This is a genomic window from Rhizobium sp. LjRoot98 (assembly GCF_964252935.1).
Classification (GTDB): domain Bacteria; phylum Pseudomonadota; class Alphaproteobacteria; order Rhizobiales; family Rhizobiaceae; genus Pararhizobium.
In genome coordinates this window covers 222633-278510 of the sequence record NZ_CAXUPW020000006.1, presented here as the reverse complement: position 1 = coordinate 278510, position 55878 = coordinate 222633, and the positions used below count along the sequence as shown (strand labels likewise).

Sequence of the window (55878 nt, the reverse complement as noted above, 5' to 3'; positions counted from 1 at the left end):
GGAATTCGACTGATCCTGCAGCACCGTCTGGAAAATCTGCTTCAGGCCCTTGTAGATCGAGCGGACCAGCGGCGTGCGGACAAGCAGTGATTCACCGAAACCAACGACGCTGCGGCCAATGAGGTTGGCGGTGAAGAAGCCGACCAGCGTTATCAGCATCAATGCTGTCAGCAAGCCAAAGCCGGGCACCGGATACGGCAGAAAATTGTCCGGGTTATAATCGAATGGCAGGTAGGGTTTGACCCAGCTATCGGCCCAGAGAATGAACGACCAGGTGATCCAGGCAGTAATCGCGAGCGGCGCACAGATGATCAGACCGGTCAGGAAATAATTCCTCAACCGCGTGGCGAAAAACCCACGTGCCGGTTTGTCTGTCATGCCACTCCGTCTTGCCCATCGCCGCCAGCGTAAAATGCCGCGTTATAGTTTACTGTGCCGGACGCCTGACGTGAGGACAAGGGCTGCACCAAGAAATATTGCGGCGCACAATCCTTGAGGACAAACCGAGGATCGTTACGGAACTCAAATTTCCGGTATAAATCCGGATCGCCCATGACGACGCAGCCGGCCGCTCCCTGATCTCGCAACATGTCCAGCCCTTGGCGGATCAGGGCGCCTCCGATGCCCCGCCCCTGGTATTGAGGCACGACCGATACCGGACCGAGCCCGAACCAGCCCTTCGAACCATCGGACAGTTCGACCGGCGAAAAGGCGATATGGCCGACAATTTCGTCATCCACCACTGCCACCAGCGAAATGCTCAAAGCACCCGCCTGGCGCAAGCGATCAACGATCAGGTGTTCTGTCTGGTCGCTGTGCGGATGATCCCTGAAGGCCGCGATCGTAACATCACGGATGGCTGGGATATCAGTCGGACTTTCTGGCCGTATGATCATTCCACCGTGACCGATTTGGCCAGATTGCGCGGCTGATCGACGTCGGTGCCCATGAAGACGGCCGTATGATAGGCTAGCAGCTGGATCGGCAGCGAGAAGATCATTGGTGCGATGATTTCATCGACATTCGGCAGCACGATCGTGCTCATCGTCTCGAGCTTGGAGGCGGCGGCGCCCTTCTCGTCGGTGATGAAGATGATGCGGCCGCCGCGTGCGGCGACTTCCTGCATGTTCGACACCGTCTTTTCGAAGAAGCGGTCATGCGGCGCGATGACGATAACCGGCATATTCTCATCGATCAGCGCGATCGGGCCATGTTTCAACTCACCTGCCGCATAGCCCTCGGCGTGAATGTAGGAAATTTCCTTGAGCTTCAGCGCGCCTTCCATCGCCAGCGGATAGCTGGTGCCGCGGCCGAGATAGAGCACGTCCTTGCACTTCGACAATTCGCGCGACAGGCTTTCGATCGTCGGCTGGATGCTGTTAAGCACCTTGCCCATGATGCGCGGCATTTCGGCCAGGCTGCGGACGAGGACCTTTTCCTCGGCCTCAGAGACCGTTCCGCGCGCCCGACCGGCGCCGATGGCAAGAGCTGCGAGCACGGACAGCTGGCAGGTAAAGGCTTTGGTCGAGGCAACACCGATTTCCGGGCCGGCCATGATCGGGAAGATCGCGTCGGATTCCCGCGCGATGGTCGATTCCTTGACGTTGACGACGGCGCCGATCTTCAGGCCGTTTTCCTTGCAATAGCGCAGCGAAGCCAGCGTGTCGGCAGTTTCGCCGGACTGGGAGATGAAGAGTGCCGCCGATTGCGGCGACAGCGGGATATCGCGGTAACGGAATTCCGAAGCCACGTCGATTTCGACCGGCAGGCGGGCATAACGTTCGAACCAGTATTTGCCGACCAGGCCGGCGAGATAGGCGGTGCCGCAAGCCGAGATGGCAAGGCTCGGCACCTTGGCAAAATCGATCGCGGCGGCGATCGGATTGACCTTGTTCTCAATGAAATCGACGTAGTGACCGAGCGCGTGCGAAATCACCTCGGGCTGCTCGTAGATTTCTTTTTCCATGAAATGCCGGTGATTGCCCTTGTCGACCATATAGGCCGCGGCAACCGACACCTGACGCGGACGCGACACCGGATTACCGCTGTGATCAAGGATTTCGATACTGGTAGCTGTCAGGACGGCCCAATCGCCATCGATCAGATAGGTGATTTCGTTGGTGAACGGCGACAGCGCTATGGCGTCGGAACCGAGGAACATTTCACCCTTGCCGAAACCGACAGCAAGCGGCGGGCCGCTGCGGGCGGCCATAATCGTGTCCGGCGCATCCTGAAAGATGACGGCCAGAGCATAGGCGCCAGTCACACGTCGCAGCATCGCCTGCATGGCGTCCCTGTGGCTCATGCCGTCGCGGATCAGCTTCGCCAGCAATTGTGCGACGACCTCGGTGTCGGTTTGCGTCTTGAAGGTCGCGCCGGCAGCGGCAAGCTCGTCCTTCAATTCGGAAAAATTCTCGATGATGCCATTATGGACGACAGCCACGCCGTCAGTGAAATGCGGATGGGCATTGTTTTCTGTGGGGGCGCCATGCGTTGCCCATCGTGTGTGGGCAATGCCGGTCTGGCCGGCCAGCGGCTCGCCGCGCAGCCTGGTTTCAAGGTTGACCAGCTTGCCTTCGGCACGGCGGCGCTCGAGCACACCGTCATGGATCGTCGCGACGCCGGCGGAATCATAACCGCGATATTCGAGCCGCTTCAGCGCATCGACAAGACGCTCGGAGACGGGCTGGTTTCCAACGATACCGACGATGCCGCACATATATCTCTTCTCCGCAATTTTTTCGTGAGACCGGGACAGGCGTGACGCCGATCCAAATTCATTCTTCAGATGCCGCCTTGGTATCGAATTTCCAAAAATGCGCAATCGGCCCGAACCTCACTTTCGGTTTCAGGCTTTAACCGTGGCGCGACGGCAGGCTACTTCTTTTTGGCAGCCTTTTCCGCCTGATAGCGCTCACGCAGGATTTTCGCCCGCCCAGGCTTGATCTCCTGGCGCGCGCGCCCGAAAGCGACCGCGTCCGAGGGTACATCTTCGGTAATGACGCTGCCAGAAGCAACAAGTGCGCCATCCCCCACCGATACCGGCGCCACCAGCGACGAATTCGAGCCGATAAAGGCGTTCGCACCGATGCGGGTGATGTGCTTGTTGACGCCATCATAGTTGCAGGTGATCGTGCCTGCGCCGATATTGGTTTTCTCGCCGACGAATGCGTCGCCGATATAAGTCAGATGATTGACCTTGGCCCCGGCGCCGATCTCGGCCTTCTTCACCTCGCAGAAATTGCCGACCTTCGAATCCGGGCCGAGATTGGCGCCCGGGCGCAGCCGCGCGTAGGGACCGACGGCTGCCTCTGCTCCGACATGCGCACCTTCGAGATGCGAGAAAGCATGGATCACAGCGCCACTTTCAATGGTGACGCCCGGACCGAAGACGACGTTCGGCTCGATCAGGACATCCTGTGCAATTTGCGTATCAAAGGCCAGGAAAACGGTTTCCGGCGCGATCATCGAAACACCGGAGACCATCATCTCGTGACGGCGGCGTTTCTGCCAGATAGCCTCGATCGCGGCCAGTTCCGCCCGGTTGTTACAGCCGGTCAGTTCCGTCTCCGGTGCCTCAACGGCGATTGCCTTGCCGCCTTTGGCGCGAACGATTTCGACGATATCGGTGAGGTAGTATTCGCCCTTGGCATTGGCATTGCCGATCTTACCAAGCAATTCCAGCGCCTTGGCACCGTTGATCGCCATCAGGCCACCGTTGCAATAGGTGATCTTTCGTTCGTCCTCGCTCGCATCCTTCTGCTCGCGGATCGCCACAAGCGCGCCATCCTCGACGATGAGCCTGCCGTAACCGGTGGGATCAGCGGTCTGAAAGCCTATTACGACAACATCGTTGCCGTCGGCCAGCCCCTGACGTGCGGCCAGAAGCGGCGCCGCCGTGATCAGAGGGGTATCGCCGAACACGACGAGAATATCGTCATAGCCCTTCGCGATGGCTTCCTTTGCCGCAAGAACGGCATGGCCCGTCCCGAGGCGTTCGGTCTGGAGAAATGCTGCCGTGTCGATATCGTTGCGGGCGGCAGCGGCTTGAACCGCTTCGGCATCACGGCCAAGGACAAGCGCCACGGAGGAAATCGAAGCGTTGACCAGAGATTCCACCACATGCGCAATCATCGGCCGGCCGGCGACCGGGTGCAGCACCTTCGACATGGACGACTTCATCCGGGTGCTTTCTCCCGCCGCCAAGACAATCGCCAGGCATGTGCGCTTCATTCACGTTCTCCCGCTTTGGTGGCTGCCAGTTTCGAAACCGGCACGATTCCGCCCGCTACATAACAGGAAGTTCTTACCAAAACAAGTAAAAACAAATAGTTAGCAAAATGTCATGACTTGCGTTGGCGCCTACCTGCGTTGGCGAGCGGTGCCTGTCACTGTACGCTGACTTTGGCTGTCGGCGCTGTCGATCCAGTGAGCGTGACGAAGATATTACCCGATGTCCTGAACACGAGTTGGCGAATAATATCGCCATTGCTATCGACCTTGGCGACAGTCAATTTCGTGTCCGGAAGAGCGGTTTTATCTCCGTCGGAAACTTGCGAAAGGATCTGCAGCGTTCCGCCGCCAAGGCTGCCAGAGTAGGACAACGTGCGGTACCCCGCATCCGTCTGCCCTTGCAATCCAACATTCCATTCGGCATCAGCAGTAAATGACTTGACGGGCATCAACGTGTCTCCCTTGTCGCGTTGTTGGACTGGCGCTGCAGCAATTCCCGCACCACCTTCATGTCGCCAGCAAGATCGGTGACCGACTTCTGGACTTCGCGGATCGCCGCACTGTCGCCGACACGCCCCTGTTCGAGCACCTGGACGCGGTAGATCGCGTTATCGACCTTACGGCCGTCCGCCTCTGCATTTTGCTCGATCGCCACCAGGCGGGCGTTAATGGCCCCTTGGCGTCCGGCCGGCATGTGGTTGATGCTTGCCTGTGTAGCCTGGTACGTCGTCTTGCGGCCGCTGGTGAACGCGACGCTAGCGGCCCTGGGTAGCCGGGTGCCCGTTGATCTGGGGATCGATATGCCTACCTTCCTCACGATCTTCATGACCTATTCCGGCCTCTATATGGGCGGCAACACGGTTATCCGGGCGGTGAAAAAAGATGGCTGAGCCTAATCGTGCTTTGGGATACGTGAAGGAGTTCGGTTCGCTGATCAACACCTGCCTGCTGGTGGCTGGTGCGCTAGGCTTGATCTGGAAAGGCGGCGGCTACATGGAGGCCACCGATCGCGGCATCGAGGGCAATGCCCAGGCGATCACCGCTCTTTCGGTATCGGTGACCAAGGCGCTCGCTGATCTGCTCGCCGACGAAAACAAATGGCGCGAAAGCCATCTGCAAATGCACACCGATCGCAACGGAGAGGTTCGCGAGCGGGAAAGCCAGCCAAAGCCGGTCTCCTTGTTCATTTCGGCAAGCATCAGCTCGTTGGCCATCCGCTGCCGGTCGTTATAGGCCAGGACCAGCTCCGGCGTCTCCGCCTCCACGGCCGCCACGGCCGCCTCAATCCGCGGAGCAGGCAAACTTGGCAATTCCTCCGGAGGAACGCCCGCCCTTGTCGCGATCGCGTCGATCACCGTTCCGCCGAGATCGCCGGCAACGCCGCCGACTTTCTCCTGCAGAATCCGCTTAACGAGCGGTGCGCCGACTTTTGCGGCAACGTCGATCAGAATGGATGTGAGGATCGCGCTCATGCGGCCACTCCCGCGTATGCTTCGGCCCGGGCCGTCGCAGCCCTTTGGCGAATGACGAGCAACACGGCGGCGATCGCCAGCACCACCGCCAGGCCGCCGAGGACCCAGAGCGCCGAGGCATCGACAGCCGAGGGATCGATGACGGGCGCGCCGGCGGATCCTGCGGCACCTGTCGCAGTCGTCTTTGCGGCCCTGTCGGCCGATCCCGCCGCTGTCTTCGCCGCTGCCGCTTCGCTCCTCGCATCAGCCTGGATCCGGCCGGGTGTGGCACCCATCGCCGCAAGCGCCATGGCAACGCCCCGAACCTCAATATCCGCCACGCGGCGGCCCCAGCCTTTGCCGAAGGTTTTCCAGATCTTCAAAGACTGCATGAACGAGAGACGCGCCCGGCAGATCTTTTTCACTGTGACAGAATGATCGTTACTGCCAGACGCGGCCTTCAGCCATTTGAGACCGCGCGAAACGCCGGAATTCACCGACGCATCATGAGTGGAGAGATCCACACCGGGAAAAAGCTGATCGCCGTTGATCTTGTCCTAGAATTCGGAGCGGTAAAATTTCAGCGCCTGGTCGCGCGTGATCAGACGGACAGGGGTACGTTTCCACCCCATCTTGTCCTGGTACTCGTGCCAGCGGGTTTCTGTGACGCCGTACATCGTCTTGCCGCCCGGGTCGGCCTTGTGATTGCTCCATCCGCCCTCCCAGGCGCCGGTGATGGACTGGCAGATTTCAAAGCGGTCGGACATAAAAAAGCTCCAGCATGGTCGATGCTGAAGCCTAGAGCCTTTCGGGTTGCGTCAAGTGCGGGCCGCGTAAAGCGAAATGCTCCCCGTTACCGGCGGAGCGCGCGCCTATCGATAAAGATGCAAGAGAAGTCCAACCGGGACACGAACGCGTAGTCCCTCGCTGTCATCAATCCATAGATTGGACTGGAAAGAACACTCACGACATCGGGATAGCCGAGCGTTTCTGTGATGATCATTTTCGGCCGATGTTTCTCCGCCATGCTTCGGATGATCCGATAATCCAGACCTTCCACGTCGATGCTCATCAGATCAATCGGCTGCTTGGCATGGGTCTCGATGATGTCATTGACGGTGCGACACTCAATCGTCTTTTGCTCTACGAGCACTTGTCCATTGTTGAGGTGGTGCTGCACATCCTTTTCACTGAGGAAACCATTCAGGCCCGGGTCAGTGAAGATCGAGAACAGCAGGCTTCCCGGCTCGTCGGAAACGCCAGCTTCGATATTCGTATCCTCGGGGCGAAGTGCATGGAATTCGTCCATCGCACCCGGCATCGCATCAACGTTCAGGCCGCGCCAGCCCTTCCGGTAAAAGTATGCTGTATTTGAAAGGTTGAAAGGGTGATGAGCCCCGACGTCAAGGTAATATCCGGTTTCGATCCCGAATGTGTCCATGAGGATTTTATTGGCAACAATGTCCTCCCCTTCCCACGAAAAACACGGCTGCAAGTTGAATCCCCCCCATAAGTTGCAAACTTGGATAACCCTCGCATGTAGTGTAAATATCGGTCAAGCTCCTGATAGAGGTTTTATTCTTACCTAACCCTTCTTCGAGGAAATTTCTTCGCCGCCGCCCTCTCTGGCCCGCAGGGAATGGCTAGGTAGGGTTGTTGACTGCATCCACGAAGGCAATGATTTCATTCGAAATAAGTCGCCACTTCACCTCGCCAACGCGCCAAGTGACAAAGCCGCATTCAGCGTCCTCTAATGTAAGAGCGTGATCTGCCGCCTCGATCACATCCAACACCTTGATACCGGTTCTGACCTGATCGATCGAATAACCGTGGTCAGGAGAAGCGACAACTAGTGATTTTAGCATCCCCTTAAATTCGTCGGATTTGTCCGAGGGGAAAGAGATGGTTTTCATATTGGCTCCTTATGCCACTCTTTGCTGGATTGCTGATCCATTTCGATAGAATTCACCCACAGCAACGCTGGCTGCTGCCGCTGCTGCATCATTTGCGTAGGAGTTTGCTGGCACGCCCATCTTCAGACCGAGGCCATTGCCCGGCGCATTTTTGATGCGAAACTTCTCGGCAGCGTTCGTCCCCAGGAGGAGGTCATAGGCCCCAGAGGTCATTACCTGACCGTAGTTGAGGCCATCCGTACTGAGAAACATCTTCGATGCGCCCGAAACCTGCAAATCCAGGCCGGGGTTGCCAGTTACCGCATTGATGGAACCTACCCGCCCCAGGGCCAACGGATTGCCGCCATCGCCCACATACAGATCTCCTGCAGTCGTCACCGCGTCCGTAGCAGTACGCACACCGATCGAAGTTTTACCTGTGTTAACGTTGAAGAGAGCGAAGATATTGCACAGAACATAATTCTTGCGCGAGCCGCCATGTTAACCCCGATAAAACCCGATCCTGTCATAAGCGGGAAATGACCGCGTTTGATGGCTCCGACGGCCGGGGAATGATACCGACAATGCAGGGTTTGAGCGAGACAGTGCCTTTGGGCAGGCGAAGCGGTATCGGAGCGATACTCGCACGGAAGCCCCTAATCGTCCTGGCATTGACTGTCGCCTGTTTACCGCTGGCACTATTGGTGACCGTGACCATGCCGATCGGCCCGATGTATTGGGATCATTACATCTACCTTGACGCAGCAAATCGTATCTTCGACGGCCAGATCCCTTCCGTCGATTTCTTTGCGCCCGTGGGTGGCCTCGGTTACTATCTCTTTGCCGGATGGCTTTATCTTTTCCCCAATGGCCACCCGCTGCTGCTTTCCAGCTGGTCGTTAATGACAGTAACGGCGCCCCTGATAGCGCTGGTCGTCCTGGACGTACAGAAACGCTCCCCGGCCATCGCGTATGGCTTGTTGCTGCCGTTCCTGTTCTTTTCTCTGCTGCCGTTCAACACCGGCGACTTCTACCCCTATCCGGGTTCCGATGGTTTCGGCATCTACAACCGCCAGATCTGCCAGCTGCTGTATGTACTGGCTGCCGCGCTGGTCTTCGTGCGCGGATGGAAAACACTGGCCGCGGTGACGGCGTTCGCCATGCTTGCGCTGCTGTTCATCAAGGTCACCGGGGTGGTTGCGGGCCTCGTCTTGTGCCTGATGGCCTTTCTGACTGGACGCCTGCCGCTTCGTGCGGCCCTTGTTGGCGGCGGCGTTTTCTTTGCCGCTATCGGATTTATTGAACTCACATCCGGCACGGTTTCAGCCTACGCCACCGATATTCTGTCGCTGGTTGTGATCAACGACACCAGCCTGTTGCCCCGCCTTCTGCAAGCCGCATCGATCAATTTCAGCGTAGTCCTGGCCGGCGGCCTGCTCGGCCTTGTCCTGCTCGGCAGTGAATTTCCCGCATTTTCAGCGGCAACCCGCGCCTTTGTCGCCAAGCCCAGCTTTCGGGCTATCGGCCGGATTGCCGATCAGTCCTTTCTGTGGATGGGGAGCTTCATTGCAGCCGGCCTGCTGTTTGAAAGCCAGAACACCGGTAGCCAGGCGTTCATCTTTCTGTGGCCGCTGCTACTTGCCATTCTCATCGAAACCTATCGCCACAAGGGATCGTCGGCATCATTTGCCATCGTTGCGTTTCTTGCTTTCAGCGCCGCCATTCCTCCCGTCGCCACAGTCACGCAAAAGGCAGCGCGCGCCTGGATCGGCAGCGTCAACAACAGGCCACTCGAACACGACAACCTGAAGAGCATGGGCGCTGTCAGCATCCGCGACATCCTGAGCCAGCGGGCACAGCGCCTGCAGACCAACTACGTAGCTTACCGTCCAGCCTATGATGCCTTAGCTGAAGCCGGTGAATTGCCATCTTTCCTGCTTTACAGCGACTTCGAGTTTCAGTCGCTATGGCTGCAGAGTGCCGATGATGCGGTCTCAGCAATCCGGGCGTTCGAAAGCGCCAACAAAGTACGGTTCGAGACGATCATGACGATCGATTTCACCAATCCCTTTCCCTGGCTGATGGATCGTCACGCGCCAAAATATATCGCAATCGGTGCCGATCCATACCGGGCCGTGCCGCAGCCGGGGCCACGCGTCAACGAGGCCGTAGCTGCCGTCGATCTGGCGCTTTATCCGACATGCCCGCCGACCACCGCGCGGCTGAAGCTTCTCGGTCTCTACCAGCCGGCACTTGCACCCGGCCATCACCGCATCACGTTGACACCATGCTACGATGCCTTCGTACGCAACGGTATTGCCACTGCACCTTAGGCGTCAGTGCGGCATCCGCAGCCGGCTTTCCGTCAGAAGGCCACTCTCATCGAGAATCGGATGCGCGACGGAAACGATATGGGCGTTGATCCGCTTCAGATCGCGCAAGATGTCCAAATGCAGGGAACTCGTCTGCAGGCTATCGGTGCGGCCGTCGCGTAGACGCTCCAGATGACGCTCGGACGAGCGTTTCTCCATATGGCGGACATCAACCTTTACCTCCATCAGATGGCGGGCAAGCTCGGCGTCGCGGGTGACAAAAATGGTCTGCGCGATGCGCAGATTGTCGATGGTCAGATTAAACAGTGTTGTCAGCTCCTGGTAGCCGTCCTCGGAGAATTTGAGTCCGTTGTCGATCTTCTTCTTGATCTCTTCTGTCAGGCCCTTTTCAATGATGTCACCGATATGTTCGAGGTTGATGGCATAGTCGATGATCACGATAGAACGGCGGCCATTGTCGTCGCTGAGACCGCTGCGCCCAAGCCGTGACAAGTAGAGTTTGACTTCCTGCTGCAGCAGATCCACCTGCTTTTCCAGTTTTCCGATATCCTGAAGCTGGAGACGATCATTGCTGTTGAACGCAGTCATCGTCGCGATCAGCATTTTCTCGATCAGATCACCGACGCGCAGCACTTCCCGGGTCGCGCCGGACAGAGCGATGACCGGTGTCGTCAGCGCCCGGTCGTCGAGATAGAGCGGCCCCGTCTCGGCCTTTGGCTCATCCGGAATAAGCCGCAACATGGCCGTTGAGAGCAGCGAGGAGAACGGCCACGCCAAAATGGCAAGCACAACATTGAAGATCAGGTGGATATCGACTGGAAGCTTTGCCGGTGAAAGCGGCAGTGTCTGGAGAAAAGCTGCAACTGGCGCTGCCACCGACAGCGCCAGCAGACAGCCGATGGCGCGAACAACCAGATTGCCCGCAGTGACCCGCTTGGCAGAGGCGGAAGCCGACAATGTCGCCATGACCGGCGGCACGGCCCCACCCAGGTTAGCGCCCAGCACGAGCGCGATCGTCAGGCCGGGCGAAAGAATACCAGCCGCTGCCAGCGACAGGATGAGAACGACCACGGCAAGGCTGGAGGATGAGACGAAGGCGAGCACCGAGGCGAAGATCATCGCGACAGGCCAGGCACTGTCGAGCATGGTGAGAAAACTTGCAAGTGCAGGCGATTCGCGCATCGGCTCGGTCGCGAGCCCGAGCAAGTGGAGCGACAACAACATCAAGCCGATCCCGACCAGGGCTGTGCCCGCGCCCTGCTTGGCGCTTGACCGCCCTGCCCGGTTAAGCATCACGCCAGCGAGAATGAGCAGTGGCGACAGCCAGTCGACACCGGTCGCGACGATCCAGGCCGTCACGGCTGTTCCGACATTTGCCCCGAGCAGGACGATCTGGGCCATGCGGGCACGAACCAGCCCCTTTTCAACAAACGACGCGATCATCAGTGCAGTCGCAGTCGAGCTTTGAAGCGCGACGGTTGCGACGAACCCACCCACGAACGAGCGCACCGGCCCACGGGTCCCTTGCGCCAATCCGGTTCGCAGCCTGATCCCGAAAGCGCGCGTCGCACCGTCCTTGACCTGCGACAGGCCAAAGAGCAGCAACGCGACGGCTCCGAACAGATTGACCATGACGATGATGGATTCCATGTCTGCACTCCGGCTTTCCCGCCAAGATTGCTGCTGATCAAGCGAGTCGGCATGTTCTGGCGGATCGATGCTAGCATTTCCATGGGCGAAATGACCCGCGTCACATCGATAGTGACAGATATTTTTTGATTGCCGGCTAACATTTCCGACATGTTTCAGCCTTCGAACGGCACCCGTCAGAACTGCGCGCGTTCCCCTCCTGCACCAAGCGGCACGGCATCACGAACAAATGACCGCCCGGTGCGCGCCGGTGCCGTCGTCCCGCTGATTTCCTCGACTTTTTGCGTGTTTGAACCCTTCAATTCCGCCGCGGATTGCTCTAAGGAACGACACCGGTTGCCATCCGGCGACCACGAAATTGCGACGAGGTATGCAGACCCATGCTTGAATTCCTGAGAAGAGGCTCCCGGACCTGGGTTGTCAAAGGACTGATGGTCCTTCTTGTTCTTTCCTTCGGTGTCTGGGGTGTGTCCACGTCGCTGGTAACGGGAACGGCCGACGCCGTTGTGACGGTCGGGGACGTAAAAGTATCTCCGAGCGATTTCCGTCTTGCCTATGAGCGCCAGCTCGCCCAGCTTTCCCGGCAGTTCGGTACGCGGCTGAGCCGTGAACAGGCCAAGGCCTTCGGTGTCGAAGCGCAGGTCTATTCCCAGCTCGTCGCTGGTGCGACGCTTGATCAGCTGTCGGAAAACATGAACCTCGGCCTGTCGCAGGACCGCCTCGCCTCGCTGATCAGTGAAGACCCGGCATTCAAGGGTGTCAACGGTCAGTTCGACCGGGGAACTTTCTCGAGCGTGCTGCGCAATGCGGGCTTGCGCGAACAGGATTACATCAACAACCGCAGCCAGGTTGCCGTACGCTCGCAAGTCGTCGAAGCCCTGTCGGATGGCTACACGCCGCCAAAGGTTCTGGGCGACGCCCTGCGCCAGTATCGCAACGAAACGCGTTCCATCGACTATCTGCTTTTGTCGAATGCCAATGTCGATCCGGTCAAGGCCCCCTCGGATGAGGTGCTCAAGCCCTGGTTCGAAACACACAAGGCCGAATACCGCGCGCCGGAATTCCGCAAGATCAGCTATGTGAAGCTGGAACCCACCGACATCGCCGATCCTGCGTCGGTCACGGAAGACGAAGTGCGGGCCGACTACGAAAAGCGCAAGAACAGCTTCAGCACGCCGGAAACCCGCACCGTCGAACAGCTCTCCTTCCCTTCGCGTGAAGAAGCTGACGCGGCGGCAGTCAAACTGTCCACCGGCACGACGTTCGACGCTCTGGTCACCGCTTCCGGCAAGACGGCAAGCGACGTGCTGCTCGGCGATTTCACCCGCGACCGCATGCCTGATGCCAAGCTGGGCGACGCTGCCTTTGCGCTTGTCGCCGATGGGCAGACGACGCCGGTCATCGATGGCGCCTTCGGTGCCGTTATCCTGCGTGTCACCAATATCAAGCCACAAACGGTTCGGGCCTATGACGAGGTTAAGGACGAACTGCGCCAGGAACTGGCGCTGAGCAATGCCGCCAACGAGATCATGGGGATCCACGACAAATTCGAGGATGCCCGCGTCTCTGGCGCCCCGATGAAGGAAGCGGCCGAACAGACCAACCTGAAGCTTGTGGTCCTCAACGCGGTCGATGCACGCGGCAATGACACGAATGGCGATGAAATCACCGGTATCTCCGAGGCAAAGACCCTGCTTGAAGAAGCCTTCAAGGCTGAAGTCGGCGGAGAAACCTTGCCAGTCAACCTTGGTCGCGACGGTTATGTCTGGTTCGATGTCGACGAAGTCACACCGGCACGCGATCGCACGCTGGACGAAGCCCGCGAAAAGGTCGTCGCAGACTGGACAGCGGAACAGCAGCGCAACGAGTTGGCTGCAAAGGCTGTCGAGCTGAAGGGCCGGGTCGAAAAGGGCGAAACACTCGCGGACATTGCGGCAGAACTCGGTATCGCCGTCGAAACCAAATCGGGACTTCGCCGCTCTGCAGAAGATGCAGCGCTTAGCCCCGCGGCGGTCGCAGCTGCCTTTGGCGGCGCAAATGGATTGGTTGCGAATGCACCGGGGATCGGCGGCGAAGGCCAGATCCTTCTGAAGGTTACCGAAGTCGATAACGACAACCCAGGCGATGCGCTTGACAATGACGATCGTCAGATCAATGCCATCGCCCAGGCCAGCGGCGACGACATACTCGATCAGATGGTCAGCGAGTTGCAGAAGGGCTACGGTGTTACGATCAACCAGCAGCTCGCCGAGCTTGCTCTGTCGCAGCAGCGGTAACGCAAAAGGGATCAGCATGCCGGACTTGAAGCCTTTCGTCGCTAAGGCCGCAACAGGTGAAGCGCTCAACCGCGATGACGCCCGCGCAGCCTTCGAAATCATCATGTCCGGCGAAGCGACCCCCTCGCAGATCGGCGGCTTTCTGATGGCGTTGCGCGTGCGCGGCGAAACGGTGGATGAGATCGTCGGGGCCGTCGGGGCCATGCGGGCACGCATGCTGACGGTCGAGGCACCGGCTGACGCCATCGACATCGTCGGAACCGGCGGTGATGGCGCCGGGACCTACAATATCTCGACGCTCGCAGCACTGATCGTCGCCGGTGCCGGTGTACCGGTCGCCAAGCATGGCAATCGCGCGCTCAGCTCTAAGTCGGGAACGGCCGACGCGCTCTCCTGCCTCGGCGTCAAGCTCGATATCGGGCCGGATGCCATTGCACGCTGCATTTCAGAAGCCGGACTCGGCTTCATGTTCGCCCAGCAGCACCATTCCGCCATGCGCCATGTCGGTCCAACCCGCGTCGAGCTGGGGACGCGGACGATCTTCAATCTGCTCGGCCCCCTGTCGAACCCGGCCGGCGTGACCCAGCAGCTTGTCGGTGTTTATTCGCCGCATTGGCTGTTGCCGGTCGCCGAAGTGCTACGCGATCTCGGCTCGAAGAGCGTCTGGGTCGTGCATGGCGAAGGACTGGACGAAATCACCACGACCGGCGTCACGCAGGTGGCGGCGCTTGAAAATGGCCAGATCAGAACATTCGAACTGACGCCATCCGATTTTGGTTTGGAAACCGTTCTGCTTGCCGATCTCAAGGGCGGCGATGGCGCGCACAATGCCGTGGCGCTGAAGGGCGTTCTGCAGGGTGATGCGACGCCCTACCGCGACATTTCGCTTGCCAATGCCGCGGCCTCGTTGCTGATCGCGGGACGCGCCGGTGATCTTCGCGAGGGCATGGAGCTTGCCCGCCGGTCGCTGACCAGTGGCAATGCCAATGCTACGCTCGAACGGCTCATCCGCGTTTCCAACGCGGCGTAAGGAGAAAATCGATGGCTGACATTTTGCAGAAGATCGAAATCTACAAGCGCGAGGAAATCGCCGCTGCAAAATCGCGCGTCAGCCTCGCAGACCTGAAGGCGAAGGCCGCCGGACAGGAAGCACCGCGTGGCTTTCTGAACGCCCTGAGAGCCAAGCAGGCGGAAGACCGTTTCGGCCTCATTGCCGAAATTAAGAAGGCCAGCCCTTCCAAAGGATTGATTCGGCCGGATTTCGATCCGCCACTTCTGGCAAAGGCCTATGAAATCGGCGGCGCGGCCTGCCTGTCCGTCCTGACCGACGGCCCGAGTTTTCAAGGCGCGCCAGAATTTCTGACGGCAGCACGCAACGCCTGTTCCCTTCCCGCCCTGCGCAAAGATTTCATGTTCGAAACCTACCAGGTCCATGAAGCTCGTGCCTGGGGTGCCGATTGCATCCTGTTGATCATGGCGTCGCTGAATGACAGCGATGCACAGAGGCTCGAGCACGAGGCGTTTTCGCTCGGCATGGATGTCCTGGTCGAAGTGCATGACGAGGAAGAACTCGAGCGGGCGCTGAAACTGAGTTCGCCGCTACTTGGTATCAACAACCGTAATCTGAAAACGTTCGAAGTCGATATCGCCCTGTCCGAAAAACTGGCACCGATGGTCCCGGCCGACCGGCTACTGGTCGGCGAGAGCGGCATCTTCAGCCATGACGACTGCGTGCGGCTGGCAAAGAGCGGCATTTCGACATTCCTCGTCGGTGAAAGCCTGATGCGCAAGGACGATGTGACCGCCGCAACCCGCATCCTTTTGACCGGATCCGCCGCAATTCTGGCTGCTGAATAATGGCTGCACCGTCCCTCACCCATGTTGGCTCGGACGGTCAGGCCAATATGGTCGATGTCGGAGACAAGGCAGAGACCGTGCGCATTGCCGTTGCCGAAGGCTTTGTGCGGATGCTGCCGGAGACGCTCGACCTCATTCTCAAGGGTAATGCCAAGAAGGGCGACGTGCTCGCCACCGCGCGCCTCGCCGGCATCATGGCCGCGAAGCAGACGGCCAATCTGATACCGCTTTGCCATCCGCTGATGCTGTCGAAGGTTTCCGTCGATATTTCCGCCGATGCCGCCTTGCCGGGCTTGCGGGTCGAGGCAATGGCCAAGCTCACCGGCCGCACAGGCGTTGAGATGGAAGCGCTTACCGCTGCCAGTGTTGCGTGCCTGACGATCTACGACATGGCCAAGGCCGCTGACCGGGAGATGGAGATCGGCGGCATCCGGCTCGTTCAAAAATCGGGTGGGCGTTCCGGCGACTATGCCCGCAAGGAAAGTCAGAGCTGATGGCATTGCTTCCGGTTTCAGATGCGCTCGACAGGCTGTTGAAAATCTCTGCACCGGTAGCTCGCTCGGAAATGGTTGATCTGCACGACGCAATGGGCCGCGTTCTGGCAAATGATATCTCTGCCCTCGTCACCCACCCTGCCTTCGACAACTCGGCCATGGACGGATATGCCGGACACCATGAGGATTTTGCCGAAGCTGGTACGGAGCTTGTTGTTATCGGCGAATCGGCGGCAGGCCGTGGTTTTGACGGTCAAGTTGCCCGCGGCGAGGCTGTCCGCATCTTCACTGGCGCGCCTGTCCCTGAGGGCGCGGATACAGTTCTTATTCAGGAAGATGCGGAAAAACTCCCGGATGGCCGTATCCGGACGACATTCGCTCTGGCCAAGGGCCGCCATATTCGCCCTAAGGGGCAGGATTTTACCCTTGGCGACATCGTTTTGCACGCCGGGCAGGTACTGGATGCCGGGCGTTTGACGGTCGCCGCCGGCATGAACCATCCGCAACTACCAACTCTCGCGCGGCCGAAGGTGGCGATCCTGGCAACCGGTGATGAATTGCGGCTTCCCGGCAGTGTTCCAGGGCCTGACCAGATTATTGCCTCGAACACCTATGGCGTTGCGGCAATTGCCCATGACAACGGTGCCGAAATTATCGATCTGGGGATCGTGCGCGATGACAAGGCGGCTATTGCGGCCGCAGTCTCCAGGGCGCAGGCCGCTGGCGCGGACGTGCTGGTGACACTTGGCGGCGCCTCAGTCGGCGATCACGACCTCGTCCAATCAACGCTGGTCGAAAGCGGCATGGTGCTGGATTTCTGGCAGATCGCCATGCGCCCTGGGAAACCGCTGATGGTTGGATCTCTTCAGCGCATGACAGTGCTTGGCTTGCCAGGAAACCCGGTCTCCAGCCTCGTCTGCTCGCTGTTGTTCCTGGAACCGCTGTTGCGCCATCTCGGCTCTCTGCCCCCGCGTGATCGCAGCGGCAAGGCAAAAACGCTGAGTGCGCTGGTAGCCAACGACAAACGGCAGGACTATGTTCGTGCCCGGTTGACGCGCGCCAATGATGGATCGTTGCAAGCCGAGACTTTTTCGCGCCAGGATTCCTCGATGATGCAGGTCTTTGCCCAATCCGACTGCCTGATCATCCGGCCGCCGCATGCGCCGGCGCTAGAGGCTGGCGCCCCTTGTGACCTGATGATTCTCCGCTCCCCAGGCAGCTGACCACTCGGCCGGGTACCCTTCCCAAACACCACTTCGCGCCTATCTATCCCTCGGCAAAACTGCCGTTGATGGAAGGGAATGAAATTGAATCGCAATGCGCTCTACATGCTTATCGGAGGCCTCGTCGTTCTGGTCGTTGGATTGGGCATCTATATCTACGACAAGGAATCCAAGCCCGACGGCGTTGAGGTGAAGATCGGCGAAGGCGGCATTTCGATCGAGGAAAACTGAGTTGAACGCAGTGGCTTTCACACCCGTCGCCATATTAACCATTTATTAACCAAAACAACCGATTATTCACCTCAGTTGACCTGACTACGGATGTACTAGCAGGCCAAGCATAGGACGACAGGCCGGGTAATCCCGGCCTTTTCGTTTTTCAGATGATCTTCAGAATCAGTGCGAAGCCCGCGAGACAAGGATTTTGTCGATACGGCGGCCGTCCATGTCGATGACTTCGAAACGATAGCCATAGGCTTCCGTAACGTCACCTTCCTCGGGGTTCTTGCGCAATTGCTGCACAAGGAAGCCGGAGATGGTTTCGTAGCTACCATCCGAATCGATTTCGTCGATACCGATCGTCAGGTGGATTTCATCGATCGGCGTGCGGCCGTCGACCAGATAGGATCCATCGTCGCGCTGGCGAATCAAAGCATGCTCGATATCGTCATAGTTCGACGGCAGAACGCCAACGATCGCTTCAAGAATGTCAGCGATGGTTATGATGCCTTCGATACTGCCGTATTCATCGACGATCATTGCCATGTTGATATGCGATGCCTTGAAGGCTTCAAGCGCCTTCAAGCAGGAAGCCGTTTCCGGCAAGGTATGGATATCCTTGACGAAGTTGCGGACCTGAAAGCCAGCCTTCACCGGCGCGTTCAAGATTTCCTTGACCTGTACCGCGCCGAGCACTTCACCCGCCGCATCCATGACCGGATAGCGGGAATGGGCGGTTTGCTCGACCTTGGCACGGATGGTCTCGAGCGTGTCGTTGACGTCGATGAAGCTGACTTCGGTGCGATGGGTCATGATCGACTTCACGTTGCGGTCGCCCAACCGGATGATTCGCCGCAGCATTTCGTGCTCTGACTTCTCGATCGCGCCACTTTCGACGCCCTCGGCCATGATCGCCTGGACCTCTTCTTCCGTGACATGGTCGCTATCGCTGGAAACACCAAAGATCCGCATGAACAGCGATGCCGACATCTCGAACAGATAGACGATCGGCGCGGCAAGGCGCGACAGAAACGACATCGGACCCGCGACGAACATTGCCACGCCTTCCGAGTTTTTCAGCGCCAGTTGCTTGGGAATGAGCTCGCCGATCACAACGGACAGGTAGGTAATCAGAGTGACGACCAGTGCGACGGCAACTGTGCTGCCATAGGGATTGATCCAGCTGATCGTGTCGAGCGTCGGCGCCAGCTTGTCGGCGATGGTGGCACCACCATAGGCACCGGCAAGCGTACCCACGAGAGTAATGCCGACCTGTACAGTGGACAGAAACTTGCCCGGATCTTCGGCCAACCGTAGCGCCAATTCGGCGCGGCTGTTGCCTTGTTTTGCCATCTGCCGCAACAGTGGCCGGCTTGCCGATACAATTGCCATTTCCGAAAGCGCGAAAAACGCATTGATCAAAAGAAGAACGAAAATAACAATCAGTTCGGACATAACCCTCGGACACCGTTGATGGGAGATACGCGCATCGGAAGCGATGCACGTCAGTTTCAGCCCTATCAAATAGGCGGAAGACGCAGTTGCAGCAAGGCGGCAACTGCAGATTTACGGTAGTTTTGGCTATGAGCGCGGTTTACCGGGCCCCAGATGCAGCGCAAATTTCGATCAAAGCGCCAGATAGAACGGCGGAATTACCGGGATGGAGCCTGGACGTCATCAAGTTCCTTGAGGGCGATCCGAACGCGCTCACGCCCGACGCGGATGACATTCTGCATCGCTGCCCTCGCCCCCGCCTCATCGCGCCGGCTGATCTGCTCGACGATCTTGATATGCGAACGCGACACCTCGTCAATGCCTTCGCGGCCCGATGCGGGCGAGCTTAACTTGAATATACCGACCAGTGCCGCCTCGATCAGGCTGCCGACGGTGCGCATGAATGGATTTCCCGAAGCTTCGACGACGGCAAGATGAAAGCGCAGATCGGCCATCGCCAGCGTTTCAGCGGTATGGTCGGGATCGCCCATCGCAACCGCCAGCCGCATCATGCCGCTGATCTCGGCTTCCGTGGCGTTGACGGCGGCAAGAGCTGCAGCGTGAGGTTCGAAGGCGAGGCGTATCTCGCTGAGATGATAGAGGAACTCTTCGTCGACGCCGCGATGGAAATGCCAAGTCAGAACATCGCCGTCGAACAGATTCCATTGATTTTTCGCCGTCACCCGGGTGCCGATACGGGCGCGCGGTACGATTAATCCCTTGGCAGCCAGCGTCTTCATTGCCTCGCGCAGAACCGTGCGCGATACCTTGAAACGTATCGCCAACTCCGGGTCGCCGGGCAAAATGGCGCCCACAGGAAATTCGCCGGACACGATGGCCTTGCCCAGTTCATCCACCACTTGCGCGTGGCTCGTGCGCGTTCGCGCACCGGTCAGGACGGTTTCGAGCAGACCTTTACGCAAGCAACTCCCCCCTCAGGAATACCTTCTGTTTTGGCGCGACAAAAACAGGATGGCCTTTTGCATCAATATGAAAGCAAACAGCAAGGCACCGATCAAAATTTTCGTCCACCAACTCGACAGCGAACCGTCGAAGGTGATGTAGGTCTGGATCAGTCCCTGAATCAAGACGCCGACGAGTGTTCCTCCGACAAACCCGGCGCCTCCTGTCAGAAGCGTTCCTCCAATCACCACCGCAGCAATCGCATCCAGCTCGACACCCACGGTGGCGAGCGAATAACCTGCTGATGTATATAGGGAATAAACGATTCCCGAAAGCCCGGCCAGAAAACCGGAAAGACCATAGATCATCATGGTCGTGCGGCCGACGGGAACGCCCATCAGGGCCGACGTCTGGGCACCACCGCCAAGCGCATAGACATTGGTACCGAAGCGGGTGCGCTGGGCAATGAGGATACCCGCCGCAAAGACCAGCAGCATCAGTCCGCCGATCAGCGTGATGCGGCCACCGCCCGGCAGCTTGTAGTAAAACGTCTTCATCGTTGCGTAGAACGGATGTTTGATCGGGATCGAATCGACCGACAGAACAAAGGCCATACCACGGGCCAGGAACATACCGGCCAGCGTAACGATGAAGGCCGGCATTTCAAGATAGTAGATGATCGCCCCCATGATCGCACCGAACAGCGTCGTGATCACGAGCACGAGCGCGAAGGCTGCGAGCGGATGGATGCCGGTATTCTGCAAGAGAACAGCCAGAAAAATACCCGTGAAGGCAATGACCGAACCGATCGACAGGTCGATACCGCCCGACAGGATCACGAAGGTCATGCCGACTGCTGCAATCCCAAGAAAAGCGTTATCTGTCAGAAGGTTGCCGATCACGCGGGTCGATAGGATGTTCGGATACTGCGCGGCACACGCCGCGTAGGAAACGACGAAGATGACGATGGTGGCGATGAGCGGGAGATATTTCTGGTTCATTGGGCGGACTGCTCTGCGGTCTCTCTACGGACGGATTTCCGGCCAAGGAACGTCAACCCGGCCTGCACGCGCGGCGACTGGATGACGAGGATGATGACGATGATCGCCGCCTTGATGATCAGGTTGAATTCCGGCGGAAAGCCCGAAGACAGGATGCCGGTATTGACCGCCTGAATGATCATGGCGCCAATCAGCGAGGCAACGATACTGAACCGGCCACCGAGCAGTGACGTGCCGCCGACGACGACGGCGAGAATGGCATCGAGTTCAAGCCAGAGACCCGCATTGTTGGCGTCGGCGCCCCTGATATCTGCCGTGACGATCAACCCGGCGACGGCGGCACACAGCCCCGACAGCATGTAAGCCGCCATCAAAAGCAGAGGCGTCTGTATTCCTGACAGCGTGCTGGCACGGCGATTGATACCGACGGCCTCGATCAGCATGCCAAGCGCGGTGCGCCGCACCAGCAAAGCCACAGCGATGCCGAACGCAAGCCAGATGACGACCGGCATCGGCAGGCCAAGGAAGGAGCCACTGCCGATGAAAATCAACCCGGGATCGTTGAAGGTCAGGATCGCGCCTTCCGTCACCAATTGGGCGATCCCTCTCCCGGCGACCATCAGCACCAGCGTGGCGATAATCGGCTGGATATTGAGCACCGAAACCAGAAACCCGTTCCAGACGCCGCAGATCAGGCCTGTGCCGACCGCCAAAAGCAAGGTCACTAGCAATGGATCGCCGCGTACGCTGGATGCGGCGGCCACGGCGCCGCAAATGGCCATGACCGCGCCCACAGAAAGATCGATGCCTTTCGTGGCGATCACCACAGTCATGCCGACAGCCAGAAGAGCGACCGGGGCGCCGCGATTGAGAATATCGATCAGGCTGCCATAAAGCCTCCCGTTCTGGATTTCGATCGAGAAGAAATCGGGAAAGACCAACCGGATCAACGCCAGAATCAGCGCTAGCGCAACGAATTGCGGCAACAGGCGGCGGCCGAGACGTTTTGCGTTGTCGATCATTGGGCGCCTCCTGCAACCGTTGCCGCAGCAATGGCATTGACGATATGTTCGGTGGTGATCTCGCTGCCAGTCAACTCCGCCACATGGGCGCGATCGCGCAGAACGATAATCCTCGAACTGTAAGCCACGAGTTCCTCAAGCTCGGACGAAATGACGATGAGCGACATGCCTTGTGCGCAGAGTTCACCGATCAGCCGGATGATTTCCGCATGGGCTCCAACATCGATACCGCGTGTCGGTTCGTCGAGAATGAGAAACTGCGGGTTGGTGGCCAGCCAGCGCGCCAGAATGGCCTTCTGCTGATTGCCACCGGAAAGCAACCGGATCGGCTTCTCCCGGTCGCTGGTGCGAATGTCCAGCGCCTTGATGTAGCGGTCGGCCAAGGCATTCTGCTCGGAGGCGGCAAGCGGCCTTGCCCAGCCACGCCGCGCCTGCAAGGCGAGAGCGATGTTTTCGCGCACGGACAATTCGCCAATGATTCCGTCAAGCTTGCGATCCTCGGGGCAAAACCCGAAGCCTTCGGCAATGGCAGCGCGTGGTGATGAGAGATTCGCCGTCTTGCCGCCGATATCGGCGCTACCACTGTCGGCCTTGTGCACACCGAACATCAATTCTGCGGTTTCGGTGCGGCCGGAACCAAGAAGGCCGGCAATACCGACGACCTCGCCCTTGCGGACATCCAGATCGAATGGGTTGATCTTGCCTGTCTTGCCGTATTTCGAAAACCGGAAATGAACAGGGCCGCTTGCCGTCTCAACCGCACCAACGGCCTTTTCGACAAACTGCAACTCATGGCCGAGCATCATCGTCACGAGTTCGCGGCGCGGCAAGGATGCGATGTCGCGGGTGCCGACCAACTGGCCGTTGCGCAGCACGGTGATCCGGTCCGAGAGATCGTAGACCTGTTCGAGAAAATGGGTGATGAAGACGATACCAAGTCCCCTCGCCCGCAAATCGCGGACAATGCGAAACAGCATTTCCACTTCCTGGGCATCGAGACTGGCAGTCGGCTCGTCGAGGATCAGCACCTTGCCAGAGAGATCGACAGCACGGGCGATGGCTACGACCTGCTGGATGGCCACGGAGTAACTCTCAAGCGCCGCGGAGACGTTGATATCGATGCCATATTGCGCAAGCAGAGCGTTTGCCCGCCTTTTCATTTCCCCGTTCTGAATGAGACCGAAACGACGAGGCTGACGCCCGAGAAAGAGGTTTTCGGCAACGCTCAGATTTCCAAGGAGATTGACTTCCTGGTAGACGGTGCCGATCCCCAGTTTCTGGGCATCGAGCGTGTCTCGTGGGTCGATCTCAGTGCCATCGAGGCTCAACTGACCAGCGTCGCGGCGGTAGGCGCCCGTCATGCATTTGATCAGCGTCGATTTTCCGGCGCCGTTTTCGCCCAGCAGCGCATGCACTTCGCCGCGCCGCAGCGAAAAATCGACCTTATTGAGCGCAATGGCGCCCGGAAAGGTTTTCACGATCCCGGCGGCGACAAGAATATCGTTTGAGCTGTTCTGCATGAAACCGGATTCTTCAACAAATGAGGTCAGCCATAGCTTACGGATTTGCGCCAGTTGCACCAGCGTCCGCATAAGGTGTGGATTGCCACGGTGCCGGGCATTCGGACGTAAGCAGTCCATCTGACAGTGACGTGCCGGCATCGCCTCGCGATCCACATCAACCGTCCAAAGACAGCGGATGTGCCCCTCGTGCAATGCCGGCAATCAATCAGTAGCCGAGGCCCTTCTTTTCTTCGTAGACCTTCTGCGGATCGTCAGCCTGGGTGTAGAGCTTCGATTCCGTCTGGATCCACTTGGCCGGCTTGGTGCCATCCTTCAGGAACGCATCGAGTGCATCGAATGCCGGACCGGCCATGTTCGGCGTCAACTCAACTGTGGCGTTGGCTTCACCAGCTGCCATCGCCTGGAAGATATCCGGAACCGCGTCGATGGAGACGACGAGAATATCCGTTCCCGGCTTCAAGCCGGCTTCCTTGATCGCCTGGATGGCGCCGACGGCCATATCGTCATTGTGGGCGTAGAGCGCGCAGATATTCTTGCCGCCGTCTTCCGCCTTCAGGAAGCTTTCCATGACTTCCTTGCCCTTGGTACGCGTAAAGTCGCCGGTCTGGCTGCGGACGATCTTGAGGTTGTCATAGCCTTTCAGCGCCTCTTCGAAGCCCTTCTTGCGGTCGATAGCCGGAGAGGAACCTGTGGTGCCCTGCAGCTCGACGACGTTGCATTGCTTGCCGCCGACCTTGTCGACCAGGAACTTGCCGGCAACGTTGCCCTCATGAACAAGATCGGATGTGACGGCCGTGAGGTAGAGATCGTCCTTCGAATCCACCGTGCGATCGAGAAGGATGACCGGGATTTCGGCATCCTTGGCTTCCGTCAGGACTTCATCCCAACCGGTGGCGACAACCGGGGCGATCAATATGGCATCAACGCCCTGTGCGATGAATGACCGCAAGGCTTTGATCTGGTTTTCCTGTTTCTGTTGCGCATCGGCGAATTTCAGGTCGATGCCGCGCTTTTCCGCCTGTTGCTTGGTCAAGGTGGTTTCGGCCGCGCGCCAGCCGGATTCGGAGCCGATCTGCGAAAAGCCGATCGTCAGGTCGGCGGCAGAGGCCGAACCGAACATGCAGGCAGCCAGAACCGTGGCACAGCTAAGTGCAGTCTTGATTTTCATGATTTCCTCCCAAAAAGCTGCTCCTCAGCAGCTTGAATAAAAAATCATACTATATTATTTATGTAAACAGTTTTTGCGCGTCTTTAAGCAAATTCACATAGTCCAGAATCGAAAAAGGGCGGCCTTGCGGCCACCCTTTCCGATTGCAACGATGGGTGCCGGATTATTGCGGCAGTTTGTCGTCAACGCCTTCGACGTAAAAGTTCATGCCGAGCAGCGTGCCGTCATCCGAGGATGCGCCGGCGGCCAGCCATTCGGAACCGTCCTGCTTCTTCAGCGGGCCGGTGAAAGGCTTCAGTTCACCCGACTCGATCTTCTTCTGGGTCTCTTCCGCCATCGCCTTCACGTCATCCGGCATGTTGGTATAGGGCGCCATGCTCAGGATGCCGTCCTTCAGGCCGTCCCAGCTCGACTGGGTTTCCCACTTACCGTCGAGGAAGAGCTGCGTGCGCTTGATGTAATAGGCGCCCCAGGTATCAACGATCGCGGTCAACTGTGTTTCCGGACCAGCCTTGATCATATCGGAGGCCTGGCCGAAAGCCTTGATGCCGCGTTCGGCAGCAACCTGCATCGGTGCGGTCGTGTCGGTGTGCTGCGTCAATACGTCGACGCCCTGGTCGATCAGCGCCTTTGCAGCATCAGCTTCCTTGCCGGGGTCGAACCAGGTGTTTGCCCATACGACCTTGATCTTGAAATCCGGGTTAATCGAGCGGGCGCCGGTGACGAAGGCATTGATGCCCATGACCACTTCCGGGATCGGGAAGGAAGCGATGTAACCGGCAACGCCCTTCTGAGAGATCTTTGCGGCGATCTGACCCTGAATATAACGGCCCTCGTAGAAACGGCTGTTATAGGTCGCAAGGTTTGGCGCCGTCTTGTAGCCGGTCGCATGTTCGAACTTAACATCCGGGAATTTTGCGGCAACCTTGACGGTCGCATCCATGAAGCCGAACGACGTGGTGTAGATCAGGCCGCAGCCGGAGCGTGCCAGGCGCTCGATGGCGCGCTCGGCATCCGGGCCTTCCGGAACGCTTTCGAGGAACTGGGTTTCGATCTTGTCGCCGAGCGCCTTTTCAAGCTCCAAACGGCCAATATCGTGTGCCTGAGTCCAGCCGCCGTCGGTCTTTGAGCCGACATAGACGAAGCAGACCTTTGCCTTGTCGGCAGCGTAGGCGCCGGCGGAAAAGCCGATGACCGCTGCTGTCGTGGCGAGTGCGAAAAGTAGTTTTTTCATTTTGACCTCTGTAGGTTTGGTTTACGTCGTTGTTCTTGTTTACCGGTCCGGCACAAAGGACTTGCCGAGCGACGCCGGCGTATTGATCAATGTCATGCGTCGATTGTGCGAGATGAGAATGAGTACGATAATTGTCGCCAGATAGGGAAGAGCGGAAAGAAACTGCGAGGGAATGCCGATGCCGAAGGCCTGGGCATAGAGCTGACTGATCGATACGGCGCCAAACAGATAACCGCCGGCCACGATCCGCCATGGCCGCCAGGAGGCAAATACCACTAGCGCCAGCGCGATCCAGCCACGCCCGGCCGACATGTTTTCCGCCCATTGCGGCGTATAGACCAGCGATAACTGAGCGCCGGCCAGACCGGCGCAGGCACCGCCGAACATCACGGCCAGATAGCGCGTGCGGATGACATTGATGCCGAGCGCATGCGCTGAAGCGTGGCTATCGCCGACGGACCGGAGTTTCAGGCCAGCACGGCTTTTGAACAGGAACCAGTTGACGCCGGCGACCAGCGCTATCGACAGATAGAAGATCAGATCCTGCTTGAACAGGACGGGGCCCAGAAACGGGATATCCGAGAGGACCGGAAAGACGATCTGCGGCAGTTTGATCCCGGATTGCCCGAGATAGGGTTCGGCGATCATGCTGGAAACACCGAGCCCCAGGATGGTCAAGGCCAGCCCTGTCGCCACCTGATTGGCAACCAACGTCAAGGTGAGGAAACCGAACAGCAGCGAAAACAGCGCGCCCGCCGCGATACCGGCGAGAATGCCGATATAGGGAGATCCGGTGACCTGCGTGGCGATGAAGCCGCAGGCCGCCCCCATGACCATCATGCCCTCGACGCCAAGATTGAGGACGCCGGACCGCTCGGTGACCAGTTCGCCGATCGCCGCGAGGACCAAGGGAGTCGCCGCCGTGATAATGGTCAGCAGCATCGCTTCGAAAATTCCCATCAGCGTATCCCCTTACCGGCCGTCTCGCTCAGGTCGTACCACATCATCCTGATCTTGTAGTGGATGAGCGTGTCGCAGGAGAGCACGAAGAACAGCAGGAGCCCCTGGAATACCCGGATCGGCTTGTCGGAAATCTGCAGCGAAACCTGCACCGCCTCGCCACCGAGATAGGTCAGCGCCAGCACAAGCCCGGCAACCACAATCCCGAGTGGATTGAGGCGTCCGAGGAAGGCAACAATGATCGCAGTAAAGCCGTAGCCGGGTGAAATCACCGGCCGTAGCTGCTGGATCGCGCCGCTGACCTCAGCAATGCCCGCAAGACCCGCCAGAGCGCCAGAGAGCAGCATGGAAAACCAGATCATCTTGCGCGACGAAAAACCGGCGAAACGCCCTGCCCGCTGCGATTGGCCAAGCACGGTGATCTCGAAACCCTTCAGCGTGTAGCGCATCATGAACCAGACCAGGATCGCCGCGATAATCGCGAAGCCAAAGCCCCAATGCGCCCGTCCGGACGCGATCATTTCAGGCAGGATGGCGGTTGCGTCGAAGGTCCGGGTTTCCGGAAAATTCATGCCGCCCGGATTGCGCCAGGGGCCGCGCACCAGCCAATCGAGAAACAGCTGCGCGACGTAGACCAGCATCAGGCTGGTGAGGATTTCGTTGGTGTTCAGATGTGCCTTGAGGAAAGCCGGAATGCCCGCAAACAGCGCACCGCCCAGCATGCCGAGCAGCATCATCAGCGGCAGAACCAGCGGCGATTGCCATTCATAGAACACGACGGGCAGGATCGACCCGGCGATCGCCCCCATGATGAACTGACCTTCGGCGCCGATATTCCAGTTGTTCGAACGATAGCAAACGGAAAGACCGACAGCGATGAGTATGAGCGGCGCTGCCTTGATCGCCAGTTCGTGCAGCGACCAGACCTCCGTCAGAGGCTCGATGAAGAAGCTGTAAAGGGCGGCGATCGGGTCCTTGCCGAGCATCATGAACATGATGCCGCCGAAAATGAGCGTCAGCCCGAGCGCGATGAACGGCGACAGGATGGAAAACAGCTTGGAGACGTCAGGGCGCCGTTCCAGTTCAATGCGCATGCGCCGTCTCCGCAGTCTCGGTCTTGCCATACATGCCGCCCATCAACAGTCCGATTTTTTCGCGCGACAGTTCCGATGCCGGATAGATATCGGAAAGTTTGCCTTCGCTGATCACCGCAATTTCCGTCGCCACTTCGAAGATTTCATCAAGGTCCTGGCTGATAACAAGGACTGCGGAACCGGATTTAGCCAGATCGACAAGCGCCTGCCGGATACGGCTGGCCGCACCTGCATCCACCCCCCAAGTCGGCTGATTGACGATCAACACCGTCGGCTGACGGTCGAGTTCGCGGCCGACAATGAATTTCTGCAGATTGCCACCCGACAGGGAACCGGCTGGTGGATTTTCGCCGCTCTTGCGCACATCCATTGCTGAGGAAATACGCTTCGCCGCCATTTTGACTGCATCCTGGCGGATCAGCCCGAGCGGACCGCCGCCGAGAAAGGCGCGCCGGTCGGACTGGCTACGGGCAAGGATGAGGTTGTCGGAGAGCGACAGCGCCGAAACGGCAGCATGTCCATGCCGCTCCTCCGGCACGAAACTCGCCCCCATCAGCCGGCGGGCATTGATGCCGCGCGTACCGACCGGTTTGTCCGAGATCAGAATGACATCATCGCTGGCGACAGGATATTCGCCGGACAGCGCGTCGAAAAGCTCTCCCTGCCCGTTGCCCGCAACACCGGCAATCGCCAGCACTTCTCCGGCATGCACCTTCAGACAGATGTTCTTCAGGGCAACGGCAAAAGGCGTTCTGGCAGCGGCGGACAGATGGCGAGCCTCAAGCTTGACGGTACCCTTTGAATTTGTGCCTTCGGCACTGACATGCGCGACATCACTGCCGACCATCATACGGGCCAGCGAGGATGGAGTTTCCTGGCGTGGATCGCAGGCGCCGGTCACCTTGCCATGGCGCAGAACAGTGGCGCGGTCGCAGATGCGCTGCACCTCTTCCAGCCGGTGGCTGATATAAAGCACCGAGCGCCCCTCGGCTTTCAGCTTGTTCAATGTTTCGAACAGCCGGTCGGCCTCCTGCGGCGTCAGCACCGAAGTCGGCTCGTCGAGAATGATCAGCTTCGGGTTCTGCAGCAAGGCGCGGACGATTTCGATTCTCTGGCGCTCGCCTACCGACAAGTCGGCCACATGCGCATGCGGATCGAGCGGAAGTCCATAGGCATGCGAAAGGTCGGACGCTTCCTTGGCGATCTTTGCCAACGACACGCCGGGATCCATCGACAGGGCAATATTTTCAGCGACGGTCAGTGCTTCAAACAGCGAAAAATGCTGAAACACCATGCCGATGCCGAGCTTGCGGGCGGCACTGGGGCTGGTGATGCGCACCGGCTGCCCCTGCCAGACGATCTGGCCGCTGGTGGGCGCAAGCACACCGAACAGCATCTTGACCAGTGTCGACTTGCCGGCGCCATTCTCGCCGAGAAGTGCGTGAATTTCGCCCGGTCTAATATCGAGATTGATTCCGTTACAGGCCGCGAATGTGCCGAACAGTTTTGTCAGTTGGCCAACAGCCAGCAATAGACTGTTGGCGGGTTGTCCCTCAGCCGACACGCCGCCCCTCTTTTCTCATTCTCTGCTGCCCTGGCTGCCTCTCCGGCTTGTCTCAGGGAATCAGCAATGTTGTTCCGCTCGTTTTTCTTGCTTCCAGATCTGCATGCGCCTGACTTGCATCGGCAAGCGCATACGTCTGGTTGATATTGATACGCACTTTGCTGCTTTGCACAACATCAAACAAGGAGTTTGCACATGCCTCCAGCGCCGCCCGTGTGGAAACATAGCTGAACAGGGTCGGCCGTGTTGCAAACAGCGAGCCCTTTTGCGCCAGGATGCCGATATTGACGCCCTCCACCGGGCCTGAAGAATTGCCAAAACTCACCCAGAGGCCGCGCGGCTTGATGCAATCGAGCGAGGCCGGATAGGTATCCTTGCCGACAGAATCATAAACCACGTCGACACCCTTGCCGCCGGTGATCTCCTTGACCGCGCTGACAAAATTGTCGGTGCGGTAGTTGATGACATGGTCGTATCCATGAGCCAGCGCCAGATCGATCTTGTCCTGCGAACCCGCAGTTCCGATGACCGTCGCACCGAGCGCCTTGGCCCATTGGCCAGCGATCAGGCCGACACCGCCCGCGGCCGCGTGAAACAGAAGCGTGGTTTCCGGCCCGACCTTGAAGGTCTGATTGAGCAGGTACTGCGCCGTCATGCCCTTCAGCATCATTGCCGCCGCCGTTTCCAGCGTGATGCCATCAGGCACCTTCACCAGCTGCGAAATCTCGATATTGCGCTCGCTCGCATAGGCTCCATCGGAGGATGCGTAGGCTACCCGGTCACCAACCGAAAAGCTGCTGACATTATCGCCGACCGCCGTGACAATGCCCGCGCCCTCTTTACCCGGAATGAAGGGAAGTCCTTCGGCCGACTTGTAGAGGCCTGTACGAAAATAGACGTCAATGAAATTCACGCCGACCGCGACCTGGCGGATCTGCACTTCGCCCGGCCCTGGGGCAGAAAGCGTTACACCTTCAATTTTGAGAACTTCCGGTCCGCCAAGTGTGCGCACCATGATGGCCTGTGCCATGAAACCTCCTCAACCCCGTCCAAGCCGGGGAAATATCTGCAAGACGAAACCGATGACATAGAGATAGATGCCGGTACCGACGACGCCGGCCACGACCCAGGCAGGAGTGTCGAAATGCAAAAGCAGCGCGTAGCCGCTGAGCACCGACCAGACAGCAAAGACGGCCAGATTGAGCGGCCGCAGGCGCTTGACGCGCACCGGGTGCAGGAAACTGATCGGCATGAAGGTCAGGACAACTGATACGGCGACGACGATCGAGGCCGCCAGTTCGCTGGCATCGATGACGAACAGCGTGAACACCACCATGTTCCAGACGACCGGGAAGCCGGAGAAGAAATACTCGTCCGTCTTCATACCCATGTCGGCATAATAAATCGCACTCGACATGACGATGGCACCGGCGGCAAAGAACGACCATGGTTCACCGATCATGCCGCTCTGATAGAGCGCAAAGGCAGGAAGAAGCACATAGGTGACATAGTCGATGACATTGTCGAGCGTATCGCCGGACCAGTTCGGCAGCACTTCCTTGACGCGAACCTTGCGGGCAATCGGCCCGTCGATGCCATCGACGGCAAGAGCCAGACCCAACCACCAGAACATATCGACGAATCGGTGCTCGGCTGCAGCAACCACGCCCAAAAAGGCGAGGAATGATCCGGATGCGGTGAGAATATGAACGGAAAATGCGCGAATTTCCGCGTAGGGCACGCGCTTGTAGTTAAAAAACTTCATCGGCAGACGCACCCTGTCCTTACTCTGCGCTTTCCTTGGAAGCATGCTGAACCGGCCGTTTCACTAGCCCACGCTCCCGTACCCGCACTGTTGCGCGGGTGTTGGCGGTAATATGCACCGTTTGCGTTTGGCTGCCAGCAAAAATCACCTAACGCCGCAAAAGCACAAGAATCAGCTGTGGATGCGACGTGCATCTGCGCCATTTCACCCCATTTCCTTCGCAGCCGCCGACAGTTAAGATCGAACCCTCAACAGATACATGCACGGGAAGCGGACGCCATGGAGCACTTTGAAATCGCAGTCGTCGGTGCGGGGCTCGCCGGATCTCTGGCAGCGCTTGCGGTTGCCGATACCGGCCGCAGCATCGCGCTGATTGCGCCGGTGGCTGGCAAAGCCGATGGACGGACTACGGCGCTGATGGATCAATCAATTGAGCTCGTGCGGAAACTTGGCCTCTGGCAGGCCGTTGCGCCATTGGCAGCCCCTCTTTCCAGCATGCGGATCATCGACGCAACAAACCGGCTGCTGCGCGCGCCGACAGTGACCTTTCACGCCGCAGAAGTCGGACTAGAGGCATTCGGATACAATATTCCCAACGCTCCCTTCCTTACCCTCCTGGAACAGGAAACAGCCAAACGGCCGACGTTCACGCGTCTTGTTGCGAGCCTGGCGCAGGTCGAATTTGAACCCGAGCGCGCCGTGCTGACGCTCGATGATGGGCGCACCATCACGGCCAGCCTTGTGATCGGCGCCGACGGCCGGAAATCCGGCGTACGCGCGGCCGCCGGTATCGAGGTGCGCAACTGGTCCTATCCGCAAAGTGCGCTTGTGCTCAATTTCTCCCATCAGGTGCCCCACCAGAACATCTCGACGGAATTCCACACACCGCACGGCCCGTTTACGCAGGTTCCATTGCCCGGTGGTTTGCGATCCAGCCTTGTCTGGGTTCAGAAACCGGAAGACACCGAAGCGGCGCTGGCCCTTTCGCCTGACGCTCTGGCATTGGCGGTGGAACAGCGCATGCAATCCATGCTCGGGAAAGTGGTTATAGAAGGTGCGGCCCAGTCATTCCCGCTCTCCGGCATGACTGCCCACGCCTTCGGCAAGGGCCGGGCGGTCCTGATCGGCGAAGCCGCCCACGCCTTCCCGCCTATTGGTGCACAGGGACTGAATCTCAGCCTGCGCGACATCATGGCCGCCCTATCGCTGCTCGGATACTCACCTGTTCCTGACGATTTTGGCGGCCGTTATGACCGCAAACGGCGCGCCGACATTCTCAGCCGCACCGTCAGCGTCGATCTGCTCAATCGCTCCCTCTTGTCTGACTTCCTGCCCGTACAGATGCTGCGTGCTGCAGGCCTGCAGGCTTTGGCAAGTGTAGCGCCGCTGCGCAATCTGATGATGCGCGAGGGGATCAATCCAGGCAGTGCGCTGCAATCCCTGCGTGGTGCGTTACGGGAAAAGATCGGCCGGAAGAGCGCCTGAACTGATCAGATAGAGCAGCATCGTCACCGTCGCCACCGAAAGGACGGTGGTGATCAGGATCGTTGCCGACGCCCGCTCCTGCCAGACTCCGTATTGCTGGCCGATGACAAAGACGTTGGTCGCCGTCGGCAACGCGGCCAGAAGCACAGCTGTCTGCACCCAGACCGGCTCGAAATTGCCGGCAAGGCTCATGACCAGATACATCAGCACCGGGTGCAGGATCAGCTTTGCGGGAACGATATAGCCAATCTCGGCAGGGATGCGTTTCAGCGGCCGCAGCGCCAGCGTCACGCCCATGGCAAACAGCGCGCAGGGTGCAGCCGCCTGCGCCAGATAATCGATCAGGCGTTGAACGGGCAGCGGCGGCTGAAACGCAAAATAGGCTGCAATCACGCCCGCAATTGTCGAGAGAATGAACGGGTGCAGCAGGATTTTTTTCGCAATCCCCAGCGTCAGCATGCCGGCTGGCCGTTTGTCGCCGCCAGCGAGCGCCATCATTGCCGGCGCCACCATGAAATGCAGCACGTTTTCGAAGCAGAAGATCAGCGCAACCGGCACTGCAGCCGGTTCACCCAGCGCCAGCAAGGTCAGCCCCGGCCCCATGTAGCCGATATTGCCATAGGCTCCAGCCAGCCCTTGAACGGTTGATTCCGCCAGCGAATTGCGGCGAATGAGGTAGCCTGCGCCGAAGACAAGCGCAAAAATCGTGTAGGTGACACCCATCGAGGTGAAGACGAAATCGAAGCGCGTCAACTGCTCGATCGGCGTCTTTGAAACCAGCTTGAAGAACAATGCCGGCAGCGACACGTAGATGATGAAGATATTGAGCCAGCCCATGGCATCGCCAGCGCCCTCGCCCGCCGGACGGCGAGCCAGCTTCGCAGTCAGATAGCCAACGAAGATCAGGCCGAAGAACGGCAGTACCAAACCCGCTATTTCAGCCATTCTACACTCGACCTCTGTTTGAGGTTCGTGCTTAACCGATTTGCATCAGGACTGGAAAGGTTTCCTGGAACCAGATCGCCATCGAACTGATGAAGCCGAAGACGAAGGCAAGGCCAGCGAGAATCAGCAGCACACCCATCAGCTTTTCCACCAGACCGAGATGGCGGCGGAAGCGCGACAGGAACTTCATGAAGGCGCCGGAAAACCCGGCGGCGATCCAGAACGGAATGGCCAGCCCCAGTGAATAGACCGCCAGAAGCATGGCGCCATCGGTCACCGTATCGCGCGCAGCAGCAACGCCAAGAATGGTGCCAAGCACCGGACCGATGCACGGCGTCCATCCGAACGCAAAGGCAAGCCCCATGATATAGGCGCCCGACAGCGTGGCCGGCTTGCCGTTGCCTTGAAAACGCGCCTCGCGCCCGAGAATGCCGATCCGGAACACACCGAGGAAATGCAGGCCCATAATGATGATGACGATACCGCCAATGCGCGAGAGGATGTCGATATGCTGGCGCAGTAGCAGGCCGATACTGGATGCCCCGGCCCCCAGCGCCACGAAAACAGTGGCAAACCCGAGCGTAAACAGAAATGCCGCACCAAACACCGCGCGCCGGGTGCCCGTGGACGCGACCTGCGTTTCGCCGCCACGGAACTGGTCGACCGATATGCCCGCCATATAACAGAGATAGGGCGGCACCAGCGGCAGAACGCATGGCGACAGAAAGGACAGCGCGCCCGCCAGAACGGCGGTCCAGATGGAAATATCAGCGATGGACACCAGTCAAAAACTCCAGCCTGCAATAAGCCCGGCCGTCTTAGCGCCGAAGCAGGTGTCAAACCAATCACCTTTTGGCGATCTCCTTGGAAAACATCGTTTTTGCACTTTTGCCCGTTTTTTTGGGTTGACCAAAACAAGCCCGCTGTGCATATGTCCGCCCACTTCCGCCGGACATAACAGACCGGTCTTGGGAGAGCGTAGCTCAGCCGGTAGAGCAACTGACTTTTAATCAGTAGGTCCAGGGTTCGAATCCCTGCGCTCTCACCATATTTTCCAAAATTATCAAGAGCATAAGTATTGGTGTTCGGATGTTTTCCCTCCGGATAACCTAGGTCGACGGTCCATAACCGGCGCGCCCGCCGATTGCTGCCGTGACGACATGCCGACCGCCCCCACGCCATAAGTGGTGCCTTCAGGATTCGCCCAAACTGAAAACCAAGCTTCGCCCCCAGCTTGCACCCGCACTGGACAATTGCACGCATTGCATGGATGCTGAGACCGTCTGGTGAAACTGTGAGTTTGGAGCAAAAGGAATTGCCATGAAGAAACTTGTCGCTGCGGTTGGAATCATTGTTGCTCTATCGTCCTGCACGGCGACGGAGCGGGGAACCGCGATCGGTGCAGGCTCCGGCGCCATCATCGGCGGCGCTGTCAGCAATAGCTGGGGCGGCGCGGCTATCGGCGCAGTGGCGGGTGGCGTTGTGGGCAACCTCATTGGCCGTTCCCAGGAACGTCAAGGCTATTGCATCTATCGTGACCGCAATGGACGGCGCTACGAGGCGCGCTGCTGATAGAAAATCGGCGTTTTTTTCTGGGCTTGCGCGAGCGGCGCCTCGAAGGGCGCCGCGCATGGCGTGAACAGTCCGCATGGACACTGTTGGGCTGGTGCTACCGCGATTTCGACCATGAGCCCACAGGCGAATGAAATCCAACCCTCCATCCACCGGCGTTCTTGGTAAAGGATCCGGCTATATAGCTTTGATCACTGACGACGCGATCCATGTCGCGTTTATAGACCCGTGAAAGAAAAACAGCGTCACCGGTAAGGTAACGCCGTTCATGTTTCCGTTGGCCTGTTTGACTGGGACAACTCCGGTCCGGGAACCTTTCGCCTGTCAGCCGCGGCGGTAGTAGCCCGGCCGTTCCGGGTTATATTCCGGAACTTCGCAGCGTGGATCATTGCGGCAGCGGCGGTCATCATCCCCCCGGCCCTCGCGGTCGCGCCAATCCGCGCGCCCTTCATTATTTCTGCGATCGCTACGGCGGTATTCCCGGTCTTCCGAATAGTCGGCTCTATCGCGCCAGCGCTCATTGCGGTTGTAGCGCTCGGAATAATCGCGCGGGCGTGAATAGTAGCCGTTGTCTTCGTAGGAAACGCCTTCGCTGACGCAGCCGGCAAGCATCAGGGTTGAAAGGCCGATTGCGGTGGCCACTATCAGTGTTTTCATTGTCGTTGCTCTCTCCATTCACGCGAGAGATATGGCCGCTGCAGGAGCACAGCAAGAGGCAATGATCATCGCCCCCTTTCTGTTTGAGCAATTCCCCAAAATTGGCGCAGCCTCCCAAGACGGCCAAGCGCGTGGATGGCCAAAGCAGACTACAGTCCCATCACCGGCGGCCTTGGCGCAATTTCATGGGGCTGCCGCCATATTGACGTTTGAAGGCGCGCGAGAAGGACGAAAGGCTGTCAAAACCGCAGCGAAGCGCGACTTCGCGGATACCGAGTTGCGTATCGCTGACCAGCCGGTGAGCCGTCTGCAGCCTCAGCCGCAGATAGTAACTTCCAGGACTGATGCCGAGCGCCCTGGCAAACCGCATTTCCAGCTGGCGCTGTGATTGCCCGGCCCGCAGCGCAAGGGCTGACATCGACAAGGGCCGGTCGAGTGTCCGTTCCATCAGGCGGATTGCCCGGGCAAGGTCCGGATCGCGCGCCTCCATGCGACCAAGCGACACCAGCGGCTGCGCATCCGTCGCAGCATGTGTCTCGTCGTAGACAAAGATGCTCGCCACATCGAGCGCGACCGATGAGCCAAATTGCTGCCGGATCAGGTGCAGCATCATATCGAAGGTCGGCGATGCACCGCCGGATGTCCAAAATTTTCCGTCGGTCACAAACCGGTCGGCCTTGACGGAAACATCCGGAAAAGTCAGAGCGAAATCCTCCAGTTCTTCCCAGTGGGCCGTCGCGGTGCGCCCATTGATCAGCCCGCAGCGCGCCAGGAGCCAGCATCCCGATTCGATGCCGGCGACGACCGAAAAATGCCGCGCGCTCGCCTGAAGGCTGGCGATGAACGGCTTTTGCGCATGGCGCTCCAGATTGAAGCCGCCGATGATCAAAAGGCAGTCCCCCTGTACCCGCGCCGAAAACGCCCCGGCCACAGCGATGACGACGCCGCAGGTGAGAAGAACAGGCTCGCCATCGGGAGACAGGATTTTCCAGTCGAACAGAGTTTTACCCGCCACCCGGTTGGCGGCGCGTATCGGGTCCAGCACAGAGGCCAGCGACATGATCGATGATTCGGGCAGCACCACGATCACGACCGTCACAGTGTGATCGGAATGCGCAGATGGTCGATCGGAAGTCGCAAGTGCAGACATCCGAAAAATGTCAAATTTTCTGCGCTTTATGTCAAATGAATTGGCATCACTCAGGCATGATGCCCATGTAAGACCTCCTGTCCGCAACACTAGCTGCGGATGCCTGGAAATTCCCCCTACCGACCTTTACCGGACGGGTCGAATGGCAGCGATGCCTTCGACCCGTTTTTTAACGTCATTTCACGGTTCGTCGTTTCCTTCGGTGGCCTTCTCCCGTTCCACGGCGGCCGGCTTCGACTTGACCGCGACCAGAATCTTGCCGACGGCAAAAAGCACCGTCAGTCCGGCAGCAAGCGCAAAGGCCGCGATCAACCAGTGGCCGAAGCCAAGAGCCAGGCCAATCGCACCGGCAAGCCACATGCCGGCCCCCGTCGTCAGGCCCCGCACCTCGCCGCGGGAAAGGACGATCGTTCCCGCAGCAAGGAAAGCCACGCCGGCGGTGACGGCCTCGACCACGCGCAGCGGATCAATGCGCACCTGCTCGTCTGAAAGACCGGGCATATGCACGCTCTCGATTGAAATGATGGCGAACACAGCCGATGCCAAGCTGATGAGAATGTGAGTCCGTAAACCGGCGGCCTTATCCTGCGCCTCGCGCTCAAAACCGATCAGCCCGCCGAAGAAGATCGCACCGCAAAAACGGGCGACGATTACCGGATAGGGAATTTGCGTGGCAGGAAACATGTCGGCGAAAATCTGGTCCATGCGGCCTCAACGCGTGACGCAAAACATGGTTCCGGAGGCCATCCGGCACGAAAGCGGTGTAAGAACGCGTCCCGGGCGTTGGATCGAGCATACCAGTGAAAGGAACGAATCCGGCGATAGCGCGTTACTGCACCGGTTCAACGGAGGAAATTCACATGCTGCGCGCTGGTCTTCTTTGGTTCATGGGGGTCCCCCTCGTCGTCGTCATCCTGATCTGGATGCTGTATTTTTAACGCTGGAGACCATGATGACCAATCCACCCGTCCAACTCCCCATGCCGGCACATCGCGACACATCGAGTTACCGCAATTTCATGGTGCGGGAATTGCTGATCTGGCTCGTCGGTGTTCCCGTCCCGATTGCAGCGATCATCGGCGTCTTTGTTCTTTAGCCCTCATAAGTTCGGACCGGATGACAGCGGGTTGACCTGTGAACACCCTTCGATCATCCTTGACCCAAAAGGAGGGCGATCATGATTACAGGATCCCAGTGCCGCGCCGCCCGCGCACTTGTTGAAATATCGCGCCAGCTCCTGGCAACACTATCCGGCATCGACGAAGACACGATCGCCCGCTTCGAACGAAAGCTGGAAACTCCGGCAGTGGAAACGATCGCTACACTTCAAACCACCCTGGAAAAAGCCGGAGCGATCTTCATACCGGAAGGTGAACGCGGCTTGGGTGTCCAGCTCAAATTCACCCGTTCGGAAGCCCGCCGTCTTTCCATTCTGGAAAGCCAAGGCGGCCTGGTCGCCAATGACGAGGTTCCCGGCGTTTAGATGAGTTGGCGCCCCCTCCAGGGCTCGAACGTGTGACAACCTGCTTAGAAGACCCGATAGATTAAGGGTCTTTCCAATTTGAGGTTTTTTATTCACTGGTGGCAGGAGGATTTGCCATGTGTGATCGAGTGCTGCTTTTGCAAACTCAAACAATTTCGGCGCATCGCCACACACGACGAGAAAACGGCGAGAAACTATCGGTCCATGATAGCGCTGGCGGTAACAATCCTATGGCTCAAATAACGATCCACACTTCCTAGGCCATCTTCTCTATCCGGGTGTGCCCAAAGGGATTCGCATCGCGCGGAGATTGCCCGGCGCCCTGCGACCATCACGGCCTTGGTGTGCCGAAGCGAGCGGGGGCCTTTGTCTTCGCACCATAAGCCAATTGCGGTCACCCATTCATCGGCGCATCGGATAACACCATATTCAATTGCTGTCTCACCGCCCAAACGGAAGTTGGAGACGGATTCTCACGACTGCGCCGATGAAAATAACATGAGTGTAAACTCCTAGTATTATTGTACTTTATTTACTCGGATACGTTGGTAGTATGAGCTAGGAATTGAACAGGGGCTGATTATGCAGGAGCCGTCCCACAGCAGTTCAGCGATAGTAAAATCGCCTACGAGGCGGCGTGAACTTCTGACGTTTTTTATTCTGGCGTTCGGCATATGGCCGATCATCGCGGTGGGTGTAGTGGCGAGTTACGGATTTGCCGTCTGGATATGGCAAATCATCTTCGGCCCACCCGGCCCCCTTGGGCATTGAAGGCGATGCGAACGGCGCCGACTACACGACGTTCGTTTCTGTTTGGCACATCGGCCAAGACAACCAACTTAATCTGTCCTCCAGGAACATCTCCACTCAGCCTTGAAGCGTGCACGGGCTGCGGCCTTTGTGTCGAACATTGTCCCACGCGGATCATCGTGTTGATCGATGACCTGCCAGCGCTCGACTTCTCGTCAGGCGAATGTACGTTTTGCGGTGAATGCAGTCTTGTCTGTCCTGAACCGGTCTTCGCTGCGGAGCCGCCGCATCGATTTCCCCATATTGCTGCCGTCACCGATGCCTGCCTTGCGAGGCGGGATATCGCTTGCCAGTCTTGCGGCGAGAGTTGCCCTGAGAGTGCCATCCGGTTTCGCCCGCGCCTCGGCAGCCCATTTTTACCTGAGATCAACGAGGAACTCTGCACGGGCTGCGGTGCGTGCATGCAGGTTTGCCCTGTGGGAGCATTCGAAACAAAGTCATGTGAACGGGACTCCGCCAATGCCTGAAGCACCCTCAAACTATCACATATCCAGTGCAGTGATCGCCACCTTGCCCAGGGCGACAGACCAACTCATCGCCGAACTGGCGAGAATGGAGAATGTCGAGGTTCACGGGCACGGAGGCGGAAAGATCATTCTTGTGATCGAAGGGACCAGCACCGGAATGATGGGTGATTGCCTAGCAAGGATATCGCTTCTCGACGGTGTCATATCCGCAAATATGGTTTTCGAGCATGTCGAAATGGAGAGCGTGGACAAATGACCGAAGGACTGACACGTCGTCACATTCTGAAGGCACATGCGGCCGGCATTGCCGCTGCCACCGCCGGCATCACCCTCCCCGCGGCCGCACAGCAAGTGCCCGGAGGGGTAGAGGCCTTGGAAATCAAATGGTCGAAGGCACCCTGCCGGTTTTGTGGAACCGGCTGCGGCGTGATGGTCGGCGTCAAGGAGGGGCAGGTTGTCGCCACCCACGGAGACATGCAAGCGGAGGTCAACCGTGGACTGAACTGCATCAAGGGCTATTTCCTTTCCAAGATCATGTACGGCGAGGACCGGTTGAAGACACCCCTGCTTCGCAAGAGTGGCGGGGTCTACGCCAAGGACGGCGAATTCGAGCCGGTGAGCTGGGACGAGGCTTTCGACGTGATGGCCCAGCAGGCCAAGCGCGTTTTGAAGGAAAAGGGCCCGACGGCGGTCGGCATGTTCGGCTCCGGCCAGTGGACGATTTTCGAAGGCTATGCCGCGACAAAGCTGATGCGCGCAGGCTTCCGCTCCAACAATCTTGATCCCAACGCTCGCCATTGTATGGCATCCGCCGCCGTCGCATTCATGCGAACGTTTGGCATGGACGAGCCGATGGGCTGCTATGACGACTTCGAAAACGCAGACGCATTCGTGCTTTGGGGCTCAAACATGGCCGAGATGCACCCGATTCTGTGGACCCGCATCGCCGATCGCCGCCTCGGCCACCCGCATGTTCGTGTCGCGGTTCTGTCGACGTTTACTCACCGCAGCATGGACCTCGCCGATATCCCGGTTGTCTTTACGCCCGGGACCGACCTTGTCATCCTGAACTACATTGCAAACCACATTATCCAGACCGGCCGGGTCAACGAAGCGTTCGTCCAGCAACACACCAAATTTGCCCGTGGCGCAACCGACATCGGCTATGGGCTGCGCCCGGACGATCCGGTGGAGGTGAACGCTGCCAATTCCTCCGATCCCGGCAAGACCGAACCGATGGATTTCGAGGCCTTCAAGGAATTCGTCGCCGATTACACGCTGAAGAAAGCCGCCAAGATGACCGGCGTGGAGCCGGAATTCCTCGAACAATTGGCAGAGCTCTACGCTGATCCGAAAACCAAGGTCATGTCGCTCTGGACCATGGGTTTCAACCAGCACGTCCGGGGCGTGTGGGCCAATCAGATGGTCTATAATATCCATCTGCTGACGGGCAAGATTTCTGAACCCGGCAACAGTCCGTTCTCGCTGACTGGCCAACCATCCGCTTGCGGCACGGCACGCGAAGTCGGGACTTTCGCCCACCGTCTGCCCGCCGACATGGTCGTCACCAATCCTGAGCATCGCAAACATACCGAGGAAATTTGGCGGATTCCTCATGGCATCATTCCCGAAAAGCCGGGATATCACGCTGTGCAGCAGGACCGGATGCTAAAGGACGGCAAGCTCAACTTTTACTGGGTGCAATGTAACAATAACGTCCAGGCCGCCCCCAACACCAGCAACGAGACCTATCAGGGCTATCGCAATCCGGAAAATTTCGTTGTCGTCTCAGACGCCTATCCGACAATCACGGCGATGAGCGCGGATCTCATATTGCCCGCGGCAATGTGGGTGGAAAAGGAAGGGGCATACGGCAACGCCGAACGGCGGACACATGTCTGGCATCAACTTGTGCAGGCATCTGGCGAGGCCCGTTCCGACCTCTGGCAGATGATGGAATTCTCCAAGCGGTTCACGACAGCCGATGTCTGGCCAGCCGAGATTCTCGAAACCAACCCCGGCTTTAAAGATAAGACGCTTTTCGATGTCTTGTTCCGCAACGGTGAAGTTGATCGCTTTCCTCTCAGCGAGGTCAATGCGGAGTACGACAATAACGAGGCAAAAGAGTTCGGCTTCTACGTGCAGAAAGGCCTGTTTGAGGAATATGCCGCATTCGGGCGTGGGCATGGTCATGACCTCGCGCCCTATGACGCCTATCACGAGGTCCGCGGGCTCCGTTGGCCCGTTGTGAATGGACAGGAGACAAAGTGGCGCTACCGCGAAGGGTATGACCCTTACGTGAAAGCTGGCGAAGGCGTGAACTTTTATGGTCAAAAGGACGGCAAAGCGATCATTCTTGCCGTACCGTACGAGCCGCCTGCGGAATCCCCCGACAAGGATTTCGATTTCTGGCTGGTGACGGGACGCGTGCTGGAACACTGGCATTCCGGATCGATGACCATGCGGGTACCGGAACTCTACAAGGCGTTTCCAGGCGCGCGCTGTTTCATGAATGCCGACGATGCGCGCAAGCGTGGCATAAATCAGGGCGCGGAAGTCCGCATCGTTTCCAGGCGCGGAGAAATCCGCACCCGCATCGACATCCGGGGCCGCAACAGGATGCCCGCGGGGGTTATCTTTGTCCCCTGGTTCGATGCCAGCCAGTTGATCAACAAAGTCACCCTCGACGCCACAGATCCCATCTCCAAACAGACGGATTTCAAAAAATGCGCGGTCAAGATTCAACTGGTCGTCTGATGCGGCCCGAATGGTTGGCAGTCATAGCCGGGATATTCGTGTTTATCGCGACGGCTGCGATTGCACAGGTTGCAACGAAGAGCGTCCCGCAACTCCAGGGGCAGACCCCTGCCATGGAGTCCGGAGCCGTCGCCGTCCTGCCCAAGTGGGTGGCGGACGACAAACGCAAGATGCGCGCCTATCCGGACCAGCCGCCGGTCATCCCCCATTCGATCGACGGCTACGAACTCTCGGTCAATGCGAACCGGTGCCTCACCTGCCACAAGCGGGAGTTCACTCAGGACTCCGGCGCGCCGATGATCAGCGTGACGCATTATATGACGCGGGATGGCCAGATGATCGCCGACGTTTCGCCCAGACGTTACTTTTGCACGGCCTGCCACGTCCCGCAGGCGGACGTACAGCCACTGGTACCTAACACCTTCAAAGACATGAGCGAGTTGGGATTCAAGCCGGCAGGAAGCGAGTAAGAAATGATCGCCTGGATCACGAAAATTGCCCAATGGGCACTGAGTATCATGACGACACCCGCCGGAACGCTCGGTCTTGGGTTCCTCACCTTGGGTGGCTTCATTGGCGGTGTCATGTTCTGGGGTGCGTTTAACACCGCTCTTGAAGTGACCAATACCGAGAAGTTCTGTACGGGCTGTCATGAAATGAAGACCAACGTGTATGAGGAACTGACGCGCACCGTCCACTTCTCCAACCGTTCTGGCGTGCGGGCGAGTTGTCCGGATTGTCACGTGCCACACAATTGGACGGACAAGATCGCCCGCAAGATGCAGGCGTCGAAGGAAGTCTGGGGCAAGATTTTCGGCACGATCAACACACGGTCGAAGTTTCTCGAACACCGTCTGGCGCTCGCGCAGAACGAATGGGCGCGGATGAAGGCCAACGACAGCCTCGAATGCCGCAACTGCCATTCATCCGTCGCGATGGACCTGCAGAAGCAGACCCAACGAGCAGCGGACATCCATACCCAGTACCTGCTCACGGGAAAAGCAACATGCATCGACTGCCATAAGGGTATTGCTCACGAGCTGCCCAACATGGAAGGCATCGACCCCGGCTGGAAAATGCCAAAGGAACTGGAGGGAAAGAAGATGGCCACCGATACGCCTGTCGATGATCTCCGGAGATTTGTAGCAGATGCACATACCGGATTGTTTTGAGCTTTTTTATCTCCGCCGCTTGCGTATTACGATCAGTTCGCTCGGAGAGCGTGCCACGGACGCCACAACTCGAATAGCAGACTGAGTGCTTCTAAGAACTGAAGCTGTCGATCTGAACGGCCGACATGAAGGCGCGAGGCCGCCCGATCGAATTCCGGACAAACATACCTTGCTCTGAGGAGTGCGGCCCCGTTTTTCTGGATGATCATGGGCGGGTGCGAATTTCCTGACCTGTGACGATGCTTCCTATCGATTGCGAGATCGAACAGCGCGCGATCTCGCATACGGCCCTCACGATCTCTGTAGAAGAAGGAGGAAGCGATCATGACGATCATCGATAAAACGAAGTCATACGCCGCGCGGGATTGGCGCAGAGCACCATTTGGCGACGCTGGAGGGATAGAAAGTTTCCGCTAGCAATTCAGACGTCGCCCAGACACATCGGCTCGCCAGACGTTAGAAACGATCGGTGGATTGCCATCCCGTTCTATCCACCCACAAGCAGCGCCACCAGCGCCTCGTTGGCCACCGCCAATAGTCATTCAGATGCCGCGTTGCCTGTTGGCTGCCCAGAAACTGCGGCCTGATGGGCAATGCTCGCAAACGCTTGAAATGAGTGGCGACCCCTGCAGGGCTCGAACCTGCGACAACCTGCTTAGAAGGCAGGTGCTCTATCCAGCTGAGCTAAGGGGCCGCTTGGAGGAGGTTTCCCTCCCGAACCGGCGGTCCTGGATCAATGGGTCCAAGGCTGCGTGCGGCTGAACCGGAAATTATCGCTGTAGGACACGCTCTTACGGGTCGATTCCTTCGGTGCGATGACACGGTATTCGATGCCGTTGCGCTCGGCATAGGCAACAGCCTGTTCGGCTGTTTCGAATGTCAACTTGACCTGCTGACGCGTATCGGCCGAGCTCGTATAGCCCATGATCGGGTCAATGGTGCGCGGCGTTTCCTGATCGAACTCAAGAACCCACAAATTCGTCTTGGCCTTGCCAGACTGCATGGCGGTTTTTGCGGGTCGATAGATTTTCGCGGACATATTTTTGGCGGCTCCACCATGGTTCACTGCTGCCGACGGCGCAATGCGCTGCCGGTGTCTGCGCATTGCCATAGCGCAGAACGAATTAAAACGAAATGACCTTGCTGAGATATATCCGCCAATTTTGCCATCTGCGCCGTTTCGCAGCAAAAAGCGAGCGCTTCACAAGCGGCGCGTGAAGCCGAACAAGGAAAGGCCTCTTGCGCTACCGATGTAACAAATTGGGAAAATCAATGGTCGGAGTGGAGAGATTCGAACTCCCGACCCTCTGGTCCCAAACCAGATGCGCTACCAGGCTGCGCTACACTCCGTGACCCGTCGATGGCGGGGAGATACACGCTTCCCCCTGCCCCTGCAACACCTAAATTGCACAATTCCACAGATGCGCCAAAGGATTGACCGGATGGTCAGGGCTTCAAATCGGAGATGCGCTGACTATCGACAACATCGCCCGTCGCAATACCTAGGCGATTGACGGTGCCTGCATTCAATTCGAGAACGAAAGCGACCGGAACGCGCGAATCAATGATGGCTTCCGACAGCGGTACGGCGTTCTCACGAATCGTCTCTATCCTGCCGTCCTTGGCGATGAACAGCATGTCGAGCGGAAGATAGGTGTTCTTCATCCACATCATCACTTGCCGCGTCACACCGAAATCAAACAGCATGCCGTGGTCGCGCGCCATATGGCGGCGGTTCATCAGGCCCTGCGATCGCTGCTCGTTGTCCACTGCCAGTTCGACGGTGAATTTATGCACCTTGCCGCCAGTGGAGATGATCTGCAAAGGCGCGGTTTCGAAGGTGACGTCAGCGGCGGCAGCGAAAAAAGGAACAAGCCACAAAAAAAGCGCCACGAGGGCGCTTCCGGCGAGGCGCAGACAAGACGTGCGCATCAGTGTGCCCGGCCTACTGGTGCCGGTATGTCAGGATGAATTTCGGCGGCCATCAGACCCTTGTCCCCATCGCCGAAACGCACCAGAACGGTCTGACCGGGACGCAGTTCGGTAAGCCCGAAACGACGCAGGGTTTCCATATGGATGAAAATATCCTCTGTACCGTCGCCGCGCGTCAGGAAGCCGAACCCCTTGGTGCGGTTGAACCACTTGACCAGGCATCGCTCCAGCCCGCTGGTCGGCGTCACCTGAACGTGGGTCTTGACCGGCGGCAGCTGCGAGGGATGGATCGCGGTTGACTGGTCCATGGAAAGGATGCGGAAAGCCTGATAGCCGCGGTCACGCCTTTGAATGAGCGCAACCACGCGGGCGCCCTCAAGCACGGTCTGGTAGCCGTCGCGGCGCAGGCATGTGACGTGAACCAGGACATCCTGCATGCCGTTGTCGGGAATGATAAAGCCGAATCCCTTGGCAACGTCGAACCATTTGATGACGCCGGTTATTTCAACCAGATCGAGAGCGTCATTGGCAAAATCGTCATCCGGCGTGACGCCCTTTGCTGAAATTCTGTCCGCCATTGCCTATCCAGCCCCTCGATTACGCGTCACATCATTACGGTTAACTGATTCTTGACGATCAGAATAACATCGTCCCGCCGCACATGTGCAAGCCCCCGGATGAAATTTGCCGTCAAAGCACATTAGCCGCCGAGCCTTGCCTCTGGCTGGTTGTCGGCTAAATATACTCCATCTTCCGCAAAACAAGGATATACCAATGCGTTATCTGCACACGATGGTTCGCGTCAAAGATCTGGACGCTTCACTTCACTTCTGGGTCAAGCTGTTTGGCCTTGTGGAAATCCGCCGCTACGAGAATGAAAAGGGCCGCTTCACCCTGATTTTCCTCGCCGCTCCCGGCGATCTCGATCACGCCAAGGCAGAATTGTCGCCCTGCCTGGAACTCACCTACAACTGGGACACCGAGGATTACACCGGCGGCCGCAATTTCGGCCACCTGGCCTACGAGGTCGACGACATCTACGCGACCTGCCAGCATCTGATGGACAGCGGCGTCATCATCAACCGGCCGCCACGCGATGGCCACATGGCCTTCGTCCGCTCGCCGGACGGCATTTCCATCGAAATTCTGCAGAAGGGTGAGAGCCTTGCGTCGCAGGAACCCTGGGCCTCGATGGGCAATACCGGCGCCTGGTAAGCTCCGCACAATGCGACTGGGCGATATCTGCCACTGCTTTCCAGCACCGATGGTTGCTGGGCTGCACGTATCGCCTGCGTCAGCGCAGGTTTACAAATAGCGGTACGTTCACTAATGTTTGAACGAAACGTTAAGGGGATAAAAGGTGCACACAGCGTTACGCTGGCAGGCACGTTATCCCCGGTTGAACCGGTCAAACCGCAATGGAGGAGGTGTGGCGATCCTTTAAACAGGGCCACGCTGATCGTGCGGTTTGTCACGTCTGATGAAAGGCCATGACGGCAAATGTCGCCCGGCCCGCATTGAGTGGGGATCCAACGTTGCGCCATATTTTGCAGAAAGCGGCGGCGATTCGCGGCCTTGGCTGTGCACTTGCGCTGAGCGTTTCAACAATGATGCTGTCGGGTTGCGTTTCCGCCGCAAAGGAAACGGCCGAAGCCGCGACAGCAGCAGAAGATGTGGTGCCGGAAATCGCGTCCACTGACGCGGCCCAAGCGGCGTCCGGTTCCTATCAGGATCAGCAGGTTTCTGCTGTTGGCGCCAACGGCCAACAACACCCCGCAACCCAAGCCACCGCAATGATGCCTGCGCCCAACAATGGACAGCCGTCATCGCTGACGATGCAAAACACTGGCCTGAATGCCACCTCGAACAGCATCTTTGCGGTCCAGACGCCGAACGCGGTGACGGCTCAGGGTGCCACGACAGCCACAGGCAATGCACCACTGCCGGCTGCGCAAGCCACCGGCGTTAATCCCGCGACAAACAGTCTTTTCAACAGTGGCCAGCCGGCAGCAAGCCAGATTCCCCTGCCGCTGGAAGGCGCGAGCAATGCCGACGGTGCGGCAGCCGCTCAACAACAGTTGGCGAGCGCGGAAATTGGTGCTGACGGCACGCCGCTCCCCGTTGCCGTGCCGATCCCGTCTAGCGGCGACGGCATGCGAAACGCCGATGCACAGCAAACAGCAGCCCTGCAAGCCGCATCCGCGGAGGGCGTCAACAGCGCGACGGCAATGATTTCCGATTCCGGAAATTCGCAGAACAGCGAGGATAAATCGGATGAGGCGGAAAAAACCCTGACGCTTGCCGGCCTGTTTGCTGCCAAGCGCAAGAACCGGAACCAGTTCAACAATGATCGCTTCGCCAAGACCTCCGAAAAGAAGACGCTCGTTGCCAGCAACCTGAAACCGCAGCAGATTGCCGCGCTCGGGTTCACCGCCCTGCCCGGCGTGCGAACCACGTCGATGTTTGCGACTGTCGATGATTCGCAACCGGGGCACGACGACGATAGTCCTGCGGTGGAAATGGCGTCATTGTCGGGCCTCGCTCGCCTCGCGCCGAACGGGCTGATGCTGCAAACCGAAAAGGTGGAAACGGGCTGTTTCCAACCCGATTTGTTGCAGGTTCTGAAGGTCATTGAGACTCATTACGGCCGAAAGATCATGGTGACCTCCGGCTTGCGCGATCTGAAGCACAATGCCAGTGCCGGTGGACGCAAGCACTCGCTTCACACCACGTGCCAGGCCGCCGACATCCAGGTGCCTGGCGTCAGCAAATGGGATCTTGCCGAATATCTGCGTACTATTCCGGGACGCGGCGGCGTTGGAACCTATTGCCACACGGAATCCGTCCATATCGACACGGGCGAGGCCCGCGATTGGAATTGGCGCTGCCGCCGCCGCAAGGGTTAACGACAACAATCTGTTTTAATTAGACAATTCCTCCAACCGCTAAAAACCGTTCGTTATCAGAACTTTTTTACAGGAAAATGAAATTTGCCGCTTGCGGTATTCAAAACCCCTGATTATAAGACGCCCACACAACGGATGCGCCCTTCGTCTATCGGTTAGGACACCAGATTTTCATTCTGGGAAGAGGGGTTCGACTCCCCTAGGGCGTACCATTGTGATCCTCCTTTCCAGCGAAAATATATGCCTCGCAGACGCTTAAAACAGGCGTTGCGGGCGTTTTTGCGTCACATAAACTCAAGCCGTTTAACCGCTGATTTTGTTGTGAAAAATTCTTTCGAAAAATGCGATTTAGCGCTTGCAGCATTCATCGTGTCTGTCTATAAGACGCCCACACCACTGATGCGCCCTTCGTCTATCGGTTAGGACACCAGATTTTCATTCTGGGAAGAGGGGTTCGACTCCCCTAGGGCGTACCATGGTCTCTCATTCATCCACCCACATTGACGCATTTTCCGGCTTTCAAAGCTTTTAGCCTTGTTGCACGCCTCCGGTTCAGAATGCCTTTGCCGCGTCGATAATGCGCAGTTGCACGCGGCGTGTTCCCTGCCACATGTCTGCCGAGACAGAGGCGGCTACGTGTAGCGAAGTGCCACGCTCGGACAGCAGCAAGTCGCCCAGCGGTGTCTCCAGAGCACGGAACGCGATACCCTCGACCCTCGAACCGTCCTGGCCTTCCAGCGTCACCTTCACGTGATTGGCGCCGACCTGGCGCGAATCCCGCAGGCGGTGCGCCGGCAAGGCAAAGACGGGCTGCGGATGCCCTGCCCCGTATGGGCCTGCCTGCTCCAATTGATCGATTAGCGCCAGATTGGCGCCGGCGGCGCCCAAGGCGCCGTCAATCTTCAGCGTCTCGGCCGAGACGAGGTCTTTGACGGTATTCTGCGCCCTCTCGTCGAAGAAGTGCCTGAGCTTGCCGAGATTGGCGCGCTCGACGGTCAGGCCCGCCGCCATCGCGTGGCCACCGCCTTTGACCAGCAGGCCATTATCGACAGCCGCGCGAACGATTTTGCCGATGTCGAAGCCGCTGATCGAGCGGCCCGATCCCGTTCCCTTGCCATTGATATCAAACGAGATCGCAAAGGCCGGACGGCGAAACTTTTCCTTCAGGCGTGCAGCCAGAAGGCCAACGATGCCCGGGTGCCAGTTTTCACGGGCTGTGACGATGATCGAAGCCGATTCGCCGGTGCCGTATTCCGCCAGCGCTTCGGCCTCCGCCTCTGCCAGCATCGCCACCTCCATCACCTGCCGCTCTCGGTTGAGCTCGTCGAGTTTGGCGGCGATCTCTTCGGCGGCGGCCTCATCCTCCAGCGTAAGCAAGCGGCTACCGAGTGCCGCATCGCCGATACGGCCGCCGGCATTGATGCGCGGGCCGATCAGAAAGCCGAAATGATAGGGCGTCACCGGCCCGCCAAGCCCGGCCTTGCGAAACAGGGCCGACAGGCCCGGGTTCTGCATATGCCGTGCGGCAACCAGCCCCTTGACCACGTAGGCCCTGTTCAGCCCCTTTAGCGGCACCACATCGCAGACCGTCGCCAGCGCGACAATATCAAGCAAGGCGAGCAGATCGAACGAGGCGACACGCTTGTCACCGGCTTCACGCAACTGGCGCACGGCATTGACGAGAACGAGGAAGACGACACCGGCGGCGCAGAGATGCCCCTGCCCCGACAGATCGTCCTCGCGGTTTGGATTGACCAGCGCCACGCAGGGCGGCAGTTCCGCACCGACCTGATGATGGTCGATCACAACGACATCGATGCCGCGCGCCTCGGCAGCCGCCAGCGATTCGTGGCTGGTCGAGCCGCAATCGACGGTAACAATCAACCGGGCGCCATTATCGATCAGCTGGTTGATGGCAGCAGGATTGGGACCGTAGCCTTCAAAAATCCGATCGGGAATATAGATTTCCGCCGCGACGCCAAAATGGCGCAGGAAGCGGAACATCAGTGCCGAGGACGCGGCGCCATCGACATCGTAGTCTCCGAAAATGGCAACCTTTTCGCGCGCCGTGATCGCGGCGACGATCCGGGCGGCAGCCTTGCTACAATCGGTCAGCGTATCGGGATCGGGCATCAGCGAACGAATGGTCGGATCGAGAAATGCCACCGCGTCGTCCATGGTCACGCCGCGGCCCGCAAGTACCCGTGCGATGAGATCGGAAAACCCGTGAACCTGGCTGATGGCCAATGCGCGGTTCTGACCGGCCTGGTCGAGCCGCGATACCCAGCGCTGTCCGCTGACCGACCGCTCGACATTGAGAAACGCCCGCTGGACGGGATCTGGCACTTCAATCATCGTACACCCATGACTTTTGACCGTTCGTACGCGGGTTTTGCATCCTGTGCAAACAGCAACGAAAACGGCCCCATCCGGATACAATCCGGATAGGGCCGTAAGACATTCAATGGCAAAGGGGGATCAGGCTGCCTTCGGCCGCTCGATGCGGATAACCTGCGGTTCGCCGACCAGATAACCCTCGGCCTTGATCGACGCCACGGCCTTGCGCACCGAATCCTCGGTCGTCGCGTGGGTGACAAGGATGATCGTCTGCGGTTCGCCAGTATCCACGGGCTGCTTGGAGTGCTGGACGATCGATTCCAGCGAAATCCGGTTCTCTGCCATGCGCGTCGCAATGCTTGCAAACACGCCGGTCTTGTCGAGAACCTTCAGGCGGATGAAGTATCCGCCCTCATGGCTCTGGATCTGCGCCTGTTTGTACGGCAGCAACGCCGTGACAGGGCGGCCAAACGCCGGAACATGCTGGGCTCCCGGGCGGCTCTTGGCCAGATCGGCGATATCGCCGAGTACGGCGGATGCCGTTGCATTGCCACCAGCACCCGGGCCGACCATCAGCAATTCGCCAAGGATATCGGATTCGATTGCCACGGCGTTGGTGACACCATCAACCTGCGCAATCACCGAATCGAGCGGTACCATGGTCGGGTGCACGCGCTGCTCGATACCACTCTCCGTGCGCTGGGCAACGCCGAGCAGCTTGATACGGTAACCGAGATCGGCGGCTGCATGGATGTCGTCGATCGAGATATTGGTGATGCCTTCAAGATAAATGTCATCGGCAGCAATTGCCGTACCGAAAGCAAGGCTGGTGAGGATCGACAGTTTGTGGGCGGTATCGTTGCCCTCGATGTCAAAAGCGGGATCGGCTTCAGCATAACCAAGGCGCTGGGCCTCCTTGAGGCAGGCCTCGAACGACAGGCCTTCCTTTTCCATCTTGGTCAGGATGTAATTGCAGGTGCCGTTCATGATGCCGTAGACGCGCGAAATCGTGTTGCCCGTCAGCGATTCCCGCAGTGCCTTGATCACCGGAATACCGCCGGCGACCGCAGCTTCGTAATTCAGAAGCGCGCCATGCTCTTCAGCCAGACCGGCAAGCGCGATGCCGTGGGCTGCCAGCAGCGCCTTGTTGGCGGTGATGACGTGCACGCCGCGCGACAGGGCAGCCTTGACGGCGGACAGAGCCGGTTCACCGGCACCGCCCATCAATTCGACGAAGACGTCGATATCGGCAGTGCTCGCCAGCGAAAGCGCATCTTCGTGCCAGTCGATGGCGGAAATGTCGATGCCGCGATCACGGTTCCTGTCACGTGCCGTAACGGCGGTGATTTCGATGGCCCGGCCGCATGTCGTCGCCAGCGCCTCGTGGCGTTCCTGGAGAATACGCACGAGCGAGGCACCAACAGTTCCCAAGCCCGCAATGCCGATTTTAAGGGCATCTGCCATACACGTTTCCTAACATTAACATATCGAGAGCGCTCCGCCTGAAACGGCGGAGCAGATTTTGAGGAAACTGGAAAATCCAATGCCTCAGCGGTGAGCGTTCAGCGAGATGACGTTGTGCAACGTATCGTCGGCTGTCGACAGGAACTTCTTGAGGCTGCGGGCGGCCTGGCGAATGCGGTGTTCGTTTTCAACCAGCGCGATGCGGATGTAGTCGTCGCCCTGCTCGCCAAAACCGATGCCGGGTGCCACTGCGATATCGGCCTTTTCGACCAGGAGCTTGGAGAACTCCAGCGAACCGAGATGACGGAACTTTTCCGGGATCTTGGCCCAGGCAAACATGGTGGCGGCCGGCGGCGGCACATCCCAGCCGGCCTTGCCGAAGCTTTCGACCAGCACGTCGCGGCGGCGCTTGTAGATATTGCGCACTTCCGCGATATCCGAGCCGTCGCCGTTCAGCGCATGGGTTGCAGCCACCTGGATCGGCGTGAAAGCGCCGTAATCGAGATAGGACTTCACCCGCGTCAGAGCCGCAATCAGGCGTTCGTTGCCGACAGCAAAACCCATGCGCCAGCCGGGCATGGAAAATGTCTTCGACATCGAGGTGAACTCGACCGTGTTGTCCATGGCGCCTGGAACTTCCAGAACCGACGGCGGCAGAACGCCATCGAAATAGATTTCCGAATAGGCCAGATCCGACAGGATGACGATGTCGTGCTTCTTCGCGAAGGCGACGACTTCCTTGTAGAAATCAAGCGTTGCCACATGCGCCGTCGGGTTGGACGGATAGTTGATGACCAGCGCGATCGGTTTGGGGATCGAATGACGGATCGCCCGCTCCAGCGGCGGGAAGAACGTATCATCCGGCTCGACCGAGATCGAACGGATCACGCCGCCGGTCATCAGGAAGCCGAAGGCATGGATCGGATAGGTCGGGTTCGGGCACAGGATCACGTCGCCGGGCGCGGTGATCGCCTGCGCCATATTGGCAAAACCTTCCTTGGAGCCGAGGGTGGCGACCACCTGCGTGTCCGGATTAAGCTTGACGCCAAACCGGCGGGCGTAATAGGCGGCCTGCGCACGGCGAAGACCCGGTATGCCCTTGGAGGACGAATAGCGGTGAGTGCGCGGATCCTGAACGACCTCGCACAGCTTGTCGACAACGGATTGCGGCGTCGGAAGGTCCGGATTGCCCATGCCGAGATCGATGATGTCAGCTCCACCCGCTCGCGCGCTGGCTTTCAAACGGTTGACCTGTTCGAAAACGTAAGGCGGCAGACGCCGGACTTTGTGAAACTCTTCCATCTCTAAACCTCGTCTTGCGCCGTCCCCATGCCGGAATCATGCGTGCAAGGAGACGCGCGCGGTGCAATCAGGCCCACGCGGCCATGAAACGCTTTGCGTCCAAATCAGCCGAAACGCAAGCGCTATTTCTGTATCTCTTTCAGCGTATCGGCGCCGTGATTGGCGGCCAACAGCTGCAGCTCCTTCAGGCGGCGCTGATATTCGGCTTCGGAGATTTTTCCCGATGAGCGGGCAGCCCCAAGAGCAGTCAGCCGCGCCGACTGGCTTGCAGCCTCTTCATTGCTCATCTGGGCGCTCGCCGCCGGCAATTTTCCTTCGATGACCGGATAGACGTCAGCAGGGATCGGCTTGGCCATGGTGGCCGAATAGATCGACGGCTGCTCCTCGATTTTTGCCGAACTGCAGGCGGCAAGCGCAAGCACCAAACCTGCCATCCCAAAGGCCGTCACCATCCGCGTCATCACTGCTTTCCCCGACTTCGTCATCTCGCCCCTGCCCGGCCCTTTCGTTGAATCCTCGACCGAAACCGGTGGGCAACCAACGTGCCCCGAGTCCAACATGCGCTGGCACTTGTAATCATTTTAAGGCAGAATGTAAAAAGACAAAACAAACAAACATCTGTGGAGGAAACTGGGTGGCAGAAGACAGGAAGGCCGAGGGCCAGACCGGCGCCAGCACGGAAGGTTTTCCCGGTTTCGACCCGAAATCCGTCGAACCCTATATCGTCAAGGACCCGGAAGCCTTTACGATCAATCTTGCCCGCACTGTCGAGCAGCTTGGCAAGGCCGCATCCGCTTGGCTTGCCCCCCGCGAAAGCGGCGAAAAGACCGACATGGTCGCCGACCCGATGGTCGATATGGTCAAGACCCTCTCCAAAGTATCCGAATACTGGCTCTCCGATCCGAGGCGGACCTTGGAAGCCCAGACCCATTTGATGGGCAGCTTCTTTTCCATGTGGACGCGAAGCCTGCAGAAAATGAACGGCGAGGCGGTCGCCGATCCAGACGAGGTGCCCCGCAACGACAAACGTTTTGCGGATGCCGACTGGGTTGCCAATCCGTTCTTCGATTTCCTGCGGCAGGCCTATTTCATCACGTCCAGCTGGGCGGACCGGATGGTGCGCGACGCCGAAGGGCTCGACGAGCATACCAAACACAAAGCCGCCTTCTACGTCAGGCAGATTTCGAGCGCCCTGTCGCCTGCCAATTTCGTCACCACCAACCCGCAGCTTTATCGCGAAACGGTCGCCTCCAGCGGCGCCAATCTCGTCAAGGGCATGCAGATGCTGGCCGAGGACATCGTTGCCGGCAAGGGCGACCTGAAACTACGCCAGACCGATGTCAGCAAATTCGCGGTCGGCGAGAATATTGCCATCACCCCCGGCAAGGTGATTGCCCAAAGCGATGTCTGCCAGGTGCTGCAATATGATGCCTCCACCGACACAGTCTTGAAGCGGCCGCTGTTGATCTGCCCCCCATGGATCAACAAATTCTACGTTCTCGATCTGAATCCGCAAAAATCCTTTATCAAATGGGCGGTCGATCAGGGCCATACCGTCTTCGTCATCTCCTGGGTCAATCCGGATGAGCGCCATGCCAATAAGGACTGGGAGTCCTACGCCCGCGAAGGCATCGGCTTTGCGCTCGACACCATCCGCCATGCGACCGGCGAAGAGGATGTCAACGCGATCGGCTATTGTGTTGGCGGCACTCTGCTTGCTGCCACACTCGCGCTGCATGCGCAGGAAGGCGATACGCGCATCCGCTCTGCCACGCTGTTCACCACGCAAGTCGATTTCACCCATGCCGGCGACCTCAAGGTCTTCGCCGACGAAGAGCAGATCGCCCAGATAGAACAGCGGATGAAGGAGACCGGCTATCTCGACGGCTCGAAGATGGCCATGGCCTTCAACATGCTGCGCGCGTCGGATCTCATCTGGCCCTATTTCGTCAACAACTACCTGAAGGGCCAGGAGCCCTCGGCATTCGACCTGCTCTACTGGAATTCCGATTCGACGCGGATGCCGGCAGCCAACCACTCCTTCTATCTGCGCAATTGCTATCTGCAGAACAACCTGACCAAG

General features: G+C 58.6%; 58 protein-coding genes, 5 tRNA genes and 1 pseudogene (2 of these 64 running past the window's edge). 25 read left to right on the top strand and 39 right to left on the bottom strand.

The genetic code is table 11. The features are described from left to right. The 6 genes from ACSQ3J_RS20510 to ACSQ3J_RS20485 form a co-directional block, all read right to left on the bottom strand. On the bottom strand, positions 1 to 378 hold the 5' portion of the coding sequence (locus ACSQ3J_RS20510; RefSeq protein ID WP_060505389.1) for a DUF502 domain-containing protein. 333 nt of this gene lie to the left of the window's left edge; 378 of the gene's 711 nt are visible here — the first part of the coding sequence; it begins with the start codon at positions 376 to 378; its stop codon lies off the left edge, out of view. Next, positions 375 to 896 (bottom strand): GNAT family N-acetyltransferase, encoded by a 522-nt coding sequence (locus ACSQ3J_RS20505; protein ID WP_060505388.1) that lies wholly within the window; start codon positions 894 to 896, stop codon positions 375 to 377. Before ACSQ3J_RS20505 ends, ACSQ3J_RS20510 begins: the two co-directional genes overlap by 4 nt. After that, a complete protein-coding gene (gene glmS, locus ACSQ3J_RS20500; protein ID WP_060505387.1) occupies positions 893 to 2719 on the bottom strand; it encodes a glutamine--fructose-6-phosphate transaminase (isomerizing) in 1827 nt (608 codons plus the stop codon). The genes ACSQ3J_RS20505 and glmS overlap by 4 nt, the downstream gene beginning before the upstream one ends. Before the next feature lie 158 nt (positions 2720 to 2877). Beyond that, positions 2878 to 4233 (bottom strand): bifunctional UDP-N-acetylglucosamine diphosphorylase/glucosamine-1-phosphate N-acetyltransferase GlmU, encoded by a 1356-nt coding sequence (gene glmU / locus ACSQ3J_RS20495; RefSeq protein ID WP_060505386.1) that lies wholly within the window; start codon positions 4231 to 4233, stop codon positions 2878 to 2880. Between the two features lie 155 nt (positions 4234 to 4388). Beyond that, complete coding sequence (locus ACSQ3J_RS20490) at positions 4389 to 4682, bottom strand: hypothetical protein (RefSeq protein WP_060505385.1); 294 nt, start codon at positions 4680 to 4682, stop codon at positions 4389 to 4391. Then, entirely contained in the window at positions 4682 to 4927 is a 246-nt protein-coding gene (locus ACSQ3J_RS20485; RefSeq protein WP_436040010.1) for a hypothetical protein, read from the bottom strand. Before ACSQ3J_RS20485 ends, ACSQ3J_RS20490 begins: the two co-directional genes overlap by 1 nt. 7 nt (positions 4928 to 4934) lie before the next feature. Here ACSQ3J_RS20485 and ACSQ3J_RS20480 point away from each other — a divergent pair, with 7 nt between their 5' ends. Further along, positions 4935 to 5123 carry a hypothetical protein gene (locus ACSQ3J_RS20480; RefSeq protein ID WP_436040009.1) on the top strand — a complete coding sequence of 63 codons (189 nt, stop codon included), beginning with the start codon at positions 4935 to 4937 and terminating at the stop codon, positions 5121 to 5123. 99 nt (positions 5124 to 5222) lie between these two features. Here ACSQ3J_RS20480 and ACSQ3J_RS20475 read toward each other — a convergent pair whose 3' ends face one another. From ACSQ3J_RS20475 to ACSQ3J_RS20450, 6 genes are all read right to left on the bottom strand, one after another. Continuing rightward, positions 5223 to 5705, bottom strand: a complete 483-nt coding sequence (locus tag ACSQ3J_RS20475; protein WP_436040008.1) for a hypothetical protein — start codon at positions 5703 to 5705, stop codon at positions 5223 to 5225. Beyond that, positions 5702 to 6181, bottom strand: coding sequence for a hypothetical protein (locus ACSQ3J_RS20470; RefSeq protein WP_060641736.1), 480 nt, complete (start codon positions 6179 to 6181; stop codon positions 5702 to 5704). Before ACSQ3J_RS20470 ends, ACSQ3J_RS20475 begins: the two co-directional genes overlap by 4 nt. Before the next feature lie 60 nt (positions 6182 to 6241). Continuing rightward, positions 6242 to 6451, bottom strand: a complete 210-nt coding sequence (locus ACSQ3J_RS20465; protein ID WP_060505381.1) for a glycosyl hydrolase 108 family protein — start codon at positions 6449 to 6451, stop codon at positions 6242 to 6244. An 86-nt stretch (positions 6452 to 6537) separates the two neighbouring features. Next, complete coding sequence (locus ACSQ3J_RS20460; protein WP_060505380.1) at positions 6538 to 7125, bottom strand: FkbM family methyltransferase; 588 nt, start codon at positions 7123 to 7125, stop codon at positions 6538 to 6540. A 202-nt stretch (positions 7126 to 7327) separates the two neighbouring features. Continuing rightward, positions 7328 to 7597 (bottom strand): hypothetical protein, encoded by a 270-nt coding sequence (locus tag ACSQ3J_RS20455; protein ID WP_060505379.1) that lies wholly within the window; start codon positions 7595 to 7597, stop codon positions 7328 to 7330. A gap of 9 nt (positions 7598 to 7606) precedes the next feature. Beyond that, entirely contained in the window at positions 7607 to 7951 is a 345-nt protein-coding gene (locus ACSQ3J_RS20450) for a hypothetical protein (RefSeq protein WP_060505378.1), read from the bottom strand. A 329-nt stretch (positions 7952 to 8280) separates the two neighbouring features. Between ACSQ3J_RS20450 and ACSQ3J_RS20445 the strand changes: the two genes are divergently transcribed. Next, complete coding sequence (locus tag ACSQ3J_RS20445; RefSeq protein WP_244489844.1) at positions 8281 to 9909, top strand: hypothetical protein; 1629 nt, start codon at positions 8281 to 8283, stop codon at positions 9907 to 9909. A 3-nt stretch (positions 9910 to 9912) separates the two neighbouring features. Here ACSQ3J_RS20445 and ACSQ3J_RS20440 read toward each other — a convergent pair whose 3' ends face one another. Next, positions 9913 to 11559 carry a Na/Pi cotransporter family protein gene (locus ACSQ3J_RS20440; protein WP_060505377.1) on the bottom strand — a complete coding sequence of 549 codons (1647 nt, stop codon included), beginning with the start codon at positions 11557 to 11559 and terminating at the stop codon, positions 9913 to 9915. 380 nt (positions 11560 to 11939) lie between these two features. Between ACSQ3J_RS20440 and ACSQ3J_RS20435 the strand changes: the two genes are divergently transcribed. From ACSQ3J_RS20435 to ACSQ3J_RS20410, 6 genes are all read left to right on the top strand, one after another. Beyond that, the gene (locus ACSQ3J_RS20435) at positions 11940 to 13835 is read left to right on the top strand and encodes a SurA N-terminal domain-containing protein (RefSeq protein WP_436040006.1); all 1896 of its coding nucleotides are present in this window, start codon (positions 11940 to 11942) and stop codon (positions 13833 to 13835) included. A gap of 16 nt (positions 13836 to 13851) precedes the next feature. Next, a complete protein-coding gene (trpD, locus tag ACSQ3J_RS20430) occupies positions 13852 to 14865 on the top strand; it encodes an anthranilate phosphoribosyltransferase (RefSeq protein WP_060505375.1) in 1014 nt (337 codons plus the stop codon). Between the two features lie 11 nt (positions 14866 to 14876). Then, entirely contained in the window at positions 14877 to 15692 is an 816-nt protein-coding gene (gene trpC / locus ACSQ3J_RS20425) for an indole-3-glycerol phosphate synthase TrpC (RefSeq protein WP_060505374.1), read from the top strand. Next, entirely contained in the window at positions 15692 to 16186 is a 495-nt protein-coding gene (gene moaC / locus ACSQ3J_RS20420) for a cyclic pyranopterin monophosphate synthase MoaC (RefSeq protein ID WP_060505373.1), read from the top strand. The genes trpC and moaC overlap by 1 nt, the downstream gene beginning before the upstream one ends. Beyond that, entirely contained in the window at positions 16186 to 17409 is a 1224-nt protein-coding gene (locus tag ACSQ3J_RS20415; RefSeq protein ID WP_060505372.1) for a molybdopterin molybdotransferase MoeA, read from the top strand. The genes moaC and ACSQ3J_RS20415 overlap by 1 nt, the downstream gene beginning before the upstream one ends. A 78-nt stretch (positions 17410 to 17487) precedes the next feature. Beyond that, positions 17488 to 17640, top strand: a complete 153-nt coding sequence (locus ACSQ3J_RS20410; RefSeq protein WP_156393874.1) for a hypothetical protein — start codon at positions 17488 to 17490, stop codon at positions 17638 to 17640. A gap of 165 nt (positions 17641 to 17805) precedes the next feature. On the opposite strand, the gene ACSQ3J_RS20405 is transcribed toward ACSQ3J_RS20410, so the two are convergent. The 12 genes from ACSQ3J_RS20405 to pcsA form a co-directional block, all read right to left on the bottom strand. Further along, positions 17806 to 19083 carry a hemolysin family protein gene (locus ACSQ3J_RS20405; RefSeq protein WP_060505371.1) on the bottom strand — a complete coding sequence of 426 codons (1278 nt, stop codon included), beginning with the start codon at positions 19081 to 19083 and terminating at the stop codon, positions 17806 to 17808. Positions 19084 to 19280: 197 nt separating this feature from the next. Further along, positions 19281 to 20045, bottom strand: coding sequence for a FadR/GntR family transcriptional regulator (locus ACSQ3J_RS20400; RefSeq protein ID WP_060505370.1), 765 nt, complete (start codon positions 20043 to 20045; stop codon positions 19281 to 19283). Positions 20046 to 20057: 12 nt separating this feature from the next. Then, complete coding sequence (gene yjfF, locus ACSQ3J_RS20395) at positions 20058 to 21026, bottom strand: galactofuranose ABC transporter, permease protein YjfF (protein ID WP_060505369.1); 969 nt, start codon at positions 21024 to 21026, stop codon at positions 20058 to 20060. Further along, a complete protein-coding gene (locus tag ACSQ3J_RS20390) occupies positions 21023 to 22048 on the bottom strand; it encodes an ABC transporter permease (protein ID WP_060505368.1) in 1026 nt (341 codons plus the stop codon). Before ACSQ3J_RS20390 ends, yjfF begins: the two co-directional genes overlap by 4 nt. After that, complete coding sequence (gene ytfR / locus ACSQ3J_RS20385) at positions 22045 to 23568, bottom strand: galactofuranose ABC transporter, ATP-binding protein YtfR (protein WP_060505630.1); 1524 nt, start codon at positions 23566 to 23568, stop codon at positions 22045 to 22047. The genes ACSQ3J_RS20390 and ytfR overlap by 4 nt, the downstream gene beginning before the upstream one ends. Positions 23569 to 23776: 208 nt before the next feature. After that, positions 23777 to 24739 carry a galactofuranose ABC transporter, galactofuranose-binding protein YtfQ gene (ytfQ, locus tag ACSQ3J_RS20380; RefSeq protein ID WP_060505367.1) on the bottom strand — a complete coding sequence of 321 codons (963 nt, stop codon included), beginning with the start codon at positions 24737 to 24739 and terminating at the stop codon, positions 23777 to 23779. Between the two features lie 163 nt (positions 24740 to 24902). After that, positions 24903 to 25973 carry a BMP family ABC transporter substrate-binding protein gene (locus ACSQ3J_RS20375; protein ID WP_060505366.1) on the bottom strand — a complete coding sequence of 357 codons (1071 nt, stop codon included), beginning with the start codon at positions 25971 to 25973 and terminating at the stop codon, positions 24903 to 24905. Between the two features lie 39 nt (positions 25974 to 26012). After that, positions 26013 to 26933 (bottom strand): ABC transporter permease, encoded by a 921-nt coding sequence (locus tag ACSQ3J_RS20370; RefSeq protein ID WP_060505365.1) that lies wholly within the window; start codon positions 26931 to 26933, stop codon positions 26013 to 26015. Then, the gene (locus ACSQ3J_RS20365) at positions 26933 to 28027 is read right to left on the bottom strand and encodes an ABC transporter permease (protein WP_060505364.1); all 1095 of its coding nucleotides are present in this window, start codon (positions 28025 to 28027) and stop codon (positions 26933 to 26935) included. The genes ACSQ3J_RS20370 and ACSQ3J_RS20365 overlap by 1 nt, the downstream gene beginning before the upstream one ends. Continuing rightward, a complete protein-coding gene (locus tag ACSQ3J_RS20360; RefSeq protein ID WP_060505363.1) occupies positions 28017 to 29591 on the bottom strand; it encodes an ABC transporter ATP-binding protein in 1575 nt (524 codons plus the stop codon). Before ACSQ3J_RS20360 ends, ACSQ3J_RS20365 begins: the two co-directional genes overlap by 11 nt. A 52-nt stretch (positions 29592 to 29643) precedes the next feature. Next, entirely contained in the window at positions 29644 to 30621 is a 978-nt protein-coding gene (locus tag ACSQ3J_RS20355; protein WP_060505362.1) for a quinone oxidoreductase family protein, read from the bottom strand. Positions 30622 to 30630: 9 nt separating this feature from the next. Next, positions 30631 to 31356, bottom strand: a complete 726-nt coding sequence (gene pcsA, locus ACSQ3J_RS20350; protein WP_060505361.1) for a phosphatidylcholine synthase — start codon at positions 31354 to 31356, stop codon at positions 30631 to 30633. Between the two features lie 279 nt (positions 31357 to 31635). On the opposite strand from pcsA, the gene ACSQ3J_RS20345 reads away from it, so the two are divergent. Beyond that, positions 31636 to 32841: a UbiH/UbiF family hydroxylase gene (locus ACSQ3J_RS20345; RefSeq protein ID WP_060505360.1), complete on the top strand. Its 1206-nt coding sequence runs from the start codon at positions 31636 to 31638 to the stop codon at positions 32839 to 32841. Here the strand turns inward: ACSQ3J_RS20345 and ACSQ3J_RS20340 are convergent. Next, complete coding sequence (locus ACSQ3J_RS20340; RefSeq protein ID WP_060505359.1) at positions 32809 to 33786, bottom strand: AEC family transporter; 978 nt, start codon at positions 33784 to 33786, stop codon at positions 32809 to 32811. The two genes, ACSQ3J_RS20345 and ACSQ3J_RS20340, sit on opposite strands and share 33 nt — an antisense overlap. 31 nt (positions 33787 to 33817) lie before the next feature. Continuing rightward, positions 33818 to 34567 (bottom strand): cytochrome c biogenesis CcdA family protein, encoded by a 750-nt coding sequence (locus ACSQ3J_RS20335; protein ID WP_060505358.1) that lies wholly within the window; start codon positions 34565 to 34567, stop codon positions 33818 to 33820. A 191-nt stretch (positions 34568 to 34758) separates the two neighbouring features. Here ACSQ3J_RS20335 and ACSQ3J_RS20330 point away from each other — a divergent pair. Both ACSQ3J_RS20330 and ACSQ3J_RS20325 read left to right on the top strand, forming a co-directional pair. Then, positions 34759 to 34834 (top strand) — tRNA-Lys (locus tag ACSQ3J_RS20330). 272 nt (positions 34835 to 35106) lie between these two features. After that, positions 35107 to 35358, top strand: coding sequence for a YMGG-like glycine zipper-containing protein (locus ACSQ3J_RS20325; protein ID WP_060505357.1), 252 nt, complete (start codon positions 35107 to 35109; stop codon positions 35356 to 35358). A 324-nt stretch (positions 35359 to 35682) separates the two neighbouring features. Here the strand turns inward: ACSQ3J_RS20325 and ACSQ3J_RS20320 are convergent, their stop codons facing one another. From ACSQ3J_RS20320 to ACSQ3J_RS20310, 3 genes are all read right to left on the bottom strand, one after another. Next, positions 35683 to 36015 (bottom strand): hypothetical protein, encoded by a 333-nt coding sequence (locus ACSQ3J_RS20320; RefSeq protein WP_060505356.1) that lies wholly within the window; start codon positions 36013 to 36015, stop codon positions 35683 to 35685. A 160-nt stretch (positions 36016 to 36175) separates the two neighbouring features. Continuing rightward, positions 36176 to 37165: a GlxA family transcriptional regulator gene (locus ACSQ3J_RS20315; protein ID WP_060505355.1), complete on the bottom strand. Its 990-nt coding sequence runs from the start codon at positions 37163 to 37165 to the stop codon at positions 36176 to 36178. Positions 37166 to 37345: 180 nt separating this feature from the next. Then, a complete protein-coding gene (locus ACSQ3J_RS20310; RefSeq protein ID WP_082512224.1) occupies positions 37346 to 37870 on the bottom strand; it encodes an MgtC/SapB family protein in 525 nt (174 codons plus the stop codon). Positions 37871 to 38117: 247 nt separating this feature from the next. On the opposite strand from ACSQ3J_RS20310, the gene ACSQ3J_RS20305 reads away from it, so the two are divergent. From ACSQ3J_RS20305 to ACSQ3J_RS20265, 9 genes and pseudogenes are all read left to right on the top strand, one after another. Next, on the top strand, positions 38118 to 38261 hold the full coding sequence (locus tag ACSQ3J_RS20305) for a hypothetical protein (RefSeq protein WP_156393875.1): 144 nt from the start codon (positions 38118 to 38120) through the stop codon (positions 38259 to 38261). A gap of 81 nt (positions 38262 to 38342) precedes the next feature. After that, positions 38343 to 38648, top strand: a complete 306-nt coding sequence (locus ACSQ3J_RS20300; RefSeq protein WP_436039999.1) for a helix-turn-helix domain-containing protein — start codon at positions 38343 to 38345, stop codon at positions 38646 to 38648. 120 nt (positions 38649 to 38768) lie between these two features. Next, positions 38769 to 38891 (top strand): annotated as a pseudogene (locus tag ACSQ3J_RS20295) (IS5/IS1182 family transposase); the annotation flags it as partial. 339 nt (positions 38892 to 39230) lie between these two features. Then, on the top strand, positions 39231 to 39419 hold the full coding sequence (gene napE, locus ACSQ3J_RS20290) for a periplasmic nitrate reductase, NapE protein (RefSeq protein ID WP_082512222.1): 189 nt from the start codon (positions 39231 to 39233) through the stop codon (positions 39417 to 39419). Between the two features lie 5 nt (positions 39420 to 39424). Further along, positions 39425 to 39925, top strand: a complete 501-nt coding sequence (locus tag ACSQ3J_RS20285) for a ferredoxin-type protein NapF (protein WP_082512243.1) — start codon at positions 39425 to 39427, stop codon at positions 39923 to 39925. Next, positions 39918 to 40181 (top strand): chaperone NapD, encoded by a 264-nt coding sequence (locus ACSQ3J_RS20280; protein ID WP_060505353.1) that lies wholly within the window; start codon positions 39918 to 39920, stop codon positions 40179 to 40181. Before ACSQ3J_RS20285 ends, ACSQ3J_RS20280 begins: the two co-directional genes overlap by 8 nt. Continuing rightward, the gene (gene napA, locus ACSQ3J_RS20275; protein WP_060505352.1) at positions 40178 to 42682 is read left to right on the top strand and encodes a periplasmic nitrate reductase subunit alpha; all 2505 of its coding nucleotides are present in this window, start codon (positions 40178 to 40180) and stop codon (positions 42680 to 42682) included. Before ACSQ3J_RS20280 ends, napA begins: the two co-directional genes overlap by 4 nt. Then, positions 42652 to 43152, top strand: a complete 501-nt coding sequence (locus ACSQ3J_RS20270) for a nitrate reductase cytochrome c-type subunit (RefSeq protein WP_436039996.1) — start codon at positions 42652 to 42654, stop codon at positions 43150 to 43152. The genes napA and ACSQ3J_RS20270 overlap by 31 nt, the downstream gene beginning before the upstream one ends. A gap of 3 nt (positions 43153 to 43155) precedes the next feature. Beyond that, positions 43156 to 43854, top strand: a complete 699-nt coding sequence (locus ACSQ3J_RS20265) for a NapC/NirT family cytochrome c (RefSeq protein ID WP_436039994.1) — start codon at positions 43156 to 43158, stop codon at positions 43852 to 43854. Between the two features lie 617 nt (positions 43855 to 44471). On the opposite strand, the gene ACSQ3J_RS20260 is transcribed toward ACSQ3J_RS20265, so the two are convergent. The 5 genes from ACSQ3J_RS20260 to ACSQ3J_RS20240 all read right to left on the bottom strand — a co-directional run bounded on the left by ACSQ3J_RS20260 (position 44472) and on the right by ACSQ3J_RS20240 (position 46364). Next, positions 44472 to 44548 (bottom strand) — tRNA-Arg (locus ACSQ3J_RS20260). 39 nt (positions 44549 to 44587) lie between these two features. Next, positions 44588 to 44893, bottom strand: a complete 306-nt coding sequence (locus ACSQ3J_RS20255; RefSeq protein WP_436039992.1) for an ETC complex I subunit — start codon at positions 44891 to 44893, stop codon at positions 44588 to 44590. Positions 44894 to 45127: 234 nt separating this feature from the next. After that, a tRNA-Pro gene (locus ACSQ3J_RS20250) sits at positions 45128 to 45204 on the bottom strand. A 96-nt stretch (positions 45205 to 45300) separates the two neighbouring features. Then, complete coding sequence (locus tag ACSQ3J_RS20245; RefSeq protein ID WP_436039991.1) at positions 45301 to 45786, bottom strand: DUF192 domain-containing protein; 486 nt, start codon at positions 45784 to 45786, stop codon at positions 45301 to 45303. Next, entirely contained in the window at positions 45786 to 46364 is a 579-nt protein-coding gene (locus tag ACSQ3J_RS20240) for a cold-shock protein (RefSeq protein ID WP_060505271.1), read from the bottom strand. The genes ACSQ3J_RS20245 and ACSQ3J_RS20240 overlap by 1 nt, the downstream gene beginning before the upstream one ends. A 196-nt stretch (positions 46365 to 46560) precedes the next feature. Between ACSQ3J_RS20240 and ACSQ3J_RS20235 the strand changes: the two genes are divergently transcribed. The 4 genes from ACSQ3J_RS20235 (at position 46561) to ACSQ3J_RS20220 (ending at position 49168) form a co-directional block, all read left to right on the top strand. Further along, the gene (locus tag ACSQ3J_RS20235; protein ID WP_436039990.1) at positions 46561 to 47001 is read left to right on the top strand and encodes a VOC family protein; all 441 of its coding nucleotides are present in this window, start codon (positions 46561 to 46563) and stop codon (positions 46999 to 47001) included. A 275-nt stretch (positions 47002 to 47276) separates the two neighbouring features. After that, the gene (locus ACSQ3J_RS20230; protein ID WP_436039989.1) at positions 47277 to 48692 is read left to right on the top strand and encodes a D-Ala-D-Ala carboxypeptidase family metallohydrolase; all 1416 of its coding nucleotides are present in this window, start codon (positions 47277 to 47279) and stop codon (positions 48690 to 48692) included. Between the two features lie 137 nt (positions 48693 to 48829). Further along, a tRNA-Glu gene (locus ACSQ3J_RS20225) sits at positions 48830 to 48904 on the top strand. A gap of 189 nt (positions 48905 to 49093) precedes the next feature. After that, a tRNA-Glu gene (locus tag ACSQ3J_RS20220) sits at positions 49094 to 49168 on the top strand. A gap of 76 nt (positions 49169 to 49244) precedes the next feature. Here ACSQ3J_RS20220 and recJ read toward each other — a convergent pair. The 4 genes from recJ to ACSQ3J_RS20200 all read right to left on the bottom strand — a co-directional run bounded on the left by recJ (position 49245) and on the right by ACSQ3J_RS20200 (position 54256). Beyond that, complete coding sequence (recJ, locus tag ACSQ3J_RS20215; protein ID WP_060505268.1) at positions 49245 to 51047, bottom strand: single-stranded-DNA-specific exonuclease RecJ; 1803 nt, start codon at positions 51045 to 51047, stop codon at positions 49245 to 49247. 123 nt (positions 51048 to 51170) lie between these two features. After that, on the bottom strand, positions 51171 to 52493 hold the full coding sequence (locus ACSQ3J_RS20210) for a homoserine dehydrogenase (RefSeq protein ID WP_060505267.1): 1323 nt from the start codon (positions 52491 to 52493) through the stop codon (positions 51171 to 51173). 84 nt (positions 52494 to 52577) lie between these two features. Then, a complete protein-coding gene (locus ACSQ3J_RS20205; RefSeq protein ID WP_037101088.1) occupies positions 52578 to 53795 on the bottom strand; it encodes an LL-diaminopimelate aminotransferase in 1218 nt (405 codons plus the stop codon). Between the two features lie 122 nt (positions 53796 to 53917). Continuing rightward, positions 53918 to 54256, bottom strand: a complete 339-nt coding sequence (locus ACSQ3J_RS20200) for a hypothetical protein (RefSeq protein WP_060505266.1) — start codon at positions 54254 to 54256, stop codon at positions 53918 to 53920. Positions 54257 to 54429: 173 nt separating this feature from the next. On the opposite strand from ACSQ3J_RS20200, the gene phaC reads away from it, so the two are divergent. Next, on the top strand, positions 54430 to 55878 hold the 5' portion of the coding sequence (gene phaC / locus ACSQ3J_RS20195) for a poly(3-hydroxyalkanoate) polymerase subunit PhaC (protein ID WP_060505265.1). It continues 405 nt past the right edge of the window; only the first 1449 of its 1854 coding nucleotides appear in the window; it begins with the start codon at positions 54430 to 54432; the stop codon falls past the right edge of the window.

Coding starts and splice junctions, on each gene's coding strand:
- yjfF (WP_060505369.1), bottom strand. CDS start 21,026: ATGAACCAGAAATATCTCCCGCTCATCGCCACCATCGTCATCTTCGTC.
- ACSQ3J_RS20365 (WP_060505364.1), bottom strand. CDS start 28,027: ATGCGCATTGAACTGGAACGGCGCCCTGACGTCTCCAAGCTGTTTTCC.
- trpD (WP_060505375.1), top strand. CDS start 13,852: ATGCCGGACTTGAAGCCTTTCGTCGCTAAGGCCGCAACAGGTGAAGCG.
- ACSQ3J_RS20460 (WP_060505380.1), bottom strand. CDS start 7,125: ATGGACACATTCGGGATCGAAACCGGATATTACCTTGACGTCGGGGCT.
- ACSQ3J_RS20345 (WP_060505360.1), top strand. CDS start 31,636: ATGGAGCACTTTGAAATCGCAGTCGTCGGTGCGGGGCTCGCCGGATCT.
- recJ (WP_060505268.1), bottom strand. CDS start 51,047: ATGATTGAAGTGCCAGATCCCGTCCAGCGGGCGTTTCTCAATGTCGAG.
- ytfR (WP_060505630.1), bottom strand. CDS start 23,568: ATGCAGAACAGCTCAAACGATATTCTTGTCGCCGCCGGGATCGTGAAA.
- ACSQ3J_RS20270 (WP_436039996.1), top strand. CDS start 42,652: ATGCGCGGTCAAGATTCAACTGGTCGTCTGATGCGGCCCGAATGGTTG.
- ACSQ3J_RS20230 (WP_436039989.1), top strand. CDS start 47,277: ATGACGGCAAATGTCGCCCGGCCCGCATTGAGTGGGGATCCAACGTTG.
- ACSQ3J_RS20505 (WP_060505388.1), bottom strand. CDS start 896: ATGATCATACGGCCAGAAAGTCCGACTGATATCCCAGCCATCCGTGAT.
- napA (WP_060505352.1), top strand. CDS start 40,178: ATGACCGAAGGACTGACACGTCGTCACATTCTGAAGGCACATGCGGCC.
- ACSQ3J_RS20310 (WP_082512224.1), bottom strand. CDS start 37,870: ATGGACCAGATTTTCGCCGACATGTTTCCTGCCACGCAAATTCCCTAT.
- ACSQ3J_RS20465 (WP_060505381.1), bottom strand. CDS start 6,451: ATGTCCGACCGCTTTGAAATCTGCCAGTCCATCACCGGCGCCTGGGAG.
- ACSQ3J_RS20245 (WP_436039991.1), bottom strand. CDS start 45,786: ATGCGCACGTCTTGTCTGCGCCTCGCCGGAAGCGCCCTCGTGGCGCTT.
- ACSQ3J_RS20210 (WP_060505267.1), bottom strand. CDS start 52,493: ATGGCAGATGCCCTTAAAATCGGCATTGCGGGCTTGGGAACTGTTGGT.
- moaC (WP_060505373.1), top strand. CDS start 15,692: ATGGCTGCACCGTCCCTCACCCATGTTGGCTCGGACGGTCAGGCCAAT.
- ACSQ3J_RS20305 (WP_156393875.1), top strand. CDS start 38,118: ATGACCAATCCACCCGTCCAACTCCCCATGCCGGCACATCGCGACACA.
- ACSQ3J_RS20415 (WP_060505372.1), top strand. CDS start 16,186: ATGGCATTGCTTCCGGTTTCAGATGCGCTCGACAGGCTGTTGAAAATC.
- ACSQ3J_RS20240 (WP_060505271.1), bottom strand. CDS start 46,364: ATGGCGGACAGAATTTCAGCAAAGGGCGTCACGCCGGATGACGATTTT.
- glmU (WP_060505386.1), bottom strand. CDS start 4,233: ATGAAGCGCACATGCCTGGCGATTGTCTTGGCGGCGGGAGAAAGCACC.
- ACSQ3J_RS20475 (WP_436040008.1), bottom strand. CDS start 5,705: ATGAGCGCGATCCTCACATCCATTCTGATCGACGTTGCCGCAAAAGTC.
- ACSQ3J_RS20200 (WP_060505266.1), bottom strand. CDS start 54,256: ATGACGCGGATGGTGACGGCCTTTGGGATGGCAGGTTTGGTGCTTGCG.
- ACSQ3J_RS20435 (WP_436040006.1), top strand. CDS start 11,940: ATGCTTGAATTCCTGAGAAGAGGCTCCCGGACCTGGGTTGTCAAAGGA.
- ACSQ3J_RS20390 (WP_060505368.1), bottom strand. CDS start 22,048: ATGATCGACAACGCAAAACGTCTCGGCCGCCGCCTGTTGCCGCAATTC.
- trpC (WP_060505374.1), top strand. CDS start 14,877: ATGGCTGACATTTTGCAGAAGATCGAAATCTACAAGCGCGAGGAAATC.
- ACSQ3J_RS20370 (WP_060505365.1), bottom strand. CDS start 26,933: ATGGGAATTTTCGAAGCGATGCTGCTGACCATTATCACGGCGGCGACT.
- ACSQ3J_RS20280 (WP_060505353.1), top strand. CDS start 39,918: ATGCCTGAAGCACCCTCAAACTATCACATATCCAGTGCAGTGATCGCC.
- ACSQ3J_RS20480 (WP_436040009.1), top strand. CDS start 4,935: ATGCTTGCCTGTGTAGCCTGGTACGTCGTCTTGCGGCCGCTGGTGAAC.
- napE (WP_082512222.1), top strand. CDS start 39,231: ATGCAGGAGCCGTCCCACAGCAGTTCAGCGATAGTAAAATCGCCTACG.
- ACSQ3J_RS20300 (WP_436039999.1), top strand. CDS start 38,343: ATGATTACAGGATCCCAGTGCCGCGCCGCCCGCGCACTTGTTGAAATA.
- ACSQ3J_RS20255 (WP_436039992.1), bottom strand. CDS start 44,893: ATGTCCGCGAAAATCTATCGACCCGCAAAAACCGCCATGCAGTCTGGC.
- ytfQ (WP_060505367.1), bottom strand. CDS start 24,739: ATGAAAATCAAGACTGCACTTAGCTGTGCCACGGTTCTGGCTGCCTGC.
- ACSQ3J_RS20315 (WP_060505355.1), bottom strand. CDS start 37,165: ATGTCTGCACTTGCGACTTCCGATCGACCATCTGCGCATTCCGATCAC.
- ACSQ3J_RS20320 (WP_060505356.1), bottom strand. CDS start 36,015: ATGAAAACACTGATAGTGGCCACCGCAATCGGCCTTTCAACCCTGATG.
- ACSQ3J_RS20265 (WP_436039994.1), top strand. CDS start 43,156: ATGATCGCCTGGATCACGAAAATTGCCCAATGGGCACTGAGTATCATG.
- ACSQ3J_RS20340 (WP_060505359.1), bottom strand. CDS start 33,786: ATGGCTGAAATAGCGGGTTTGGTACTGCCGTTCTTCGGCCTGATCTTC.
- pcsA (WP_060505361.1), bottom strand. CDS start 31,356: ATGAAGTTTTTTAACTACAAGCGCGTGCCCTACGCGGAAATTCGCGCA.
- glmS (WP_060505387.1), bottom strand. CDS start 2,719: ATGTGCGGCATCGTCGGTATCGTTGGAAACCAGCCCGTCTCCGAGCGT.
- ACSQ3J_RS20325 (WP_060505357.1), top strand. CDS start 35,107: ATGAAGAAACTTGTCGCTGCGGTTGGAATCATTGTTGCTCTATCGTCC.
- ACSQ3J_RS20455 (WP_060505379.1), bottom strand. CDS start 7,597: ATGAAAACCATCTCTTTCCCCTCGGACAAATCCGACGAATTTAAGGGG.
- ACSQ3J_RS20440 (WP_060505377.1), bottom strand. CDS start 11,559: ATGGAATCCATCATCGTCATGGTCAATCTGTTCGGAGCCGTCGCGTTG.
- ACSQ3J_RS20285 (WP_082512243.1), top strand. CDS start 39,425: ATGCGAACGGCGCCGACTACACGACGTTCGTTTCTGTTTGGCACATCG.
- ACSQ3J_RS20405 (WP_060505371.1), bottom strand. CDS start 19,083: ATGTCCGAACTGATTGTTATTTTCGTTCTTCTTTTGATCAATGCGTTT.
- ACSQ3J_RS20235 (WP_436039990.1), top strand. CDS start 46,561: ATGCGTTATCTGCACACGATGGTTCGCGTCAAAGATCTGGACGCTTCA.
- ACSQ3J_RS20490 (WP_060505385.1), bottom strand. CDS start 4,682: ATGCCCGTCAAGTCATTTACTGCTGATGCCGAATGGAATGTTGGATTG.
- ACSQ3J_RS20205 (WP_037101088.1), bottom strand. CDS start 53,795: ATGGAAGAGTTTCACAAAGTCCGGCGTCTGCCGCCTTACGTTTTCGAA.
- ACSQ3J_RS20410 (WP_156393874.1), top strand. CDS start 17,488: ATGAAATTGAATCGCAATGCGCTCTACATGCTTATCGGAGGCCTCGTC.
- ACSQ3J_RS20485 (WP_436040010.1), bottom strand. CDS start 4,927: ATGCCGGCCGGACGCCAAGGGGCCATTAACGCCCGCCTGGTGGCGATC.
- ACSQ3J_RS20355 (WP_060505362.1), bottom strand. CDS start 30,621: ATGGCACAGGCCATCATGGTGCGCACACTTGGCGGACCGGAAGTTCTC.
- ACSQ3J_RS20375 (WP_060505366.1), bottom strand. CDS start 25,973: ATGAAAAAACTACTTTTCGCACTCGCCACGACAGCAGCGGTCATCGGC.